The sequence below is a fragment of the Citroniella saccharovorans genome (genome assembly GCF_035481615.1).
In the GTDB taxonomy this organism is placed as follows: Bacteria; Bacillota; Clostridia; order Tissierellales; family Peptoniphilaceae; genus Citroniella; species Citroniella saccharovorans.
The window spans coordinates 403,701-461,371 of sequence record NZ_JAYKOT010000001.1 but is presented as its reverse complement, the minus strand read 5'-3'; the positions used below and the strand labels follow the sequence as shown (position 1 = coordinate 461,371).

Annotated in this window: 62 protein-coding genes (1 of these 62 only partly in view); 6 read left to right on the top strand and 56 right to left on the bottom strand. The window is 30.5% G+C overall.

Features of this window, described 5'->3' with window-relative positions; genetic code table 11:
• The 6 genes from VLK81_RS02225 to VLK81_RS02200 all read right to left on the bottom strand — a co-directional run.
• Positions 1 to 768, bottom strand: partial view of a DNA polymerase gene (locus tag VLK81_RS02225; protein WP_324618884.1) — the start only. 1,212 nt of this gene lie to the left of the window's left edge; only the first 768 of its 1,980 coding nucleotides appear in the window; it begins with the start codon at positions 766 to 768; the stop codon falls past the left edge of the window.
• 47 nt (positions 769 to 815) lie between these two features.
• Positions 816 to 1,412 (bottom strand): DUF2815 family protein, encoded by a 597-nt coding sequence (locus VLK81_RS02220; RefSeq protein ID WP_324618883.1) that lies wholly within the window; start codon positions 1,410 to 1,412, stop codon positions 816 to 818.
• 13 nt (positions 1,413 to 1,425) lie between these two features.
• On the bottom strand, positions 1,426 to 2,589 hold the full coding sequence (locus tag VLK81_RS02215) for a DUF2800 domain-containing protein (RefSeq protein ID WP_324618882.1): 1,164 nt from the start codon (positions 2,587 to 2,589) through the stop codon (positions 1,426 to 1,428).
• A complete protein-coding gene (locus VLK81_RS02210) occupies positions 2,589 to 2,930 on the bottom strand; it encodes a hypothetical protein (protein ID WP_324618881.1) in 342 nt (113 codons plus the stop codon). Before VLK81_RS02210 ends, VLK81_RS02215 begins: the two co-directional genes overlap by 1 nt.
• 198 nt (positions 2,931 to 3,128) lie before the next feature.
• Positions 3,129 to 3,338: a helix-turn-helix transcriptional regulator gene (locus VLK81_RS02205; RefSeq protein ID WP_324618880.1), complete on the bottom strand. Its 210-nt coding sequence runs from the start codon at positions 3,336 to 3,338 to the stop codon at positions 3,129 to 3,131.
• A 13-nt stretch (positions 3,339 to 3,351) separates the two neighbouring features.
• Positions 3,352 to 3,588 carry a hypothetical protein gene (locus tag VLK81_RS02200; RefSeq protein WP_324618879.1) on the bottom strand — a complete coding sequence of 79 codons (237 nt, stop codon included), beginning with the start codon at positions 3,586 to 3,588 and terminating at the stop codon, positions 3,352 to 3,354.
• A gap of 58 nt (positions 3,589 to 3,646) precedes the next feature.
• Here VLK81_RS02200 and VLK81_RS02195 point away from each other — a divergent pair, with 58 nt between their 5' ends.
• Complete coding sequence (locus VLK81_RS02195) at positions 3,647 to 3,952, top strand: hypothetical protein (RefSeq protein WP_324618878.1); 306 nt, start codon at positions 3,647 to 3,649, stop codon at positions 3,950 to 3,952.
• A gap of 116 nt (positions 3,953 to 4,068) precedes the next feature.
• Here the strand turns inward: VLK81_RS02195 and VLK81_RS02190 are convergent, their stop codons facing one another.
• Genes VLK81_RS02190 through VLK81_RS02180 form a run of 3 tightly spaced genes read right to left on the bottom strand, consistent with a single transcriptional unit; the run spans position 4,069 to position 4,797 of the window.
• A complete protein-coding gene (locus VLK81_RS02190; protein WP_324618877.1) occupies positions 4,069 to 4,350 on the bottom strand; it encodes a hypothetical protein in 282 nt (93 codons plus the stop codon).
• A 23-nt stretch (positions 4,351 to 4,373) separates the two neighbouring features.
• Positions 4,374 to 4,553, bottom strand: coding sequence for a hypothetical protein (locus tag VLK81_RS02185; RefSeq protein WP_324618876.1), 180 nt, complete (start codon positions 4,551 to 4,553; stop codon positions 4,374 to 4,376).
• Positions 4,554 to 4,599: 46 nt separating this feature from the next.
• The gene (locus VLK81_RS02180; protein ID WP_324618875.1) at positions 4,600 to 4,797 is read right to left on the bottom strand and encodes a DUF739 family protein; all 198 of its coding nucleotides are present in this window, start codon (positions 4,795 to 4,797) and stop codon (positions 4,600 to 4,602) included.
• A 138-nt stretch (positions 4,798 to 4,935) separates the two neighbouring features.
• On the opposite strand from VLK81_RS02180, the gene lexA reads away from it, so the two are divergent.
• The 3 genes from lexA to VLK81_RS02165 are packed head-to-tail and all read left to right on the top strand — an operon-like array spanning position 4,936 to position 7,686.
• Positions 4,936 to 5,565, top strand: coding sequence for a transcriptional repressor LexA (gene lexA, locus VLK81_RS02175; protein ID WP_324618874.1), 630 nt, complete (start codon positions 4,936 to 4,938; stop codon positions 5,563 to 5,565).
• A 10-nt stretch (positions 5,566 to 5,575) separates the two neighbouring features.
• Complete coding sequence (locus VLK81_RS02170) at positions 5,576 to 6,592, top strand: exonuclease domain-containing protein (RefSeq protein ID WP_324618873.1); 1,017 nt, start codon at positions 5,576 to 5,578, stop codon at positions 6,590 to 6,592.
• 53 nt (positions 6,593 to 6,645) lie between these two features.
• Complete coding sequence (locus VLK81_RS02165; RefSeq protein WP_324618872.1) at positions 6,646 to 7,686, top strand: tyrosine-type recombinase/integrase; 1,041 nt, start codon at positions 6,646 to 6,648, stop codon at positions 7,684 to 7,686.
• 451 nt (positions 7,687 to 8,137) lie between these two features.
• Here the strand turns inward: VLK81_RS02165 and VLK81_RS02160 are convergent, their stop codons facing one another.
• The 46 genes from VLK81_RS02160 to VLK81_RS01935 all read right to left on the bottom strand — a co-directional run bounded on the left by VLK81_RS02160 (position 8,138) and on the right by VLK81_RS01935 (position 55,814).
• A complete protein-coding gene (locus VLK81_RS02160) occupies positions 8,138 to 9,415 on the bottom strand; it encodes a cell wall-binding repeat-containing protein (RefSeq protein ID WP_324618910.1) in 1,278 nt (425 codons plus the stop codon).
• Between the two features lie 68 nt (positions 9,416 to 9,483).
• Entirely contained in the window at positions 9,484 to 10,404 is a 921-nt protein-coding gene (locus tag VLK81_RS02155; protein WP_324618871.1) for a TIGR01212 family radical SAM protein, read from the bottom strand.
• Positions 10,404 to 11,681, bottom strand: a complete 1,278-nt coding sequence (locus VLK81_RS02150; RefSeq protein ID WP_324618870.1) for an L-cysteine desulfidase family protein — start codon at positions 11,679 to 11,681, stop codon at positions 10,404 to 10,406. Before VLK81_RS02150 ends, VLK81_RS02155 begins: the two co-directional genes overlap by 1 nt.
• Positions 11,678 to 11,911 carry a DUF951 domain-containing protein gene (locus tag VLK81_RS02145; protein WP_324618869.1) on the bottom strand — a complete coding sequence of 78 codons (234 nt, stop codon included), beginning with the start codon at positions 11,909 to 11,911 and terminating at the stop codon, positions 11,678 to 11,680. The genes VLK81_RS02150 and VLK81_RS02145 overlap by 4 nt, the downstream gene beginning before the upstream one ends.
• Positions 11,898 to 12,716, bottom strand: coding sequence for a mechanosensitive ion channel family protein (locus tag VLK81_RS02140; protein WP_324618868.1), 819 nt, complete (start codon positions 12,714 to 12,716; stop codon positions 11,898 to 11,900). Before VLK81_RS02140 ends, VLK81_RS02145 begins: the two co-directional genes overlap by 14 nt.
• 17 nt (positions 12,717 to 12,733) lie before the next feature.
• On the bottom strand, positions 12,734 to 12,976 hold the full coding sequence (locus tag VLK81_RS02135) for a DUF3343 domain-containing protein (RefSeq protein WP_324618867.1): 243 nt from the start codon (positions 12,974 to 12,976) through the stop codon (positions 12,734 to 12,736).
• Entirely contained in the window at positions 12,969 to 13,496 is a 528-nt protein-coding gene (gene yedF, locus VLK81_RS02130) for a sulfurtransferase-like selenium metabolism protein YedF (protein WP_324618866.1), read from the bottom strand. Before yedF ends, VLK81_RS02135 begins: the two co-directional genes overlap by 8 nt.
• 203 nt (positions 13,497 to 13,699) lie before the next feature.
• Positions 13,700 to 14,251: a GDSL-type esterase/lipase family protein gene (locus tag VLK81_RS02125; protein WP_324618865.1), complete on the bottom strand. Its 552-nt coding sequence runs from the start codon at positions 14,249 to 14,251 to the stop codon at positions 13,700 to 13,702.
• On the bottom strand, positions 14,251 to 15,651 hold the full coding sequence (locus tag VLK81_RS02120) for an ABC transporter permease (protein WP_324618864.1): 1,401 nt from the start codon (positions 15,649 to 15,651) through the stop codon (positions 14,251 to 14,253). Before VLK81_RS02120 ends, VLK81_RS02125 begins: the two co-directional genes overlap by 1 nt.
• The gene (locus tag VLK81_RS02115; RefSeq protein WP_324618863.1) at positions 15,641 to 15,910 is read right to left on the bottom strand and encodes an LPXTG cell wall anchor domain-containing protein; all 270 of its coding nucleotides are present in this window, start codon (positions 15,908 to 15,910) and stop codon (positions 15,641 to 15,643) included. Before VLK81_RS02115 ends, VLK81_RS02120 begins: the two co-directional genes overlap by 11 nt.
• Positions 15,876 to 17,312 (bottom strand): COG1361 family protein, encoded by a 1,437-nt coding sequence (locus VLK81_RS02110; RefSeq protein WP_324618861.1) that lies wholly within the window; start codon positions 17,310 to 17,312, stop codon positions 15,876 to 15,878. Before VLK81_RS02110 ends, VLK81_RS02115 begins: the two co-directional genes overlap by 35 nt.
• Positions 17,296 to 18,018: an ABC transporter ATP-binding protein gene (locus tag VLK81_RS02105; RefSeq protein WP_324618860.1), complete on the bottom strand. Its 723-nt coding sequence runs from the start codon at positions 18,016 to 18,018 to the stop codon at positions 17,296 to 17,298. Before VLK81_RS02105 ends, VLK81_RS02110 begins: the two co-directional genes overlap by 17 nt.
• Before the next feature lie 22 nt (positions 18,019 to 18,040).
• A complete protein-coding gene (locus tag VLK81_RS02100) occupies positions 18,041 to 19,615 on the bottom strand; it encodes a DEAD/DEAH box helicase (protein WP_324618859.1) in 1,575 nt (524 codons plus the stop codon).
• Entirely contained in the window at positions 19,612 to 22,512 is a 2,901-nt protein-coding gene (locus VLK81_RS02095) for an insulinase family protein (RefSeq protein ID WP_324618858.1), read from the bottom strand. Before VLK81_RS02095 ends, VLK81_RS02100 begins: the two co-directional genes overlap by 4 nt.
• A 147-nt stretch (positions 22,513 to 22,659) precedes the next feature.
• Positions 22,660 to 24,414, bottom strand: coding sequence for a DUF2207 family protein (locus VLK81_RS02090; protein WP_324618857.1), 1,755 nt, complete (start codon positions 24,412 to 24,414; stop codon positions 22,660 to 22,662).
• A 13-nt stretch (positions 24,415 to 24,427) separates the two neighbouring features.
• A complete protein-coding gene (locus VLK81_RS02085) occupies positions 24,428 to 24,976 on the bottom strand; it encodes a LemA family protein (protein ID WP_324618856.1) in 549 nt (182 codons plus the stop codon).
• Between the two features lie 153 nt (positions 24,977 to 25,129).
• Positions 25,130 to 26,494, bottom strand: coding sequence for an MATE family efflux transporter (locus VLK81_RS02080; protein ID WP_324618855.1), 1,365 nt, complete (start codon positions 26,492 to 26,494; stop codon positions 25,130 to 25,132).
• A 53-nt stretch (positions 26,495 to 26,547) separates the two neighbouring features.
• Positions 26,548 to 27,561 carry a type 2 isopentenyl-diphosphate Delta-isomerase gene (fni, locus tag VLK81_RS02075; RefSeq protein ID WP_324618854.1) on the bottom strand — a complete coding sequence of 338 codons (1,014 nt, stop codon included), beginning with the start codon at positions 27,559 to 27,561 and terminating at the stop codon, positions 26,548 to 26,550.
• Positions 27,548 to 28,498 (bottom strand): LCP family protein, encoded by a 951-nt coding sequence (locus tag VLK81_RS02070; RefSeq protein WP_324618853.1) that lies wholly within the window; start codon positions 28,496 to 28,498, stop codon positions 27,548 to 27,550. Before VLK81_RS02070 ends, fni begins: the two co-directional genes overlap by 14 nt.
• A 138-nt stretch (positions 28,499 to 28,636) precedes the next feature.
• Positions 28,637 to 32,836 carry an acyl-CoA dehydratase activase-related protein gene (locus VLK81_RS02065; protein ID WP_324618851.1) on the bottom strand — a complete coding sequence of 1,400 codons (4,200 nt, stop codon included), beginning with the start codon at positions 32,834 to 32,836 and terminating at the stop codon, positions 28,637 to 28,639.
• A gap of 215 nt (positions 32,837 to 33,051) precedes the next feature.
• Positions 33,052 to 33,414, bottom strand: coding sequence for a hypothetical protein (locus VLK81_RS02060; RefSeq protein WP_324618850.1), 363 nt, complete (start codon positions 33,412 to 33,414; stop codon positions 33,052 to 33,054).
• Between the two features lie 71 nt (positions 33,415 to 33,485).
• Positions 33,486 to 34,697, bottom strand: coding sequence for an ATP-binding cassette domain-containing protein (locus tag VLK81_RS02055; protein WP_324618848.1), 1,212 nt, complete (start codon positions 34,695 to 34,697; stop codon positions 33,486 to 33,488).
• Positions 34,684 to 35,817, bottom strand: coding sequence for an ABC transporter ATP-binding protein (locus VLK81_RS02050; RefSeq protein WP_324618846.1), 1,134 nt, complete (start codon positions 35,815 to 35,817; stop codon positions 34,684 to 34,686). Before VLK81_RS02050 ends, VLK81_RS02055 begins: the two co-directional genes overlap by 14 nt.
• Positions 35,818 to 35,827: 10 nt before the next feature.
• Complete coding sequence (oppC, locus tag VLK81_RS02045) at positions 35,828 to 36,763, bottom strand: oligopeptide ABC transporter permease OppC (protein ID WP_324618845.1); 936 nt, start codon at positions 36,761 to 36,763, stop codon at positions 35,828 to 35,830.
• 1 nt (position 36,764) lies between these two features.
• Positions 36,765 to 38,249 (bottom strand): ABC transporter permease, encoded by a 1,485-nt coding sequence (locus VLK81_RS02040; RefSeq protein ID WP_324618844.1) that lies wholly within the window; start codon positions 38,247 to 38,249, stop codon positions 36,765 to 36,767.
• A gap of 69 nt (positions 38,250 to 38,318) precedes the next feature.
• On the bottom strand, positions 38,319 to 40,409 hold the full coding sequence (locus VLK81_RS02035) for an ABC transporter substrate-binding protein (protein WP_324618843.1): 2,091 nt from the start codon (positions 40,407 to 40,409) through the stop codon (positions 38,319 to 38,321).
• 52 nt (positions 40,410 to 40,461) lie between these two features.
• Complete coding sequence (locus VLK81_RS02030) at positions 40,462 to 40,944, bottom strand: thioredoxin domain-containing protein (RefSeq protein ID WP_324618842.1); 483 nt, start codon at positions 40,942 to 40,944, stop codon at positions 40,462 to 40,464.
• A 1,193-nt stretch (positions 40,945 to 42,137) separates the two neighbouring features.
• Positions 42,138 to 42,524 carry a large conductance mechanosensitive channel protein MscL gene (mscL, locus tag VLK81_RS02025; protein ID WP_324618840.1) on the bottom strand — a complete coding sequence of 129 codons (387 nt, stop codon included), beginning with the start codon at positions 42,522 to 42,524 and terminating at the stop codon, positions 42,138 to 42,140.
• Between the two features lie 9 nt (positions 42,525 to 42,533).
• A complete protein-coding gene (locus tag VLK81_RS02020) occupies positions 42,534 to 43,610 on the bottom strand; it encodes a type II secretion system F family protein (RefSeq protein WP_324618839.1) in 1,077 nt (358 codons plus the stop codon).
• Positions 43,611 to 44,765, bottom strand: a complete 1,155-nt coding sequence (locus tag VLK81_RS02015) for a GspE/PulE family protein (RefSeq protein WP_324618838.1) — start codon at positions 44,763 to 44,765, stop codon at positions 43,611 to 43,613.
• Entirely contained in the window at positions 44,752 to 45,225 is a 474-nt protein-coding gene (locus tag VLK81_RS02010) for a nucleoside deaminase (RefSeq protein ID WP_324618837.1), read from the bottom strand. Before VLK81_RS02010 ends, VLK81_RS02015 begins: the two co-directional genes overlap by 14 nt.
• Before the next feature lie 9 nt (positions 45,226 to 45,234).
• Positions 45,235 to 46,140, bottom strand: a complete 906-nt coding sequence (locus VLK81_RS02005; protein ID WP_324618836.1) for a hypothetical protein — start codon at positions 46,138 to 46,140, stop codon at positions 45,235 to 45,237.
• On the bottom strand, positions 46,130 to 46,669 hold the full coding sequence (locus VLK81_RS02000; protein WP_324618835.1) for a hypothetical protein: 540 nt from the start codon (positions 46,667 to 46,669) through the stop codon (positions 46,130 to 46,132). The genes VLK81_RS02005 and VLK81_RS02000 overlap by 11 nt, the downstream gene beginning before the upstream one ends.
• Entirely contained in the window at positions 46,620 to 46,961 is a 342-nt protein-coding gene (locus tag VLK81_RS01995) for a type II secretion system protein (protein WP_324618834.1), read from the bottom strand. Before VLK81_RS01995 ends, VLK81_RS02000 begins: the two co-directional genes overlap by 50 nt.
• Positions 46,958 to 47,374 carry a pilus assembly FimT family protein gene (locus VLK81_RS01990; protein ID WP_324618833.1) on the bottom strand — a complete coding sequence of 139 codons (417 nt, stop codon included), beginning with the start codon at positions 47,372 to 47,374 and terminating at the stop codon, positions 46,958 to 46,960. The genes VLK81_RS01995 and VLK81_RS01990 overlap by 4 nt, the downstream gene beginning before the upstream one ends.
• 558 nt (positions 47,375 to 47,932) lie before the next feature.
• Positions 47,933 to 48,595, bottom strand: coding sequence for a DNA alkylation repair protein (locus tag VLK81_RS01985; protein WP_324618832.1), 663 nt, complete (start codon positions 48,593 to 48,595; stop codon positions 47,933 to 47,935).
• Positions 48,592 to 49,488, bottom strand: a complete 897-nt coding sequence (locus VLK81_RS01980) for a sensor histidine kinase (protein WP_324618831.1) — start codon at positions 49,486 to 49,488, stop codon at positions 48,592 to 48,594. The genes VLK81_RS01985 and VLK81_RS01980 overlap by 4 nt, the downstream gene beginning before the upstream one ends.
• Position 49,489: 1 nt before the next feature.
• Complete coding sequence (locus tag VLK81_RS01975; RefSeq protein WP_324618830.1) at positions 49,490 to 50,386, bottom strand: ABC transporter ATP-binding protein; 897 nt, start codon at positions 50,384 to 50,386, stop codon at positions 49,490 to 49,492.
• Positions 50,387 to 50,395: 9 nt separating this feature from the next.
• Positions 50,396 to 51,175, bottom strand: a complete 780-nt coding sequence (locus tag VLK81_RS01970) for a hypothetical protein (RefSeq protein ID WP_324618829.1) — start codon at positions 51,173 to 51,175, stop codon at positions 50,396 to 50,398.
• Positions 51,176 to 51,626: 451 nt separating this feature from the next.
• Positions 51,627 to 52,301, bottom strand: coding sequence for a response regulator transcription factor (locus tag VLK81_RS01965; RefSeq protein ID WP_324618828.1), 675 nt, complete (start codon positions 52,299 to 52,301; stop codon positions 51,627 to 51,629).
• The gene (locus VLK81_RS01960; RefSeq protein ID WP_324618827.1) at positions 52,301 to 52,738 is read right to left on the bottom strand and encodes an SH3 domain-containing protein; all 438 of its coding nucleotides are present in this window, start codon (positions 52,736 to 52,738) and stop codon (positions 52,301 to 52,303) included. The genes VLK81_RS01965 and VLK81_RS01960 overlap by 1 nt, the downstream gene beginning before the upstream one ends.
• Positions 52,725 to 52,988 carry a hypothetical protein gene (locus tag VLK81_RS01955; protein ID WP_324618826.1) on the bottom strand — a complete coding sequence of 88 codons (264 nt, stop codon included), beginning with the start codon at positions 52,986 to 52,988 and terminating at the stop codon, positions 52,725 to 52,727. Before VLK81_RS01955 ends, VLK81_RS01960 begins: the two co-directional genes overlap by 14 nt.
• 45 nt (positions 52,989 to 53,033) lie before the next feature.
• Positions 53,034 to 53,363 (bottom strand): DUF6442 family protein, encoded by a 330-nt coding sequence (locus VLK81_RS01950; protein ID WP_324618825.1) that lies wholly within the window; start codon positions 53,361 to 53,363, stop codon positions 53,034 to 53,036.
• Position 53,364: 1 nt separating this feature from the next.
• A complete protein-coding gene (locus VLK81_RS01945) occupies positions 53,365 to 54,066 on the bottom strand; it encodes a carbon-nitrogen hydrolase family protein (protein WP_324618824.1) in 702 nt (233 codons plus the stop codon).
• A complete protein-coding gene (locus VLK81_RS01940) occupies positions 54,066 to 54,899 on the bottom strand; it encodes a PTS sugar transporter subunit IIA (RefSeq protein ID WP_324618823.1) in 834 nt (277 codons plus the stop codon). The genes VLK81_RS01945 and VLK81_RS01940 overlap by 1 nt, the downstream gene beginning before the upstream one ends.
• 30 nt (positions 54,900 to 54,929) lie before the next feature.
• Positions 54,930 to 55,814, bottom strand: a complete 885-nt coding sequence (locus VLK81_RS01935) for a class I SAM-dependent methyltransferase (protein ID WP_324618822.1) — start codon at positions 55,812 to 55,814, stop codon at positions 54,930 to 54,932.
• Positions 55,815 to 56,023: 209 nt separating this feature from the next.
• Here VLK81_RS01935 and VLK81_RS01930 point away from each other — a divergent pair, with 209 nt between their 5' ends.
• Positions 56,024 to 56,185 (top strand): hypothetical protein, encoded by a 162-nt coding sequence (locus VLK81_RS01930; protein WP_324618821.1) that lies wholly within the window; start codon positions 56,024 to 56,026, stop codon positions 56,183 to 56,185.
• A gap of 56 nt (positions 56,186 to 56,241) precedes the next feature.
• Complete coding sequence (locus VLK81_RS01925; protein WP_324618820.1) at positions 56,242 to 56,904, top strand: hypothetical protein; 663 nt, start codon at positions 56,242 to 56,244, stop codon at positions 56,902 to 56,904.
• 155 nt (positions 56,905 to 57,059) lie between these two features.
• Here the strand turns inward: VLK81_RS01925 and tnpA are convergent, their stop codons facing one another.
• Positions 57,060 to 57,533 (bottom strand): IS200/IS605 family transposase, encoded by a 474-nt coding sequence (tnpA, locus tag VLK81_RS01920; protein ID WP_324618628.1) that lies wholly within the window; start codon positions 57,531 to 57,533, stop codon positions 57,060 to 57,062.
• Positions 57,534 to 57,671: the final 138 nt, after the last annotated feature.

Below are 57,671 nucleotides of genomic sequence, written 5' to 3'. Positions count from 1 at the left end.
TGGATAATACTTTTGTAACCAAGGCAAGATTTGAGCAACAGAGTTTGGATTATCAAGTCCGGATATCTCCCTTGCCCTGTTTTCTTGTTCAAGAGTCAAGATATCGTTTATATGAATTGCCCCAAGGGCCAAGTCAAAGTCAACTAAAATACCACGAGCGTTCATAGCATCAGAAAGTGCCCAAATTTTATGTTCCCTTTCAGGAACTTCAAAAGGCTCAAGCCTCTTATAAATTTCCATTTCAGTAACAACATCCTGCTTACAATACTCTTTAAAAAGCTCCCACTTCTCCAGGTCATGAGTAGGTAGGTTTCTTGTTCTTTCTCCATTTGCTTTCGTAGGCTTACAAGGTACACAAAAATATCTTATTAAAGCCTTACCAGTTCTTAATTTCTTTTGGTCCTCATCTAAATTTAAAGCCTCTCCTATCGCTGCAAGACCAGCAGGATATCCCAGATACATACCATGGAGCATAGAGCACCTCCAGGACATCCTACGGCCTACATCAAATCCATAATTCTTTAAACAGTTATACTCAAAACTTGCATTATATGCGTGCTTAATTACCGAGTCATCAGCAAGGGCAGATAGCACTATAAGAGGAATTTCTTCACCACTCGCTAAATCCACAATCTGAACTTCTCCAAAATCAATAGAGTAGGCAAATAATAAAACCTCAAAGCTTTCATCCATAGAGTACTTAAAAAGTCCACTAGTCGATATATCAACGTCACTATAGGTTTCAATATCAATCGATAAATCTTTCAAAACTATGCCTCCTTTTTAAAAAAGGGGCATCTCTGCCCCTACGTATCCTACATTCCTAAAGGTAGACCAGTTAATGGATCCACTTCCTCCATTGGAGTAAAATCAGAATCATCTGAAGAACCCTCCACAGTACTAAATGCGTCATTTGCATTAAATGAAAATCCTAAAGGTTCATCATCCTTAACCTTTTGGACCCCATTAAGACCAAAACCAATCCCCTTACTTTGATTATTGTATGCGTAAATGCTAATTGCCACATGACCCCAACAGCCACTATATACATCAGTTTGGTTCATAACAGGCTGAACCCTTTGGTCTACTACAGATGGTGGATAGCTTTCATTTGCACTTGCAGTAAATACCCAGTTGCCCTTACACTCTGGCCCAAACTCAGCCCCAGTACTTGTTACACCGTCTCCGTCATGTACTGGAATCTTAGGTTTAGCAATCCCCTTTAAAACAGTGTCCTTACTTTCTTGGTACACATCCCCTATAGCCTTCATAAGTGCGTCATACCCAGCCTTGTCACTCTTTGGAAGTAGGCAAGTTACAGAATACTTCTTTGTGCCTTGAGGAGTTTCTCTCGGCTGAAAAACACTAACGTATGATAATCTCACTAAATTTGTTGTAAATTGTTTTGACATAATAATTTCCCCCCTAAATATTTTCTAAATTTTCAAATCCCAGATCCTTAACATAAGGATCTCTTTTATCACTTTCAGGAACAAGAGTAGGCTTGCCCTGCGGTTTAATAATTTCAGATCCTACTACACTTTCAAACTCCTTCTTACCAACAAGCTTTTCAAGCTTCGATAAAGAAAGAGGTTTTCTTTCATAAAGAATAGCTTCATCATAGCCTGCACCTTCAAGAAGGCTCATAGCCTTGTCCGTATCTTTAAACTTTCTAATAGACCTACCTTCAACAGCCTTGTAACCTGGTATCTCTTCGCCCTTTAAGATACTTGAAAGAGCTTCCTCTTCTAAATCATTTATCCAGTCAATAAGACCTGTAGTCTCCTTAAGATACCTTCCTATATCCTCATTTGAGATAAGGCCAATATCACTATCCATAATAGGCTTTAACTTCTGGACAGCCTTAAACATTTCCCTTGCCCTTTCAGGACACCTACTCTTAGCCTTGCAAAACCTACAGTGATCACCAAGATTAAACTCATCACAGCCGTTATATGCTTTTTTGGCAATAACTTTTACCCCCTCGCCCCAAGCTAAGAGGTCAGATAAAACCATAGAGTAGCTATCTGTATTATCAACTCTTGGCTGTACGATATGCATAGTTACAGTCTCAATATTATAAATATCTCCATAAGAGTTATAAGCACCAAGAGCATATAGCATAAGTTGACTATTACCCACAGGACTAACAGGAACGCCTTTGCCATACTTTAAGTCAATAATGTGCATGTCAGTTCCAAAAATCATAATACAGTCGCAAGTCCCAAAACCTTCAGGAACCCAATTGGAAAAATCAACACGTTCCTCTACACTTACATATGGAAGGTCTTTAAAAGATAGGGAAAGACCCCTCACATAATTAAAATAATCATCAGTATAATTTTCCATTTCCTTAGAATAAAATTCACTTTGTTTAAAGCCCTCATAAGACTTTTTAAGTTTCTTTTTATCCAAATCAGGCATAAAGAACTCCTTTAACTTAAGCTCTCCAATCGAGTGGGCCAAAGTACCCTCCAAGGCATAAGGAGAAGTAGTATCTGGAAACTCCTCCTCTAGCCTTACAGACCCTGGGCAGTTAAGCCACCTGCTAGAACCCGATGCAGATAGCCTCGCATGAACTTCTGGCATTAAATAACACCCCCAGCTTCACGAATCTTTAAAGCAAGGTCATTATACCTATCTTCAGGAATATCAGTTATGGCAGCAGCTCCAAAAGAATTTATTATATCCTTTAGCTCATCCCTCTTACCTGCCCTTGCAAGCTCTGCAGCCGCCTTTTGTAGCTGCGGGAAAGTGTAGGCAGTTTCACTTGTAGGTACGGCTACAGCCTTTTTATTATCTTCAATCTCCTTTAAAACATCCTTACAATCTATAGCCTTTGTGACACTCTCGCCCTTAAAATCCTTGCCCTTTAAAAATTCAACAACTTCCCTTTCATTCTCGAAAGTAAACTCTAACTTAATTGTCATATCTCTCCCCCTTTTAATTAATTTTATATACTGCATAAACAATCCATACCAGTTTTAAAATGAAGTGCATAGCCGTAATAGATAAGACCATACCTAGAACAATTCCCAAAACCTCAATCAAATTTACGATAAATTCATGGATCCTATGCCTTCTTCTTTTAACCTTTCTTCTTTTAGCACAATCCCTATAAGATTCCATCATCCAATATCAGCTCCCACATTATCTTCCAGCCACTTATCTAGCTTAGAAACAACAACCCTAGCCCTATTTCCTACATACAAGACTGGAAAATCTGGCTTTCTTATAAGTTCCCTGGCTGTGTTTGTTCCAATACCTAGGACTTGGCATAATTCCTTAGTATCGATTAAAAGCTTGTCCTTAGGTTTTAAAACTAACTTATCTTCCATACCTCTACCTCCTCTAGCAATTAACTCTCCTGTCCGCATAAATACATGGCAAAGACCAGTAGCCATCTAAAAACACACACTCAGAGCCTTTATAATAATTTTTGATCCTTCTCCTAAAAATTCTTTTAGTATTGATCTCTAAATAACAAGGACTAGTAAACCTATAAGAAATCTCTTTTTCAGTCCTCTTCAAAACCTCAATTTCAACCCCATCATCACGATAAACCCCGCCAGCTTCAAATTTTTCCAATATGTTTCTCCCTTCTTATTTTTTTATTTGATATAATCTCCTTAAAGGAGGTGATTATATGAGCAGTACAATAAAACCAACAAAAACATTCCAGGAAACTTTAAAATATCTTGGCAAAGATTTCTCATCAAAAGTTATTGATGGAGAGCTTTGTGGATACTATAAAATTAATGACTACTACGACATTGAGATTTCTGGAATGAATAACAACCGTGTTAAAAATCTCAATTTTACAATCTATGTCTGGAACATTAAAAACGGCATGTACATTAAAGAACAAAAAACCGTTCATTCACTATCAGAACTTAAGAGATCCCTTGATTCTTTAATAGAGCACTACTCAAACGAACCTGATCAACAATAAAAACTACATCCTCTCGAGATAAATTTTTTTCAACAAATAACCTTTCAAATTTATCTCGATTTTCTTTTGTATCATCTTTTAGCTCAAATCTTCTGTATTCCATAACTTCCCCCCCTTTACTTTTCCAACTTCTTCATAATTTCCTTGTATTTTTCAATTACAGTTTTTGGTATTGAAATATAGCCTTTTAAAAATTCTTCTTCACTTATAGTTTTAAATGAATCGAGTAAAAATAAATCAATCAGCATTATTTTAGGTGTGTCTTCATACCATCTAAGACAATAATCAATATCGCCATCGTCATCTGTAAGTTTTAGAAATAAAAATCTTCCAAGGGCATAGCGGTATCCCTCTTTAAACCCTAACTCCAATAATTCTTCTCTTTTTAAATCTCTCATATTTACACTCCTTTTTTACTCACCTATTCAACAATTTCAATATGCTTTATAGCAAAAGCAAGAAGCTCACAAGTAATAGTCTTAGTAGATATATTTGCCTCCTCTGCAAGAGCCTTAACAGAACCCGCAATATCTTCAGGAACCCATAAAGCTTCCTTAGCAGGCCCCCAATTCTTTACTTTCTTAAAAACTAACTTTTCCATACCTCTACCTCCTAAAATTTTTATTTATTGTTACTTATTAGTTAACTTATTCTGCAAAAAAAATTTCTGTTGGATCTTCAATTTTTAATATAGCAATCATTTTATATATTTCATCTGAGTTAAAAACCCCCTTAGCTAACTTTCTAGATAGCGTTACATCAGTTATACCAAGCTCTTTAGCTATATCTTGTTGGGTGTATCCCTGTTCTACAAAACGTGCTTTTAATTTGTTTATCTTTATCATTATTTTTATATCCCTCCTTTCTGTTAACTATAAGGTAACACATAAAATGTTAATTGTCAAGTAATTTTTTATAAAAATTTATTAATTTGTGTTGTTTATTAAGTAACTTTATGATACACTTATTATAGGAGGTGGATTATGATTATTACTATTGGTGATAGGATAAATAAAAAAAGGTTAGAAAAGGGAATGACTTTAGAAGAATTAGGCAAAAAGGTTGGCGTTAGCAAAGTGACAATTCACAAGTACGAGTCTAAGGTTATAACGAATATTCCATCAGACAGAATAGAAGCCATGGCCAAAGCCTTAGACGTATCCCCAGCCTACCTAATGGGATGGGATGATGAAAAAGATTTAAGTGACATTCCTGGAATCATCCTCCCAGAAAAATTAAAAAAGATTCCCATTTTAGGAGTTATAGCCTGTGGAGAGCCAATCTTCGCAGAAGAAAACTATGACGGCTACTTTATGCTAGATCAAAACCTACCCCAAGCAGATTTTATCCTAAAAGCAAAAGGAGATTCTATGATTGATATGGGTATTCACGAAGGCGACCTTGTTTTTCTAAGACAACAGCCAATGGTTGAAAATGGCGAAGTTGGGGCAGTCCTTATAGATAACGAAGCGACACTCAAAAAAATTTATATAAATGAGCACGAAATAATTTTACAACCCTGCAATAGGAATTACCCGCCTATAGTAGTAAAAACTGGCGATATAAAGATAATGGGAAAATTAGTTGGATATTATCACAATACGGATAAGTAGGAGGTAAAACATGAAAATAAAAAAATTATATTTAATTATAAGTTTCGTCCTATCTTTGATACTTTTTAATTTTAATGAAGATTTTGGTACAGGTATCTTTTTAATATTTATAATTTTAGCAGTTATTTACTACAAGCAAAATAAAAAAATAAAACCTAAAGTAACAACCTATCCAAAAGATTTTACAATAATTGACGTTGAAACCACTGGACTAAGAGCTTTTACAAGTGAAATCATAGAATTTGCAGCAATTAAGGTAAGAGACTTAGAGATTGTGGACGAATTTTCCACACTATGCAACCCTGTAGAGCCAATAGAAAACTCACACATTCACGGGATTAAAGACGAAGACGTAAAAGATTATGAATATTTTAGTGGATATATCCCTGAAATATTAAAATTTATTGGAGACGACACGGTCACTGCGTACAATGCACCTTTTGATATAGAATTTGTAAATTCTTATTTATCTAAGGACCTAAAAAATCAAATCTTCGATGTCTTACAATTTGCAAGAAACTATGATCATAGGTCTTCATTTAAACTAGAAAACATTAAAAAAGACCTTAAAATTGAGACAAAGTCTCACAGGGCTTTAGATGATTGTAAAACCACCTTAGAATATTATAAATATTTGATAACAAACAACCCAAAGCTAGAAGTGAATTATATAACTTGTTTAACCACTGACCCAAGAATTAAGCCAAAAAGAAATACCACTTATATTAAGTGGTTAAAAGAAAATTATAAACCAATAGAAACTAAAACAAATAATTACGACCTGTTTAATGATAAAAATTTTTGCTTTAGTGGAATTTTCAAAAAACTTGATATCTCAAATCTATACAAAGAGATATTAAATTGTGAAGGAAATCTGCAAGAAAGAACGACTTTAAATACTGATTATCTTATAGTTGGTGATTATGTAGATACTACTCAAAACCATAAAAAAGGTATAGATTACAGTAGTAGAGAAAACAATATAAAAATTCTCACAGAAGATGAATTTTTAGATCTAATTAAATAACCCCACCAAAATATCATTTACCTTATAACATACAAACCCGAAAGGAGACAAATATGTTATTTGGTGAACCAATTTATAGAGAAAGAAACAATACAATTCAGGCCATACTACCTTACAGGCCAGAAGACAAAAAAAACTGGAGACAAAAGTCAAAACAAGGCTTTACAAACATGAACCAAGCTAGAAGTTGGATAATCACAGCCATGAGAGAGCTTGAGTCCATGACCGACCCAACAAATGAGTATTCAAACATTACTTTAAAAGAAGGTATAGATATCTTTTTTGAGGCAAGAAAAGACAAATATTCCTATGGAACTAAAGAGCAATATAAGTGTGTCTTTAAACGCTTAGAGCACTTGCTTGATAAAAAAGTAGTGACCTTCAAACCAATAGATTTTAACTTTATACTAAGAGACGATATAAAACCAGGTGCAAGATATAATTTTCAAAGATGTGTGCAGGCACTCTTCAACTTCTTTATTGAAGAGCTTGAAATCATAAGCTTAAATCCCATGAGAAAACAAAAAGTTTCTTATAAAGTACAAAAAGAAAAAGAGATAATGACCTTAGATGATTATTATAATCTACTGTACCCTACACTTGAAAACAATAAAGAACTTCAATTAATGACCGAAGTCAATATCAACACAGGAGTTAGAGCAGGCGAACTTTTAGGACTAACTATAAGCGATATTAAGCCTTATGAGATTAACATTAACAAGCAATTCAACTGTGGTCTTAGAGATTTTTCAGAACTAAAAAACAAAAAACCGCATACAGTGCCAATCACAACACATCTGTACGATAAGATACAACATTATATCAAATCAAAACCTCTGGACTACAGAGGTAGAATATTCACTATGAAGTATGATAGCTACAAGCACCAGTTAAGGAAAGTTACTAAAAGAATAGGTTATGAGAGTTTTACTGCACACTGCTTTAGACACTCTTTTGCTACTCATTTAATATCTAACGGCGTAGATTTTAAAACAGTCGCCGAGCTTTTGGGAGATACAGTTGAATTAGTAATGAAAACTTACTCGCAAAGAGACGAACAGAGAATTGAATCTATAAGGGAAATCATGGGATAGTCTCCCATGAGCCCTCATAGGCAGTAGAATATTTTCTGACGTTTTTCTGCCGTTTGCTATTTTTACAATACAAAACGTTGGAATATCAACATATATAGAGCACAAACATAAATTATACCATAATTGAGAATTTAATAAAAATGAAATCGTATTCAAAAAAGCTATATTTTTATTCTTATCTAGCTTATTTGTTTATAAGGGCATAAGATATAATTAAATCTATTAAAGCTTTTAAGTAATTTAAATATTTTATTTAAAAGTAATTGTCTATATTTGAATTTTTATTCTAAATTATATGCTTTTTCCTAATTATATATTTAGTTAATAATCGTTTAGAATAGTATTTTTAAAACTCAATTTTAAAAAATTAAATTCATCCTTTTATAATATTTTAAAAACCAGAGATAAAACTTATCCCTGGTTTTAAATAATAATTTAATGATTTTAAATTTTAAACTCCATAAACCTGAACCCAAAAAGCCTTGCCATCGTTATCAACAAAACAGGCAACTCCAATACTCTTATGGTACTCCCAAACTTTTTTTATATTTTTAGATTGTCCTTCAATTCCAAGCTGAATTTTAATAACTTCTTCTGGGGAAGCATTTAGCTGAATTAAATTTTCTCCTGAAACATTTGGATTAACAGTATTCCAAAGGCTTCCATCTGGCCTTGTGTGTGAAAGAGAAACAGAAATCTCTTTCGCTCTTATCTTTGCAGCTTTTTCAAGCTCCTTGCTATATTTCAACTCGTAGAGTCCAGCTTCTTTTCTAACTTTATTAATTATTTCTAGCATTTCCTTACTTTTTTCGTCATTATATCCTAAAGAGAAAGTAACATCAGGCTTCTTATTTTTTTCTTCCAGAATACTTAAAATGTTTCCCGCAACTTTTGAGGAAACAGAATTATCTCCTCCCACAAAATAAATTTTCTTAGGATTTATTTCAAAAAGATATTTTCTAACTTTTTCTGGAATTGAATCCTTTTCAGAAAGAATAATAGGAGCCTTTAACTTAGGAACTAAACTTCCTGCAGCAAGTGCATCTGCAAATCCACTTCCATTAACTATAATAATATTCTCAGGATTTTCAAATGCTTGTTTAGCAAAAGATACACTTGAATCAAATCTATCTGTTCCGCTAATTCTAATTGGATTATCTAATTCATTTTCAATTTCCTTAGAAACCATCTCAAGTCCACCAAAAATATATGTTTTTTCAAATTTCATTGTTTCAAGAACTTCTTTTGATGCTCTTGGGAGCTTATCCCTTGGCGTTAAAATAATTGGAGCTTTTTCTTTCAATAGAATAGCAGATGAAGATAGGGCATCTGGAAAATTTTCTCCGCTGGCAATAGCAATTTTTGAAGATCCATTTATATTTAATACCTCTTTTGCTATAAGGGCCGCAGTTTCATATCTATTTTCAGCGCCAATTCTCCTTACCTTAACAAGATCTTTAATTTCTTTTTCAATATCTTCTGAAATAGAAGAAAAAGACCCAACTATGATTACTTCCTTTGCCTCCAAATCCAAAATTTCTTTTAGAATACTTTTAGGTAGTTTAGTGCTAGGAGTTAATAGAATTGGACAGTTAAGGCTATGTGCAAGAGGGGTAGCACTTAAGGCATCTGGAAAATTTTCTCCACTTGCTAAAATCACGTATTTTGAACTTTTAAAGGCATTTTTAGAAACTTCTTTTGAGGTTTCATACCTACTCTCCCCTGAAATTCTATTTATTTGAAAATCGCTTGCTTTCGAAAAAGGTTAATAGAAAAATAAGTAAAAAGCTAATTATTTTAAATTTTTTCTTCATCTTTATCATCTCCTTTATAAAATTTACCTTGATATATATCATTATCTTTTAAATATTTTTGTATGCTAGAAATTACTCTTGCCTTATCGCCTGCCCATTTTGGATATATAAGCTTATCTCTATTTGGTCCAGAGCATAACCTATGTATAATTATATCTTCTTTTAAGTATCCAATCAAATTTGAAACTATTTTTACATATTCGTCTTTTTCTAATATGAAATCCTCAAATGGCTTTTTTAAAAGATTAGATCCATATTCTATATATAGATTATGAAACTTTATTCCTATGGCCTTAGTTGAATTTATATATTTAATAGAATTTAAATAATCTTCATTTTTCTCTCCTTCAAGACCAATAATAGTATGAAGAATATATTTAATATTAAGAGAATCAAGCTTTTCTAATGTTTTTTTAAGATAAGAATGAGTATATCCTCTATTCATCATTCTTATGCTATTCTCATTAACTGTTTGCATGCCAATTTCAACTATTAAATAAGTATTTTTTGAAATATATGAAAGTAATTCTAAAATATCATCTGACAGGCAATCTGCTCTAGTTGCTATTATTAAACCTACTGAATTTTCATACTCTAAACAAGTCTTATAAATTTTTTCTAAATCTTCAACTCTTGCATAAGTGTTTGTAAAAGAAGATAGATAAATAAGAGATTTATGGTCTCTAGTAATTTTTTCATCTTCTTTTTTTATAAGTGATAAAATAGTTTCTTTATTTGTAATTAGTTTTGAATTAATTCTCTTTTCGCTGCAAAAATTACATCCCCCAAAAGATATTTTTCCATCCCTATTTGGACAAGTAAAACCAAGATCTATAGATAACCTATATACCTTGGTTTTGAATTTGGACTTATAATAGTCATCGAAAGTATTATATCTTTGCATTATTTATCAATAATTTCAAGCATAAAAGAATCAACGCCCTTAAAAGCTTTCTTTGAAAGGTCTCCAATATTTTGAATCGTTTTTTCAATTGAATCCCCAATAATACCCACATTAGGTTTTACTATTACTCCCTCCAAAGCTAAGTAAGATGAAATAACTGCTTCTCCAGCTGATGTTGAAAGCTTAAGTGAACAAGTATCCTTTGCCCCATCACATAGCATACCAGCTAAGTTAGCAAACATATTACTAGCAGAGCCTTCAATTTCTTCTAGATTTCCACCAAGCATATAAGTAATTCCAGCACTAGATCCAATTCCTGCTCCAATTGCACATCCGCACATACCAGAAAGTTTTCCAGAATATGCTTTTACATAAACATTAATTAGATGAGCAAAGAAAACAGATCTAATTAGTTTTTCTCTTTCTAAATTTTCCGTATCATAAACAACTTTTATAGGAATAATAACACCAAGACCTTGATTGCCTGATCCTCCAGAAGTCATAATTGGGCAGGTTCCTCCTCCCATCCTCATATCTGCAGCAGCAGCTGTTAAAAGTCTAGCTTTAGAAGAAGAATCCATCTTTAAAGAGCCCTCTTCCATCAAATTCTTTAAAGTTTTTCCTATACTTAGTCCATCTTTTGATTTTAAGCCTTCCTCTGAAGCATATTCATTCATTTTAATTCCATCTTCAATAAACATAATTCTATCTAGGCTTATAGTATCTGCTAAATCTTTAATTTCTTTAAAGCTTAATTCTTTAAGAAAACTTCTATCAACTTTTTTATGGTCCTTTCCCTTACTTTCGTAAACCAAATCCCCATCAACATAAATAGTTTTTAGCCCAATGTGAGAACTTATTGTAGTAGCTACAGCTTCATTATCAGCAAATGCACTTACTCTTACAAAAACATCCTCATCGGTATCAATATGTGATAGCTTAACCTTATTATTTTCAATATAAATTAATGCTTTTTCTATATCTGAATTTTTTACATCTTCAAGGGTCATATATCCTTTTTCAGAATTTCCGCCTAAAAATCCTAAGATACCTGCTAAATCAAGTCCAGATTTACCAGTTTTCGGAATCATAACACTCTTACCATTTTTGAAAATGTTATTGCAGACCTCTATTTTTAATTCTTTTAATTCACCTTTACTGTAATTTCTTAAAGTACTGGCGGTAAAAGCAACCGCTACAGGTTCTGTACATCCAAGTGCAGGATTTGTATCTTCTTTTACAATACTAATTAAATCCTCTATATATTCTTCTTTCATATATCTTCCTCCCTCTCATAATTTACAATGCTTACAAATTTATCTTGACTAACATCTTTTATTTTTCTAATTCTCTTATTAAAATCAATTCTTTTTAACCACACAAGCTTATCACACCCAAGGCATCTTAGCTTAATATCTGCACCAGTTCTTAAAATTTCCCACATATTTTCGCCGCATGGATGTCCTTTTTTTAGAGTTACTATATCGCCTACCCTATACTTCATCATTTATAACTCCTTTAACACTTAAAAAATTAATTTCATCTTTTGGAAATTGTTCCAAAATTCTTTTTCTAACATAAGTTTCAATTGCAAAATGCTCTTCATTACTTGCTTTTACATATATAGTTAGTTCAAAAGTTAAATCATTTAATTTAGTAATCCCATAAATTTTTGGTGCTTCAGTTATATGTTTAAATTTATTATTGCACTCCTTAAAAATCTCATTTAAAGCCTTATTTATCTTTTCTAAATCTGAATTTAGGGGTAAAAGAACTGTAACTTTTGCCCTTTGAGGAGTCCTAGACATATTAGTAACAAGCCTTATATCTCCATTTTGAATAATATGGAGCCTACCTGAAAAATCTTTTAATTTTGTAACCCTAAGACCAGTTTCAATAACATATCCATCAACTCCACCTACGCTTATGTATTCTCCAACTCTAAATTGGTCTTCTAAAATAATTAAAGTACCCATTATAAAATCTTTTACTAGTTGTTGAGATCCAAATGCAATTGCAATTCCACCAATTCCAGCAGTTGCAATAAGAGAAGAAGTATTTACACCAAAAAGATCTAAAATAAAAATACCAGCTAAGAAATAGATAACGAAATATATTATATTTAAAATAATATTTTTTATAGTATCTACTTTAGAATCATCCTGAACTTTTTTTAAAATATTTAAAGTGAGGGATTTTTTAATAATAGATATAATAATCTTTACCATAACAAAAATCAATAAGCTAAGAATAATCTTAAATAAAATATTGGCTTTTGAAATACTTAAAAAAGTTTTAATATTTTCTATCATAAAAATCCCTCATCCTCTTAAATTAAATTATATTCATCATTTTCTTTTAGATAAAGATCCTTTACAACTAGACCCTCATCAATAAAATTTTTAATTTTTTCTAACCTATCGAAATCAGTCACTATACAAAGGCCGCAGCTATTAGATATTTTTCTAGGAGTTGGTATAGTTCTCATCGCTACTTCCTTTTCTTTTAGCAATTTTTCAGCCTTCATAGCATAGTTTACTGACTCAAATGTAATTATTATTTTCTTATCCAATAGTTATATTGTTCCCTGCATTTTTAATAGTTTCATAAATTTCATACATATTAGAAATTTCACCAACTCCAAGCATTTCTTTCCTCTTATAGAAATCTAGACAAGTACCGCAGCTAATAATCTTAACTCCCTTAGATGCCATATCTTTTAAATCATCTAGAATTTGTCCTTCACTTGTAGTTAGAAAAACTCCACTATTGAAAAATACTAGAGCCTTTGGAAGAGGGCTAGTTTCTTTTACTGTGTAGATGAAACTTTTTATAAGAATTTCTCCTAAAGCGTCATCTCCTTTTCCCATCTTATTTGAAGAAAATGCAATAACTAAATCATTATTTGATTTTACAACTTCTTTATTTTCTTCTTGGCTCTTAGAAGATTCAGTTTTTTCAATTGTTACTAAAAATCTGTCTTCAGCTTTTTCTTCATATTTGAAAGTGTAGCCTTGAGAATTAGCAAACTTTTCTAAATTTTCAACGCAGGTTTTGTTATCAGCTAAAATTTCTACAATTCCCTTGTCCATTTGGTCAAATTCTTTTTTTGTAAGTAAGAATTACAGGTTGTGGGCAAGCAATTCCTACGGCATTAATTTCTTTTTTCATTTAAAAATCCCTCCTATAGATATTTTAAAACAAATTAATAAAATTTAAACTTTTTAAAGTTCTATCTTTATTATAAAAGTTTCTTATAAAGCTTTCAAGCTTTTTCACTTTATTTATTAAAAATCTACTTTTTTAGGCTCAATTTTTCTAAAATTGATTCAGCTATTAGCATATTTCCTTTTTTATTTAAATGAAGACCATCTAAATAATACTTAGCTATATCTTCTTTCTTTTTAAAAATCTCATATAAGCTTATAAGAGTAAAGTTGAAAAATTTCTTATATCCTAAAAGATCCTTATAAAGACCTTCTAATTTTGAGTTAATAATAATTTCATTTTGACTTAATTCCTCAACTGGTGGACTAATAAGTATAATAGGCTTTATTTTTTTATCTAAAGTATGGACAATAATAGTTTTTATATTATTTGATACCTCTTCAGTAGAAATATTTGCGTAAAAGTCGTTAACACCTCCAAGAAGTATCAATATATTTGGATTTTCTTCAAATACATCACTTTTAAGCCTAGTTAACATACCAAGACTTGTATCTCCATTTATACCTTTATTTAAAACTTTATAAGAAGAGATCTCTCCTAAAATATAGGGAAAGCTCTCTCCTCTTTCAAGCATATATCCGTATGTTAAAGAGTCTCCTAAACATACTATTTTTTTCATTATTCAGTCCTCAAAGCTTCAATAGGTGAAAGCTTAGTTGCCCTTCTTGCTGGGAAATATCCAGTTGCGAGTCCTATGATAAATGAAAAAGCTAAAGCAATTATAATAAGTTGAGGGCTAACCTCTGATATAACTGGAATTTCCCCATCCATCATACCAAATCCGAATTCATTCATGAGGGCTGGGGCGAGGACGCTATTTAAGAGTATGGAAATACCAAGGCTAAAAAGAACTCCGATAATCCCTCCTATAAGTCCAATCATTCCTGACTCTAATAAAAATAGCCACCTAATATCATTAATTGAAGCACCAATAACTTTCATAACTCCAATTTCTTTTGTTCTTTCGTATATACTCATAACCATTGTGTTTGTAATTCCTATAGCTGCAACTATAAATGAAATCGAACCAATACCTGCAAGAATTGCCTGGCCTGTGGCATTTGCCTTTTTCATATTTTCAATCATTTCCTTGTTAGAGTGAGCCATAAGAGACATATCTTCTATTTGTTTTGTAACTGAGTCAATATTTGCCATATCATCAACTTTTACTGTTAAGTCATTATAATATCTTTTAGAAGATTTCCTTTTCTTGTTATATTCCTTTGGACTTAAGGTTAGCTTATCATTTCTATCATTTAATTTTAATACTGTTTCCTCTCTAGTAAGCACAGAATAGGAATACCTATTATAATTATTTGAAGAGTAAGTTCCGACTACCTTTACAGTTACTTTTTCTTTTTTATTATTTTTTTGCTGTTCACCACCATCATCATACATTTCACTAAGAGGATTTTTTTCATTTTCAAAATATCCATTTCCTCCAAGAGTTAACTGTCCCTTTAAGCCCAAAATTTTATCTAATTTTACTTCTTGGTTAATATCACGGGAATTTGGCTGGTAGAGCATATGAATAAAACTATCCTGATTTACAATTATTTCTAAATCTTTTGAGTCTGGATTAGGCATTCTCCCTTCTACAAGGTTTATTCCAACTGTATCGAAAGTTTCTTTAGAAAGGCCAAGCACTTCTCCTCCAAGCATATACTTTTTAAACTTTATGCCACTTTGAAAAGTTGGCTGCTCTGAATAAATAACGCCCGTTACATGATCTAAATCTTTAATGGCTTTAATAACACTACTAGTTATTATTCCGCTTGTTGGTTCCCTGCCAGTATCATATCTTGGGTCAAAATATTTTTCCGGGCTAACTTCTATAGATTTTAGAAGGTCATTTTCCTTAATCATCTTATCGATTTGTTTGTTTTGAGCTTCTCCTAAAGATAACATAATTATAATCGAAGTTGAACCTATTACAACCCCCATTATTGTTAAGATTGTCCTTACTTTCCTCCTCCAAAGATTTCTTAGAGCTAAAGAAAAAAGGTCTTTAATTTTCATCTATCTCAAGCTCCTTGGCAGATTTTTTATTTTTTCTTTTCTTTAAAATAAGGAAAATTGCAATAGCTAGTAACAAAACTCCAGCAGTAATATAAGGAATAAATTTTTTAATGCCCATAGCTTCATCTGGATTTACATTCATATTAGGATCAATAATTTCTCCATCTGGTCCCATATTAGGATCTGTCATACCACCTTCATCTACTATTAATTCAAATTCTTTTTCAACCTTTTTTCTCTTCTCCAGTTGAGTCCTCATAGGTAAAAACAATTTTACCTTTCTTTGGACCAGCTTCTTCTGGAGTTGCTGAAAATGAGAATGAATCTGAAGAGCCTGATTGGAAGTTACCTACGTAATATTGAGTTGGTTCAACTCTAAAGTCTCCTTCAGCCTTAACCATTAGATTATATAAAGTTTGCTTTCCTGTGTTATAAAAGTCAAGATTAATTTCAACTGGATCTCCAACCATGCCTGGACCTGGAATATTGACCTCTCCAGTATCTAGCTTAGACTCTTGAATTATTGGAATTCCAATTAATTCCTCTGCTGTAAATTCATTTCCATCCTTATCTTCATATTCAAAATTAGCTTTTACTTCATAATTCTTTGCGGCAATAGTTCTAGCTGATGAAAGTTTAATTTCTTTATTTACAATTCCGCCTGGTGCTATATATGGAATATAGAAAGTATTAGAAGAGTCTACTGGAGTAAATACAGATGAACCTAATGAAGAACTTTCTCCAGGAGTCGCTGACTGAGGAGTATCTGATGATGTTAAAAAAATCTTTATATTTCTAACTGCCTTATCTGCATTTGTATTGTAGAAAGATAAGTTCATTGTAAACTCTTCTCCAGCCATTGGGGTTTTTGGAGAAAAAGCGTATTTACTGATTATAAGTTTTGGTTTGTTTTTGCTTTGAGATTTACCTTCAGCAACTGAGCCTCCATCGCTTATTACAGGTGGATCATATGGAATAGGATCTCCACCACCATTATTTCCTCCAGGATTTTCACTTGGCTTAGGTTCTTCACTTGGTTTAGGGTTTTCATTTGGTTTTTCATTATCAGATGGTTTACTATCTGTTGAATGATCTACTTTTTCAACATCATCCTTAGTTAATTGAGCTGCTGGATCAACTCCATCTTTTAGTTTAACAACATCTTTAAGTACATCATCATCTTTGTATTTCGAGTCGCTGTCAAGAGGTTTTATAACCACATTGTCTCTTGTTACGCTTATAAGAAGTCTATCAACAAATTCATTTTCTCCAACCTTTATACTTAGTGTAATTGGGTATTCAAAAGTTCCTAGAGAAAGATTTGGTGTAAGTGTATATGAAAATTCTGTACTGTCACATTTTTTTAGATCTAGTTTTCTTACTTCATCATTTCCTGAAATATCTTTTAAAGTAAAATACTTATTTGACTTGTCTTTTCCAATTTCTCTTAATGAAAAATCAGCCTTAATATCAAATTTACTAATGTTTTTTACTTTAAAGTCTAAAGAAAAATCATCAGTATTCTTTGGATTTTCTGGATTAAGAGCGTATTTAATCTCTAAAATTGTATTTTCAAGAGGCTTTTTACAGGAAGCATCTGAAAATGAAATACTTGTAATTAAAATAATAAGTGCTAAAAATATACTAGTTAGCTTTTTCATTTGTTTCTTCTCCTTTTTCATTTGTTTTTATTTTATATATTTTACCATCTTGCATGTGGTAAGTTCTGTCTGCAAAATTGGTAACTTCCTCGTCATGCGATACTATAATCATAGTTTGATTATGCTCTTTTGCTATCTTTGTAATAAGATTTAATACTTCTTCTGTGGTCTTTGAATCTAAGTTTCCAGTCGGTTCGTCTGCAAAAATAATCTTAGGATTATCAACAAAAGCTCTTGCTATAGAAACTCTTTGCTGCTGGCCTCCTGACATCTCTTTTGGCTTATGTTTTAACCTATGTTCAAGTCCAACAGCTTTTAAGATTTTTATAGCTTTTTGCTCTCTTGTTTTTTTATCCTCTCCCTTAAACATAAGGCTCAGACTAACATTTTCCAGGGCTGTAAGAGTTGGTACAAGGTTATATGACTGAAAAACAAATCCAATGTTTAACCTTCTGAAAATTGTAAGCTGCTCCTCATTTAATTTGGTAAGCTCTACTCCCCCTATATTAATCTCTCCCTTAGTTGGCTTTTCAAGCCCAGCTATTGCATTTAATAGAGTAGACTTGCCTGATCCAGATGTTCCCAAAAGGCAAATTATATCACCCTTTTTAATATCTAGATCTATTCCATCTAAGGCGTGAATATATTCATCGCCCATCTTGTATATTTTTTTTAAGTTTCTAATCCTTATAAACGCATCTTCCATATCTAACCCCTTTATAAGATGTTTATTTTCTAGAAATCTCTAGTTTTACTGGTCTATTTTTGAGCTTCTTTCCATTAACATTTTCTATTAGCTTTTTGGAGTAAGCCTTGTCAACATCTATAAAACTAAAACTTCTAAGTAGGTCAATTGTTCCAAAAGCTTCTTTTGGAAGCCTGCCTTTTTCTATTAAAAATTTAAGGACTTCAGCTTTTGAAATATTGTCTCTCTTGCCAAAATTAGCAAATATTCTAACTTTAGACTTTCTAATTTCTTTCTTTCTATTTCTTCTCTTCTTACCATCATCAACATACTCTAAGTTCTTAAATTTTTTCTCACTATCTTTCATATAATGACTAATAAGTGCAGAAGCGATTTCAATCGCTGAAAATTTTTCCAACAGATAGTTTATACTCTGAAGTTCATCCTTAGGCGTCTTATGGATAAGTTCAGTTAGCTTTTCAATCTGTATTTCTTTTAACTTATTTCTACTTGGAACTTCTAACTGTCTCATATCATTTTTAGTAATGTTTCTAATATTACTAATAGCCCTAGAATCTCTTTTTCTTACAAAAGAAATGGCCATTCCCTCTTTTCCAAATCTTCCAGTCCTACCAATTCTATGGACATAATATTCTGGACTTTGAGGAATATCATAATTTATTACAAGGTCTACATCTGATATATCAAGTCCTCTGGCAGCAACATCTGTTGCAACAAGAACATTTGTAGAGCCGCATCTAAATGAATCCATAACTTTTTTTCTATTTTCCTGCTTAAGATCCCCGTTTAAAGCCAGAGCCTTGTAGGAGTTTTCTATTAAGTAGTCTGCAATTTGCCTAGTTTTTTCCTTTGTGTTTGAAAAAATAATCGCCTTATTAGGTCTATATAAATAAAGCACCCTATTTATTACTTCATTCTTTTCTATTTCTTCTATTTGCATATAGTTTTCGTCAACGCTTGAAGAAGTTAGTGTCTTCTTCCTTAACTTAATTATCTCTGGATTCTTAAGATATTTTTTTATAAAGTCTAATATTACTTTTGGCATCGTAGCTGAAAAGAAAAGTTTTTGAACATCTTCATTAAGGTAAGAAAAAATATTTTCAATATCTTCCCTAAATCCCATATCAAACATTTCATCAGCTTCATCTAAAACTATAAATTTTAAAAATGAAAGGTTTATCTTACCTCTATTTAAAAAATCTATCAGTCTTCCTGGCGTTGCAACAACTATACTTGGCTTTTTCCTTAAGTCTTTTAGTTGGCCCCTTATACTATCCCCACCATAAATAGAAACAACGGATAAATCCTTCCTATACTTTATGAATTTCTTTATTTCATTTGAAAGCTGAAGATTTAGTTCTCTTGTTGGGGTTAATATAAGAGCTGATAAAGAGTCCTCGCCTTTAATTTTTTCAATAATAGGAAGGGAAAAAGCAGCTGTTTTCCCTGATCCCGTTTCTGCTTGACATATAATGTCTTTTCCCTCAAGTATTGGAGGAATAGAATTTTTTTGAACTTCTGATAGGCTTTCAAACCCTATATCCTTTACTGCTTTTACAATTTGGGAGCTAAAATAATTTTCAAATTCTAAACTCATCTATCCCCCTTTTTTAAAATTATATCTTTTATATCATCAAAGAGGTCCTTGTTTTCCTCTATATCAGATTTTTTACCTAAAACTTTTAAGCTATTGTATTCACAGATGTCTTTAAGCATTTTACTATATGATTTTAAATCATAGACCGTAGTATTTATAGCTTCTTCTAGATACTTATCCATTAGGTTTTCATCATAATTATTTAAATACATAGATAATGAAAGTTTTCCAATTTGTTCTTTTGTAAGAAGTGGATCAAAAGCTGAAATAGATCCAATAATTAATGAGTCTAATTCATAATCTTCAAGCTCCAAATTTTCAAGGAACTTATAAGTCTTATCGTAGGTTTCAATAGTTTTCCTTAAATTTGGATCCCTGTAGGAGAATAAAAAGGAATTTTTTTCTCCTATTGAAATTCCTGTACCATAAGCACCTCCAATAGCCCTTATCTCATTATATAAAAATTCTCTTGAAATCAGATTTGATAAAACTTCAAATTTACCTGTATATTTATAGCCAAGTTTTTTAACTGGAGCAGCTTTTACTACATAATTTACTGATGAAGAAGAATTGAAAGCTTCGTTTGATCTACTACTAAACTCCACCCTTAAATTATCTTCTTCAAATTCTTCAAATATATCTAGTTTTTTACTTAGCTTCTTAAACTTATCAAATTCTTTTTTAGAACCAGTAAAGTTAACTACAAGGTCTTTTTTATTAAATAAATTTTTATAAACTTCTTTTAAATTTGCTATAATTTCTTCTTTTTTCAAGTCAAAATTATTTTCAAGATCTTGTAAAAAATAGAAATAATTTATTCCTCTAAGCTCTTCATCTATCCTACAAGTCTTTGAAAATTCACTAATCGCCCTAGATGTCATAAATGAGTTTCCATTGGAAACAATTATACTCTCTAGCCTAGATTTTTGCATTTGAATAATTTCCTTAATCCTTTTTTCATCATCCAAATTTGAATTTTTTGCAATCTCTAAAATTAAATCTAGTCCCTTTTCAAAATCATCTCCAAGCACCTTAGATGAAATATTTAGCCTTAGCTTATAATCATCATCTTTAAGCCTGTCCTCATAAGTTATTGGATTAAATAAAATATAACCGGTTGCCTTAAATGTTTCCTCAGTTAACTCTTCAAGACTATATTTTTTAGTTTCAATCTGTCCCAAAATAGAAGTTAAAAGAGAAAGATAATTTAACTTATCGAAGCTAATATGACCTAGGTCAAATGAAAAATCATAGTAGGAAATTTTTCCAGTGAAAATATCGTGATATAAGAATGTTTTTCCATCTTCCCTAGAAATCTCACAAGGCAATTTTAAACCTTTCTTTTCAACATCAGAAAGTTTGAGTTTTGGTATAGTCATCTTATTTTCTTTTGTGTCTTCACTTTCCTGCATAAGCTTTAGAGCTGCAGTTTCTTCCTTTAATTTTTCAAATTCTTCCTTAGATAAAGAATCTTTAAAATCTTTAATTTTTTTACTAAGTTCTTTTTCCTTCTCTTCATAAAGGCCTTGCTTTGGTGAAGCTGAAAGAAGTAACTTGTTTTTAGATCCTAAAATATTTTCCTCTAGATATTTTTCAAAAATTCCCTTATCGATATTTTCCCTTAAATACTTTAAGTCTTCTTCAAAGGATAAAGCTTCTATTGGGTCCTTTTCATAAGCCCAAGAGTTCATCGCATTTATGGCAAAAACTACACCTGCATGCTTATCAAATTCTCTAAGCTTATATTCCTTAGCATTTAAAAGAGAAAGTAAAAGATCTTTTGAAATTCCATTTTTGGCCATATCTTCAAGGCCTTCTTCTACAATTTCCTTAAATTTATATAAATCTTCTTTATTTGCACCCTTTATAGAGATATTAAAAACACAGTCTCTAATAACATCTGTTCCAACTGAAAAAACATCCTTGCAGAAAGAATTTTCAAGAAGTTTCCTTTTTAGTTTAGAAGCATTTGATTCAACTATTGCACTAGATAGGATATTAGATATAATTCTATCTAATGGGCTTCTATCGCATTTTTCAATAATAGAATAAGTTAAAAAAGTATCTTCTTTTTCTGTTAAGTCATCATCTGTCGAATAAAATTCATTTACTATCTTAAGACTTTTAAAATCACCTACAGGCTTTATTTCAGAATTTGGACAAGTTTTTTCAAAATCTTTTAAATAGCCATCTAGGAATTCTAATTCTTTAGTTGTATTTCCATCGCCATATAGAAATATATATGAATTTGAAGGCTTATAAAATCTATCATGGAAGGCTTTAAAATTCTCATAAGTTAGATTTGGAATTTCGTAAGGATCTCCTCCAGAGTTATACATATAAGTTGTGCCCTTATAAAGATTCCTAAATATAATATCTTCCAGTTGATCCTCGGAACCACTCATTGCTCCCTTCATTTCACTAAAGACAACTCCTGAAACACTAAGATCATCATTTTCATCTATCTCATAGTGCCAACCTTCCTGCATAAAGATAAGCTTATTGTCTTTAACTTCAGGATAAAAAACAGCGTCAAGATAAACATCCATTAAGTTAAAGAAATCTTTCTCATTTCTTGATGCTATAGGATACATTGTCTTATCTGGATAAGTCATAGCATTTAAAAAAGTTTGAAGACTTGTTTTATATAGTTCCATAAAAGGCTCTTTTGCCTTGAATTTTCTAGATCCATTTAATACAGAGTGTTCCATAATATGTGCAACACCTGTAGAATCGTTTGGAACAGTTCTAAAAGAAATACAAAAAGCCTTATTGTTATCTGAATTTTCGACTTTTAAAACTCTTGCTCCAGTTTTTTCGTGTTCAAGTAAAATAGCTTTTGAATCTATTTCATTTATTAGTTTTTCTTTAATTATTTTATAATTATTATACTTCATATAATCCTCCTAAATATTACTTTAATTATATAGTTTAATTAAAGTAATTGCAATAATTAAAGATTACAAAATCATAACAGTTAATAAAAAAGCTTAATTTTAAATAAAAAGTTAAGCTTAAATATAAAAATATAAAATTGTTTACTGCTACCTTGTTCCTCCTCCGGATCCACCACCGAAAGAGCCTCCCCCTCCGCCAAAACTTGTTGATCCGCCAAATCCTGATGAAGATGAAGATGATGGTCTAACTCCACTTTCGTATACTCTAGAAAAGTTATTAATCATCATAATTGTTGGAAGGTTGTAACTTGTTAACTCTCCATATTCAGGCATAAGTTCTTTAAACTGCTCATAGACTTTATCAGCTATCCCAAAGACTCCTGCCCAAATTAAATATTTATCCCAAATATGAACATCTCTTGATTCTCTTTCAGAAAGTAGGGAATATTTATTTAAATAATTTCTAAAACCCCAAATATTGTCGCAAATCTTCTTTCCTTCTTCATTTGGAATAAATTTGTTAGAATTAAAAAATCCTTTATCACTCTTAGCCAAAAGTGCCTTTTCACCTAATCTTCTTTTTGACTCAAATAAAACTTTATTTTCAAAACTAATCAGTTTATTTTGATGATTTACACTATAATTTTTAAATTCATTTTCGTCTAAAACAAGATCACTACCACTAGCTGCAGCAACCATATTAAATAGCATTCTTTCAGCTTCAGACATATTTTCTTTTTTATCTAAATTAAGTCTAAAAACTACTGCATCTTTTTTAAAAATTAAACCCTTTTCTCTTGTTTCCTGATAAATAGCACCATCTTGTATCCACTTTAAAAAGTATGCACTCACCCAATTTTTACGCATAAAACCTTGGTTGTCAGTGAAAAAAGCTGTGTCTACAAAAAAGTCATCAAAATCAGAATAATATGGAATTTCAGGATAATGTTTAGATTTATCTTCTGGCATAAATTCCTTTTTCTTACCACCTTTAATAATCTTAGCTATGATAGCAGGGAATATTATAAAAAATGGAAAGAAGAATAAAATATTTGAGAAGTCAAAAAAAGAGTTTCGATAATTGTATCCGCCATAATCTGCATCAAACTCACCATGGTCATAATCTTCTGGATAGCTATCCTCTTTTCCAAGGGCATTATCTAAATTATAACTTGATCCTTCTAAAGCTGTATTTATAAGCTCTTCCTTGGAAAGTTCATAATTATTATTTGCAGGTAAAAAATCTTTTTCAAAAATAGCAAGCATAACCATCTGGTTATTCTTATTTAATTTTCCGCCGCTATCAAGGCTAAGTCCATTTTCTTCTATCTTAGACTCTCCATTGAAACCAAATCCCCAAATTCTCGAGTTTTCAGTATTAAATGTTTTTCCATCCTTAGTAAGAATAACATTTACATGATCAGTATTACCTATGTCTCTATTGTAGAAAGTCCAATATACAAATGGATATCCGTCACTTGTTTTCATTACAAAATTACTTATCTTGTAGGTTATTTTAAAATTATGCTCTCCGTATGATCCAATTCCAAAGCAAAGCTCAATTTCATCTCCATTATAATTATATCCATACCTGCCTCTTTTTGCTTCAAGGGAAGCATTTATATCATAATTTTCATCAAAGGTAAAATCTACGCCTTCTTCTTCAACTTTAAAATCTACTACTTCCATATCTTTTAAATTTCCAAGAGAAATAAAGTGTTCAGTTCCTGAATTTGCCCATATTTTTCTCTCATCTGTAATAATTACCGATCCGTCATCTTGTATATCTGCCTTAACATCTATCGAATAGATGCCAGAATCTGCAAGTACCTTTTGATTAGTAACTAGAGATATAGAAAAAAATAGGGCGAAGAAAAAGACTAATTTTTTTATTTTCTTCATCCCTATTTACCCCCTAATTCCACATAGGCATGCTTTCCTTACCTTCTGTGTTTTTGAAGTATTCTTCTTTTGTAAATCCAAAAATTCCTGCAAATATGTTGTTTGGGAATACTTGAAGTTCTCTGTTATATTTTGTAACAGTATCGTTAAAGATCATTCTAGAATGTCTTACATTTTCCTCATACCTATTTACAGAATCCATTGTGTTTTGATAAATTGTATTCGCTTTTAGATCTGGGTAAGCTTCAGCTACAGCTATTAATCTAGAAAGAGCACTATTAAACGCTTTACTATCAGCTTCAACTTCACTAGCACTAGATGTATTTGTAACCCTAGATCTATTTGCTGTTAATTTTTCTAAAGTTTCAGCTTCATGCTTTTCATAGTTTTTAGTAGCCTGAATCAAATTAGTTAAAGCATCCCAACGTGACTCAACTTGTGCAGCTATTTGGCCCATTGCATTTCTTACCATCTCTCTTTTAGATACAAGAGAGTTATATACTCCAATTCCAAATAAAACAACTACAGCTACTATAGCAATGACTATTATCCATCCTGGCATTTTATCACCTCTAAAAAATTATTTAATACATATATATTTTATACCCAGCTTTTAATATTATAAACGCTAATTAGATTAACAAATTAAAAAAATTAAGTAAAATTATTTTTTAATTCACTTTATAAATCATTCTTTAAATTATTTTAAAAAATCTTAGTGTATGGTACTTCCATTTAGGTAAAATTTATCATTTTTAAGCCTGTGGTGAAGAATAAGGGAAGAAGTTATTCCCTTTATTATAGAGGAGAGAGATACTGCTATCCAAACTCCAAAAACTCCATAAATAGGCATTAGCAAAAGTGATATAGGTATTCTTAAAATATTTCCTAAAACTCCAATAATTCCTGGAGTCCTTGTTTGACTTATTCCATTATATATTCCAGTTGATGCTATCTCAATATTCATAAAAGGTTCTGATATTGAAAGAATAGATAAATAAATAGCCCCAAACTCAATAGCTTTTGGATCATTTGGTATAAATATTGAAAAAATTTCTTTTCCAAATAGGACAAAAACTAAAGCAACTAACACACCTAGACTTGAAACAAGTAAAATTCCAACTTTAAATGCCCCCTTAATTCTATCGTAGTGTTTTGCACCAAAGTTTTGTCCTGTAAATGCTGAAAGTGCAGCCTGAAATCCATCAGTGGTCATCCAGGCGACAGATTCAATCATAGCTCCTACTGAATACACCGCAACCGGAGTCTTACCATATAGAGCCATAAATTTATTTAAAAACATAGCTACAATAGACTGAACTCCTGATTGAAGGAAGGATGGTAGACCCAGCTTAGAAATAATCTTCATTTCTCCAAGAGAAAACTTTTTAAAATTCATTCCATGGAAGGTAATTCCCTTTTCAGAGATTACTATTATAAAAAATAATATAGTTACAACCATCTGAGAAAGTATAGATGCTAAAGCGGCACCAATTATCCCTAACTTTGGAAAATTAAATAATCCAAAAATTAATATTGGGTCTAAAATCATATTTAAAATAAGGCCTATTGAATTTAGCCTAAAGGGAGATATGGAATCTCCAAAAGAGTTATAGGCTCCTGAAAAAATTTCTGAAATAAATGCAAAAACAAAGCCATAACTTATTACTCTTAAATAGTCGTAAGCCATTTTACTAACTTCTTCACTTAGTTTAAAGAAAGAAATTATTTCTCTTCCAAAAAAAACATAAATAGAAGTGAGGGATAGACTTATAAAAATTGCAAAATAAAATCCTGTAGATATTGAAACTTTTGACTTTTCATAATCTCCCTTACCGTAGTTTTGTGAAGCCCTAACACTCATTCCAACCTTTGGAATTAGCATAAGGGATTGGGCAAACCAAATAAGAACTCCGCTTGTACCTGTTGCTGCAACACTTGCTGTTGATAGCCTACCTATCCAAATAATATCAACTAAGGAATAAGCAATAGCTATAAAGGCTGTACCCATTATGGGAACTGAAAGTTTAATAAGCGTAGAGAGGATCTTATCCTCAAACATATTTATATTTTTTTTCATATATCCTCCTATAAAAAAGGAATCTTTAATTAAAAAGATTCCCAATAATTATTTTATTCAGTTAAATCTTTTAACCTTCCAACAGTCTTATATTTAATTTCTTTTAGCTGTTTTACATTTTTCTTTCCAGTTAATAGCATAAGTATTCTTAGTTTATTAATTAAACTATTTAGATACATTCTAGCATATTCTTCTCCCCCATGGGCTAAGTATTTAAGTAGTTCTCCTGATATGCTAACAAGGTCTGCCCCCAAGGCAAAAGATTTTAAAATATCTAAAGAAGTCTTAATGCCCCCTGAAGATATAATAAATAAATCATCCTTGTTTAAGTTATTTTTGTAGTCAATAAGAATTTTGGCACTTGGATTGCCCCAATGATATAGGTCTGAAAAATCCTCTTCTTCATTTCTTAAATCTTCTATTTCAATAAAATTTGTTCCCCCATGGCCAGATATATTTATATATCTTACTCCTCTTTCATATAGGGCCCTAGCAGAGTCTAAAGAAATACCAAAGCCAACTTCTTTTACTATAACAGGCACTTTTGAGCCATTTACAATATTCTCAATATTATCTAAAATTCCCCTAAAGTCTCTATCTCCTTCAGGCATTATAAGTTCTTGGCAAAAATTTAGATGAAGCTCTATAGCATCCGCATCTATAAGACTTATTGCTTTATTTACTTCTTCAAGTCCACATTTGGCACTCAAATTACCAATTTTTATTTTATCCTTTAAGTTTTTCCCAACTAGCTCAAAAGATCTTGTATTAAAGTCTTCCAAAGCTATAGTCTCTGACCCAACAGCCATTGGAATATTAAACTCTCTAGCAAGTTTGGATAAAGATTCATTAATTTCTTCAGCCTCTTTTATGCCACCTGTCATGGCATCTATCATAATTGGATAAGAAATCTTCTTTCCTAAAAATGATGCCGACATATCTATTTCATCTAAAGATAGCTCTGGAAGTGATGAATGCTCAATAAAAACGTCCTCAAAAAGATTATCCCCAATATATTCACTTTTTAAATAATTTTCTAAATGTTCAAGCTTTCTATTCGCCCTCATTAATAGTTTCCTCTTCTCCTTCATTTCCATCAAGTAAATAGTCGCTAAGCTTATCCTTTATAATAGTATCCACTCCATCCTTATCCAAAATGACATAGCTAATACCGTCAATATACTCACCCTCACCTGGAAAAGTAGTGTTGTTCATTCTATCTGTACTAAATTTAGAAGCAGAAGCAGCTAAACTTAGCATGGTTGACATTGGGATATTTGTTTCAACCCTAGTCATATAAGTTTTAATAAAGCCTGGAATTTTAGAGATGTTTTCTGGCTTTAACATTTGCTCCATAATTCTTTTCATAAGGTGCTGCTGAGATTCCATCCTTCCAAAATCCCCATAAGACTCTCTATATCTAGCAAAATAAAGAGCTTCTTTTCCATTAAGTACTTGCTCTCCTGGCTCCAAGTAAATACCAGTTTGGTTTTCTATAATTTGTACTGGAACATTTACCTTTACTCCGCCCATAGCATCTACGATTTCTCTAACAGCTTCAAAACTAACCTTTACATAATAATCAAGATCTATTCCAAAATAATTTCTTATAGTTCTCATGGTAAGGGCCATTCCACCAAAGTGATGGGCGTGATTGATCTTATCCTCTCCATATCCTTCAATAGGAACCATGCTATCTCTTGGAATAGAAATTAAATCCACAGTTCCATCTTTTGTGTCTACCTTTACGAGCATAAGTGTATCGGTTCTATCTTTTTCCTTGTCTTGATCCTCTCCATTGTGGTCAACACCAGTTAAAAGAAATAGAATTTCATAATCTTTGACCTGTTTAATTTCATTTCCTTCGCCAAGATCGGCTCCAGTTATTACTTCCCTACTACCCTTACTTACTGTAAGCACATCTAAATAATTAGTGAAAATAATATATGCAAATGAAAACACTATTACTGAAACTAAAAGCGTTATAAATAATCTTTTTTTCATAAGATCCTCCCTCAAGTCTTCAAGTAAATATTATATCATATAAATCATTATCAATAAATAAAAATAATCTTACAATTTGATAACTTTTTTTAAAAAATATCTCCAAAGTAAAACTAAACTCTGGAGATACTTTTAAAATTATTTTAATTTTTCTTTTGCAGTTGCTAGCATTAATTTTATTCTATTTACTTGGTTAACTTCTGATGCACCAGGATCATAATCTATTGGAACTATATTTGCATCCTTGTAGAGAGATCTAATCTTTTTAATAACTCCTTTTCCTGTTATATGGTTTGGAAGACATCCAAAAGGCTGAATACAAACAATATTTCCTGCTCCAAGTTTTATCAGCTCTATCATCTCCGCTGTTAGAAGCCATCCCTCTCCGTATTGATTTCCAAGTGAAACAACTTCCTCAGCATAATCTTCTAATTTTCTAATCTCTGGAACTTTATAAAACTTAGATTTATCTATCCTATTTCTTATAGGTTTTCTATATTTTTCAATATACCAAATAGCAGTTTCGCAAAGCATTTTAGTTACGGGACTATTGTTATAAAGCTCTTTTTTATGACTTGAGTTTCTTAGGCAGTAGAGAATAAAGTCAGTAAGGTCTGGCACTATTACCTCTGCTCCCTCACTCTCAAGAAGTTTTTGTAGTTTATTGTTAGCTTCTTCAAGATATTTCACGAGAATTTCTCCAACAATTCCAACCTTAACTATCTCTTTATCTTCAGTCTCTATATTTTCAAAGCCATCAACTATCCTATCAACTAAATTAACATATTCTTTCCAGCTTGGTCTTACAACTAAGGTCTTAGCTTCTTCAATAAATTTTTCTTTTAACCTATCAGTTTCACCCTTATTTACTTCATACATTCTCACCTGGTTTGAGCATCTCATAATAAGGTCTGCAAGAAGAATAGACATCAAGCATTTATTAATTGTTCCTATGCCGATTTTAAAACCAGAATTAGATTCAATGCCTTGAGCAGAAAGTGCAATAACCGGTATATTATCTAATCCTTTCTCTCTTAAGGCCTTTCTTATAAATCCAACATAATTGCTTGCCCTACATGCACCACCTGTTTGAGTAATTAAAAGAGCAATTTTATCTGTATCATATTTTCCAGATTCTATAGCCTCCATCATCTGACCAATAACAGTTATAGATGGATAGCATGCATCGTTGTTTACATATTTTAAACCTGCATTGATAACCTTTCTGTCAACTTTTGGTAAAAATTCAATATTGTAACCTTCACTTCTAAATGCCGCCCCCATAATTTCAAAGTGATCTTTTGCCATCTGAGGTGCAAGTATTGTGTAGTCCTTTTTCATTTCTTTTGTAAAAGAAACTTTTTTAGGAGAATAAGACTCTTCTATTTTTACAGATTTTCTATTTTCAACTGCTTCTTTTAAAGATCTTAACCTTATTTTTACAGCTCCTAAGTTTGAAATTTCATCAATTTTTAAAACGGTATAAATTTTTCCATAACTTTTTAGGATTTCATTAACTTGGTCAGTAGTAACCGCATCTATACCGCATCCAAATGAATTTAATTGAACCATCTCTAGATTTTTATTTTTACCAACAAACTCAGCAGCCCTATAAAGTCTTGAGTGGTAAACCCATTGGTCTAAAACCCTTAATTCTCCCTTTACATCAGTCTTTCTTGCAATTGAATCTTCTGAAAGCACAGCAAAACCTAAAGAATTAATTAATTTAGGAATCCCATGGTTAATTTCTCTATCAATATGATAGGGTCTACCAGCAAGAACAATACCTCTTATACCATTTTCTTCTATATATTTAAGGGCCTGATCTCCCTTTTTATAAACATCTTTCCTATAATTTTCTAACTCTTCAAAGCCCTTTCTAAGACCTGCCTCAATTTCTTTTTTAGGAATATTAAAGTCTTTAAGCTCTTCATAAAGCCTTTTAACTAAGGCCTTTTGATTATTAAGAGATATAAATGGATTTAAAAATTTAACATCATTTTCTTCAATTGAGTCAACATTATTTCTTATAACTTCAGGGTATCCAGCTACAACAGGGCAATTTAAATTATTTTGAGAACTTGAATACTCTTTTTCCTCATAAAAAATAGATGGATAAAAGATAAACTTTACACCCTTTTCAACTAAGTTTTCTATGTGACCATGAGAAATTTTAGCAGGATAACAAGCTGTTTCTGAAATAATAGAAGAAATACCTTTTTCATAAATTTCTCTAGAAGAAGGATCTGAAAGAACAACTCTAAAACCTAGTTCTGTAAAAAAGCCGTGCCATAGAGGATAGTTTTCATAAATATTTAAGGCTCTTGGAATTCCTACCTCGCCCCTAAAAGCTTTACTCTTTTCTAAAGATTCATAAGAAAATAATCTATCATACTTGTATTCAAAGAGATTTGGTAATTTGCTATTTTCTGTTCTTAAGCCGGCACCTCTTTCACACCTATTACCTGAAATATATCTTTTACCATTAGAAAATATATTTATATTTAACTTACAATTATTTTCACACAATCCGCATCTTCCAGATTTTTGAGTATAGGTAAACTTTTCTAACTCCTCCTTGTTAAAAAGAGTTGATTTTGATGGTGATTTTTCTTTGGCTATAAGAGCCATACCATATGCACCCATTAAGCCGGCTATTGAAGGCCTTATAGGACGAACTCCAGAGACTTTTTCAAAGGCTCTTAAAACTCCATCCCCGTAAAATGTACCACCTTGGCAAATTACCTTGTCCCCAAGTTTTTTAGGATCTTTAAGTTTTATTACTTTTTGAAGAGCATTCTTAATAACTGAATAGCAAAGGCCTGCCGCTATATCTTCTACACTATGACCCTCTTTTTGAGCCTCCTTAACCTTAGAATTCATAAATACAGTACATCTAGATCCAAGATCCACTGGGTTTTTAGATTCAAGTGCCTTCTTTTGAAAAGTTTCAGCATCCATTCCCAAACTTTTAGCAAAAGTTTCAATAAAAGATCCGCATCCAGATGAACAGGCTTCATTTAGCTGAATAGAGTCGATAACGCCATCAGAAATGTGCATAGCCTTCATGTCCTGACCGCCAATATCTATAATAAAACTTACATCATCAATAAATTTTTTACTTGCCCTATAGTGTGCAATTGTCTCAACTTCTCCATAATCTACACCTATTGCAGCCCTTATAAAATCCTCTCCATATCCAGTAATACCTGAAGACTTAATCTTGACTCTACCATCTACTTTTTCATAAAGATCCAGTAGGACGCTAATTAAAAGTTCAAGTGGTTTCCCTTGATTATTAGCATAATGAGTGTATAGAATTTCTTCATTCTCTGAAAGAAGTACTATTTTAGAAGTAGTAGATCCTGCATCAATGCCGAGATATGCATTCCCTTCATAGCTATCTAAATCAGCATATAAAACACCTCTCTTGTTGTGGAAATCATAAAAATCTTTCCTTTCATCTTCATCCTTAAATAAAGGTTCTAGAGTGTTAGACTCCTCGTATTTAATATCTATATCTGAATTAAATTTTTGGACAAGTGATTTAAAGCTAATAGGCTTTGTTTCCTTACTTGCAAGAGCCGCTCCCTTGCAAACAAAGATTTGACCATCTTCTGGTACAAAAAAATCCTTGGCATCACCATTTAGTGTTTCTTTAAACCTTTCTCTAAGTTCTGACAAAAAATGTAGTGGCCCACCAATTAAGGCAATATTACCTTTAATGGGTCTGCCACAAGCCAAATTTGAAATTGTTTGATTAACAACAGATTGAAAAACAGATGCAGCAATATCGCTCTTTGAAGCGCCATCATTTAATAGAGCCTGAACATCAGTCTTAGCAAAAACTCCACATCTAGAAGCAATAGGAAAAATTTTTGTATGATCCTTTGCAAGCTCATTAAGTCCAAGAGCATCAGTATCCATAAGAGAAGCCATTTGATCAATAAAAGATCCAGTTCCGCCGGCACAAATTGAATTCATTCTTTGTTCAACTTGGCCAGATAGATAAGTAATTTTAGAGTCTTCCCCACCAAGCTCAATAGAAACATCTGTGTCTTTTAAATATCTTTTAATCGCATAACTTTGAGCTACAACTTCTTGTACAAATTCTACAGAAAAAGTCTTTGATAAAACCATGGCTCCTGATCCAGTAACCATTATTCTAATATCTATATCGGGATATATATTATAAAATTTGTTTAAAACATCTTTACATGTTTGTATAACATCAGATTTATGTCTAGTATAGTCCTTAAAAATAATTTCATCATTTTCATCAAGTCCCACGATTTTAACTGTGGTTGAACCTATATCCAGTCCTAAATTTAAAATCATTTTTTCCCCTTTCAATTTTACATTAATAAATCTCTATATATTATATCACAAGTTTCTAAATTTTTTTGAGAAATAATTCATAATATACTTACCCTAATTTTAAGGTTTATTACTTAAATTTTTGTAACTTAAATATAAAAGCCCTAAGTCGCTTAATAAATAAGCCTATTCTTAGAGCTTTAAATAAACTATTAAAAAATAAAAACAAATAATGACTAATTCTTTTTCTTATATCTATCTACAATATTTTTTTCTATCTTTCCAAATATCATACCTATTAGACTAATTACTAAATATATATAAACATAAACTCTCGCTGTTTCATTAAAAAAAATAATAGTATCTAGGTATGCAAAAATTACAATAAATAAATTTATTAAAAAATTTCTTCCAAATTTAAAGGAGTATGAAAATGAAAGGATTGCTACTGTAAGCGGAAATATTATTGTAAGTAAAATTTCATCGAATTCACTATCAAATAATAGTGGAAGTAAAAAGAATATGCCTATTATCATTAATATATACATTAGAAAATTTTTATTTAAATATTTTTTAATTTTTTCCTTATTTATCTTCAATTTTTCCTCTTTTCCCTTGACTAGTAAATTAAAAGCCCCATCATAAATGGGGCTAAAAAATCTTTTTAAAACTATTTGTTAAGGTTTGATAGGTCTTTTTTTACACTTTCTCTATCCATTTTCATCTTCTCACGTTTTTCTCTATAGAAATTAACGTCAGCTTCTGTTGAGAATACAAAGTGTCCAGGAACTATTTCCCTTAATGCAATACCTTCTGCATCAATTGGTCTTTCTTCAACATATTTTATTACTTTCTTAGCCTTTTCAATCCTTGGATCAGGAATAGGTACAGATTGTAATAAGCTTCTTGTGTATGAATGAAGTGGATAAGCAAAAAGCTCATCTGTTTCAGCTATTTCTACAATTTGTCCATGGTGAATAACTGCAATTCTATCTGAGAAATATCTAACTACAGAAAGGTCATAGGCAATAAATAAATAAGTTAAACCTCTTTCTTCTTGGAATTTGTTTAAAAGGTTTAGAACTTGTGCACGAATTGATACATCAAGTGCTGAAATTGGTTCATCAGCAATTATAAAATCTGGTTCCATAACGATAGCTCTAGCTATCCCAACTCTTTGTCTTTGTCCACCAGAGAACTCATGTGGGTATCTTGATTTATGTTCAGGAAGAAGTCCTACTTGTTCAAGAACTTTATTTACTTTTTCTTCTCTTTCTTCCATATTAGCATAAAGTTTAAAGTTATCAATACCTTCGCCTATACAATAGTCAATATTAGCTCTTTCATTAAGAGATGCAGCAGGGTCTTGGAATATCATTTGCATGTGTCTTACAAGTTCATGCTCATCTTCTTTTGTCATTTTGCCATTAATTTTCTTACCCTTGAAGATAATTTCTCCATTACTTGTTTGGTTAAGTCTTATAATAGCTCTACCTATTGTAGTTTTTCCAGATCCTGATTCTCCAACTAGAGAAAATGTTTCACCCTTAAAAATCTTAAAACTTACATCTTTAATTGCCCTAAATTTTCTCTTTCCGTTAGTAAAAGTAACATCAAGATTTTTAACTTCAAGTAATACTTCTTTATCTTTATAATAATCGGTAAAGACTTCATCACTCTCTTTATTATGATCTTCTTTTACAACAGTTGTATTATTAATAATATCCTTATTTGGATCATTTTCAATATTAGTTAGTGGAATATCAGTTCTAGTTTTTGGTGATTGAACTGAAGAATCACCTTTAATTGCAGGATCTTTAATATTTCCACCTTCATAATTCTCTACTGTTTTTTTATTAAGTTTCTTCTTAGGATCTGTCACTGTAGATTCCTCCTTTAGATGTAAGAGCTACCATCTTTTCATGAAGATTTTGAATAGCCCTTGGTTTTTCAAATTTTGGTGCTCTTTCATCTAAGAGCCAAGTTTTTGCATAGTGCGTATCAGTTACCTTAAACATTGGCGGTTCATATTCAAAATCAACTTTCAAAGAGTACTCACTTCTTTGAGCAAATGCATCTCCCTTTATTTCTTGGAATAGTGATGGAGGTGTACCCTTTATTGCAAATAAATCTTCATCTTTTTCTCCTAATTGTGGAAGAGATGAAAGTAGTCCCCATGTATATGGGTGTCTTGGATCATAGAATACCTCTTCTATTTCTCCATATTCTATAATTTGACCAGCATACATTACAGCTACAATATCAGCAACATTGGCAACTACGCCAAGGTCATGTGTAATATATATTGTTGTAAAATCATATTCTTCAGAAAGCTCCTTAATAAGAGCAATAATTTGAGCTTGAATAGTTACATCAAGAGCAGTAGTTGGCTCATCACAAATAAGAATCTTTGGTCTACAAGCAAGTGCTATTGCTATAACTATTCTTTGTCTCATACCACCTGAATACATAAATGGATATTCGTCATATCTTTTTTCTGCTTCAGGAATACCAACACGAGTCATTAATTCTATAGCTAATTGCTTAGCTTCTTGTTTTGATTTCTTTTGATGCTTTACAATAACTTCAGATATTTGATATCCAATAGTTCTAACTGGGTTTAAAGATGTCATAGGGTCTTGGAAAATTGTAGCAATTTTATTTCCGCGAATATCAAGCCATTCTTTATCAGTTTTATACTTAGCTATATCCTTTCCTTCAAACCAAATTTCACCTTGATCAACCCTACCATTTATTTCAAGCATTCCAGTAAAAGTCTTAGTAAATACAGATTTACCTGAACCTGATTCTCCAACTATTGCAACAACTTTTCCCTTTTTGAAATCCATTGAAATATTTCTAATGGCTGTAAGCTCTCTATCCCTAACTTTAAATTTTACTACTAAGTCTCTAACAGCAAGTATTGTGTCTGAACCTATTTCTGCATGATTTTCAGAGAATGGATTGACAACTTGACTATTATTTTTTTTATTATCTACCATAATTTTCCTCCTATATCATGTGGTTTCTAGGGTCACTCGCATCAGCTAGAGTTTGACCTACTATATATAAAGAAACTGATATAAGTGCTGTTACAAATACAGGAATTACAAATAGATAAGGAGCTGATTGCATGAACTTAGAAGATTGTTGAACAACTCTACCTAATGATGCAACTTCTTCAGTTAAACCTACACCTATATATCCAAGGAATACTTCGTAAGAAATAAAACTTGGAACGTCTCTTGAAATTATTGTTACAAGTACAGAAATCAAATATGGTAAAATATTATTCTTAATAATTTTAGAGGTAGATGAACCTAAGTTTTTTGAAGCTAAATTGTATTCTCTATCTCTAATTATCATTACTTGGACACGAATGAAATAAGCTGTAAAAATCCAGTTTGTACAAGATAGGGCAAAAATTAGCTGCCAAACCCCTGCACCAAGTGCAAAAGATAATACCATAACTATTAAGGTAAAAGGAACATTTGCTATGATGTTATAAACTTCAATCATAACAACGTCCACTTTTTTAGAAAAGCCCCAGAACATACCTACAATTACTCCAATTACAATTTCAATAACTGTAGCTGTAAAAGCAATAAATAGAGAAGTTCTTGCCCCTGACCATACAAGTGAGAAAAGATCTCTACCAACATCATCTGTACCAAAAGGATGGGCAAGGCTAGGTCTTAAAAACCATTTAGATTTATCATTGATATTTGCTATGTTCATGTGATTGTATCCAGAAATAATCGGGTGAACAATACTCATAACAACTACAAAAGAGAATACTATGAGCATGATAATAGCTGTTTTTGATGAGAAAAATCTTTTAAATACACTTCCCCAATAAGAATATTTTGGTGCTGCAATTTTTTCTGATTCACTATCATCAACTTTATAAGGAACGAATAGATCGCTTGGAATATTCTTTTCAGTCATATTATTCTCCTTCCTTTACATTTAATGAGATTCTTGGATCAACTTTAGTCATAAGTAAGTCTCCTAAGAATACAGAGAAAACGGATAGTGTTGTAAAAATAAATGTTAAAGTAATTACCATGTTGTTGTTAGCAGCCTTAATAGAGTCTGGAAGCATTTTACCCATTCCAGGAATAGCAAATATAGACTCAGTTATTACGGCTCCAGAAATTGCTAAAATAATAGAACCTGGAATACCATTTACAATTGGAATAATAGCATTCTTTAAGATATGATTTTTAGAAATTTCTCTTTTAGTTAAACCTTTAGCTTTAGCAAATTTTACATAATCTGCATTTTGTTGGTCTACCATATAACGTCTTATCCACATCATTAGAGATGGAGTTGATAAAAGTGCTAATATAACAATTGGCAAAATATATGATCTTATATCACCAAATCCCAATTGAGCAAATTTATCTGGAAGTCCAATGTTATTACCCAAATATTTCATAAAGAAAATAAATGCCAAAGATGGTACAGCAATTAAAAGGTTAATATAAACAATTCCAAGTTTATCTATAAATTTCCCCTTATTTCTTGCCATTGCAACCCCAAATGGTAGTGCAAATAAATATGTTAGGATAAGTGAGCATATACCAAATAAATATGAAGTACCTATCATAGATGGAGAATCGAATCTCTTTTCTACATCCGCGTAATTATCTCCATATTTTTTCTCTTCAGCTTTTGTAAGCTTGTATTTATACTGTCTTGAATATTGATTGTCAGCTTCTTTTCCCTCATAACCTGTTGGGAATTTTTGATCAATTTTTTTAGCAGATCCTTGCCCTTTGCCAATAACATCAAGAGTCATGATACCTTTGTGCATAGGGAAAGATTCACCAAAATTTAATCTAAATTTATTTTGGTGTATAAATGGGAAACTACCATTAAAATATAGTTGATTTTTAAATTTACAGCCTTCACATTGAAGAGCAACAAGTCCATTTTGAGTTTTTCCCCAATAGTATTTTCTTTCCATATCTGGATTATTTTCATCTTGAATAGCATTTTTATTGTCAACGCTTATTAATCTCTTGAAAAATCCACCAATTAACTCTAGGCTATTGTAGTATTTGATAGCTACTACAGAACCTCTTAACTTATCATTTTTGTCTAATGTTTTTACAGTATAGCCCTTTTTTTCCATTTCGCTAAGTAATCTTTTATTTTCTTCAGAACCAATTTCTACTGCTTCTTTAGGATTTTCTGAATATTTTTGAGCCATTTCCGCCATATTGTAATAATCAAGATAGCCTAATTGTTTTAGCTTTGTCCAGCTATATACATCTTTTTGATTAGCCTTTAATTTTCTATAAGCATCATCATTTTCAAAAACTTTTGAAATAGGTACAAGTTTATAAACCATTATTACAACTATGGAAACAACTATTAAAATCGAAATAATTGATTTTACTAATCTGGTTAATATATATTTTTTCACCGTCTATGCCCCCATAAATATTAAAAAATAAGGGGTTGGGTTTCAACCCAACCCCTTTTGTTAATCTAATTAATTTGCTTTCTTTGCTTCTTCAAATTTTTCGTATGCAGCTTGTCTTTCTTCAGCTGTAACTATATTTTCTTGAAGTTGAAGTGACTTGAATTTTAATTGAGATGCTCCCCAAGGAGAGTATAGTTGAGAGAATGGAACGTAGTGAGATACTACTTGTCCTCTTGTTTGTTGAGATGTTGGGATATAGAAAGCATGTTTGATTAGACAAGCATCTGCTTTAGCAAATAGTGTATATCTCTTGTCCATATCAGAAGTTTCTTTATCTGCTTCTCTATAGTATTTTTCATATTCCATTATTCCAACTTGTTCTTTAATGTCTTGATCTTCTACATTACCTTCTTCATCTTCAGTTCCAAGACCACAATTTATCATATAGTTACCTGTAGTAGCTGAATAAATATCTACGAAAGATTTAGGGTCAGCATAGTCAGGTCCCCATCCAGTGAATGTTGAAATATCATAGTCAGCTTTAGCTGGGTCACCATTTCTATAAGCTATACTTTCAACAGTATCTTTATCTCTCATAACAAGTTCAATTATGATTTTTCCATCAGTATTTTCTTCGATAGATTTTTTCATAGATTGACCTTTTTTAACAAGAGAGTCTGATGTTTGAAGAACTAACATATCTAGTTTAACTGGGAATTTAATTCCTTCTTCTTCAGCTTTAGCTATAAATTCTAGAGCCTTTTCTTTTGATAACCATGGATCTTGTCCATCGTTTAGGTCAACTTTTTCGCCTGTCATTTCTTCATATTGCTTAGAAACATTTTCGTAGTATGTTGTTCCATCTGATAGGTTACCAGCTTCTGGGAAGTTGTTAACATTTCTTAGAGTTTCTGCTGCAAGAGCTTCTGGAGCAGTAACTGCTAGAGCTGCCTTAGCATCATAAGCTGCTCTTAAAGCTTTTCTAAAGTTTTCACTTAAAATAGCCTTGTGAGTGTTTTCTCTAGCTTCTTCATCACTAGCATAATTTGTTTCATCAAAGGTTTGTCTATTAAAGTTAAATACAATTCCGAAAGCATACGCATTTGGAAGGTTGAAGTAAGCGTAATCTTTATATTTGTCTAGATATTTATCATAGTCTTCCCAAGTAGCACTTAAAGCAGCTTGAGGATAAAGACCACTTTCAAATCCTTTAATTACTGAATATGGGTCTGAACCATCATCATATATATAAGTTACTTTCTTTAAGAATACATTGTCTTTATCCCAGTATGAAGGGTTAGCTTTCATAACGATTCTTGATTTTGCAGTATTTTCTTCCATAATGTATCCACCATTGTATAGGATAGCATCATTTTGAAGAGCACCAAATGAACAATTTTCAGGGTCAGGAGATCCTAATGCACATCCAGGGCCTTTTCCTTCAAGGAAATTTCTACTAATTGGATATAAAACTGTATAAGTAGTCATTGAAGGGAAGAAAGGTGTTGGTTTTTCAAGAGTAAATTCAAGTGTATCTTCACTAAGAGCTTTAACTCCAACTTTTTCCCATTCTTCATCTGAGAAGTCAGATTTTAAATAATCTGAATATCCTTTGATAATATCTTGTAGTAACCAAGATGTTTCAGATTTAAATTCAGCACCATGTCTAACGCCTGTTACGAAGTCTTCAGCTGTTAAAGTGCCTTCTTCGTTTTCATCAGCATCTACCCAATTTACACCTTGTCTAATTTTAAATGTCCAAACAGTTTTGTCTTCGTTTGACTCATAGCTTTCTGCAAGACAAGGTTTTAATTTACCATTAGTATCTGTTTCTAGTAAGCCGTCAACTAAGTTAGCATTGATTTCATGGTCAGAAGTTTTTGATGAAAGTACATAGTCATAAGTTGCAACTTGGGTTGCAGAAGCTACGTTAAGTTCATCAAGCTTAGAAATCTTCATTTGAGAAGGATCAACTTCTTTATTATCTTCGCCATCTGGAGTTTCTTCTCCATTGTTAGCTGTATCATCAGTGTTTTCTGTGTTAGTTGTAGTTTGCTTATCATCTGGTTTCTTATCGGTTTCCTTATTGCAGGCAGTTAAGAAAACAGGAATCATCATAGCAAATGCAAGTAGCAAAGCTATAACTTTTTTCTTATTCATTTTTTTGTTTCCCCCTTTAAAATATGTTTTATATGATTAAATCATATACCAATTAATTATTCTCAATAAGTTTAAGGATATCTTCTTTTAAGTAAGGACTATTAACCTCTAACTTATTGAGAACCCCGTCCTTGTTACTATAGAAAGCTGGTATATACTCTAAAGAAGTATCTTTAATAAATTTATCAAGCTCCTCATCATCTTCAGATGTATCAATGTAATAAATTTTTAAATTTTTTTCTTCTTTTATTTCTTTCAATACCGCTGAAATGTCTCTACAGTATGGACAAGTTTCCCTTCCCATGTAAAGATAAAAGTTTTCGCTATCTTTTTTACTATTAATATCTTTCATAGAAACTTTTTCAAAAGATTTAATATTCTCAAGATAGACCTCTTCGCTTACATGGTCTTTTTCCGACTGGGAAGAAGCTGTAACCTCTTCATTAGTTTTTTTGTCTATGGTTTTATCTTCTTTGTTGCAAGAAGCTAGTAAACCAATAGTTAGTAAAAAAACTAAAAGTATATTTTTTTTCATATCTGTGATTCTCCCAGGTTGATGTGATTAAAATAATTTTACTAAAGGTAAAATTTATTTTTCTTATAATATCACAACCAGTATATGTTGTCAACTAAAGATATAAATTTTGTAAATATTAATAAAATAGAATTTTAAATATCAATGTAGTTTTTCTGGGTAAATCAGATATTAAAAAAATATAAATCACACCTTGTATGACTTAACTTTATTATACCAAATATATTAAATTTATCAAGGAAAAAGACCCCTTTTGTTTAAAGTTAGTATAATTTTTATATTTAATATAAGTTTGTAAAAACGATTTACCTAAAAATTTTTTTTATTTTATTATTTCTATCAAATGGCTTGTTTTGATACTTTTTCTGTAACTTTTTTGTAACTTTTAGAAAAAAAAGTTTTCTTTTTTTTATTTTTATGTTTAGAATCAAAACTCCTGGGTATATATATAATACAAACTTAATAATTTACTATGGTAGTTAAGTTTTATGAACCTTGACAAGCTATTCTCGTTAATTTTAAATTAAGAATTAAACTTTTCAGAAGAATTTCAATTAGGCCACAAAAAAGGCAAATGAATGTTAAAGTCGCAGAAATTAGCAAAAGTTATTCTTATTACAAGTAAATATTAAAATTTATACCAATGAGAAATAATATTTCCTTTGAATGAAAAAAGGAAAATATTTTTAATATAGATTGTATGAATATTAATTGAGAATTTATTTTTATCAATTATTAATTGATAAATATTTTATCAGTTATTAACGGAGGTTTTTCTTAGATGAAAAAAATAAGGTATTTGAAAGAAATTTAGATAAGTTTTGAAAGGAGAATATAAATGATTGAACCTAAACACTTACACGAGAATAGCATAAAAGGATAAAAGCTGACTTAGAATATAAACTAAAAGTCAGCTTTTTATTTTGCTTTAAAAGATTTTTACTTATGTATTATATTTTTTTATGAACTATATTTCCCCAACAATTTATTATTTATTTTATTTCTTTTTCTCTCATGTATGTACTAGGTTCTTCTTAGCTTTTTATATTTTTCAATTTCGAATATTATTTTCTACTTTATAGTCTCAGGATATTTCTATTTTTAATTTTTTTCTTCTAGTATCCATGTTTTAAAATAAAAAAACAAGATAGGAAATATTCCTATCTTGCTTTTCGTGATTTAAAAGTTTTTTTCTACTTTAATTCAGATGTACAATGAGGACATCTAGTGGCTTTAAGGTCAACTTCACTTTTGCAATATGGGCATGTTTTTGTAGTAACTTCAGCAGGCTCTTCTTTTTTAAATTTATTGTTAGCTTTCACAATTAAAAATAGGACAAATGAAATGATAATAAATTTTATAATTGCTGATAACAATACACCATAAACCATTTCAACTCCCAGAATGTTTACTGAAAGTCCATCTAGGGCAATTCCTGCTGTGAGTGCTCCAATTATTGGATTTATTATTCCCTCTACTAATGCATTGATAACTGCACTAAATGCAGCTCCAATAACTACTGCTACGGCAAGATCAATTACATTGCCTTTCATAATAAACTCTTTAAATTCTTTTAACATATTTCCCTCCTAATAATTTACATAATCGATAAGATTAAACATTGGTGTTGCTACCGATATTACTATAAATCCAACTAGTCCAGCCATGAAAATAATTAAAACTGGTTCTAATATAGTAATTAGTCTTTCAAGATAACTAAGGTATATAGTTTCATAGTAAATATAGGACTTTTCCATTACACTGTCTAATTTTCCAGACCTATCAGCAACCCCCAACATTTCTATAAATATTGATGGTAAAAATTCTATTTTTTCAAATGATTTACTAAGACTTTCTCCTCTAGTAAGATCATCTTTTATATTTAGTAATTTTTCTTCAAGGTATGAATTTTTACTTAAGGACCTTAAGCAATCTATAATTTTTAATATATTAATATCTCTTTTAGCTAAATTTTTTATTATAAATGAGTAATTATAACATAATCTAATAGTAATAATATTTCCATATATGGGAAAATTATAGATAAGTTTATGGTTTATAAGTCTAAGTGTTTTAGATGTCCTATTAAATATAAAAATTAATAATACCAAAAGTATCGGTGCCAGTAATATATATACCCAATTATTTATTAAAAAGTCTGATATAGAAATCATTATTTTTGTTGATGTAGGTAGGTCTGTCCCCATGCTTTCATACATTTGGCTAAAGCTAGGGAGAACTTTTAAAATAAGAAAAAAACTGACTAAGATTGATGTTACAAAAAGAATAATTGGGTAGATAAGTTTTGATTTTGTTTTACTCATTTTTTCAAGTTTTATTTTGAGATAGTCTTTTATTTCAGATAAAACTTCATTTAATGGACTTCCTAGTTCCGCAGATTCTAACATAGCAAGTATATATTCTTTATTTTCTATATCTTCATAGGAAAAGGCAGTAAAAAGACTCATCCCTTCATTTAACCTATTATAAATTCTTCTTACAAAGTCTCTTTCTTTTTTATTTTTTGTTCTAATATTGTCTAGCGAGTAGAGAATAGGTAGTCCTGCATCTAATAGAACAGAAAATTCAGTGAAAAATTTTAAGAGAAATTTGGATTTTATTTTTTTATTTATGTCGGTGTTTAAAATTTCTATTAATTTTTCCATCTATAGTTCCTCTAGCCCATAGGCCTCTTTAAGTACGTCTTTTAAAAAGAATTCTCCACTTTTAACTTTTTCTAAGGCTTTTTCTAAAAGAGTTTTACTACCTTTTTCTTTATAAATTCTCTTATAGGTATTTTCAAGCTCCTTCGCTCCTATACATTTAATATAATCCCTGTCAAATTCTAATAATTCAAAAACTGCTTCTCTTTTAGTATAACCACCAATACATTTTTCACAGCCAACGTTCTTGTATAAAAGATTTGCATCTATCTGATATTTTTCTAAAATACTTTTTTCCTTATCACTTGGAGAGTAGCTAGACTTACAATATGGGCAGAGGCTTCCTATAAGTCTTTGGTTTATAACAAGTGAAAGGGACGAAGCTATTAAATAATCTTCAACTCCCATGTCCATAAGTCTTATAATTGAGGAAAAAGAACTATAGGTATGGAGGGTTGATAAAATAAGGTGACCTGTAATTGATGATCTTACTGCAATTTCTGCAGTTTCCTTATCTCTGATTTCACCTATCATGATAACATCTGGGTCAGACCTTAAAATCGACCTTAATGAATTTTCGAAGCTAAGTCCTCTTTTGCTATTAACTTCTATTTGATTTATCCCCTGAATTTTATATTCAACTGGATCTTCAACTGTGATTATATTTTCTCTTCCTGTATTTATCCTATTTAGAAAAGAATAAAGGGTAGTTGTCTTGCCCGAACCAGTAGGCCCTGTTACAAGTATCATGCCATTTTTTCTTAAAAGTTTACTTTCTACTATTCCAAGTTCTTCTTTTGAAAATAAATCTTCTAGGTCTTTTTTAGATCTTTTAGGATCAAGTATCCTTAAGTAAGCTTTTTCTCCAGTTATAAGAGGAAGTATGCTAGTTCTAATATCTATTTTATTATCCTTAATGGAAATAGAAAAAGACCCATCTTGAGGATTAAGTTTTTTTGTTGTATCCAAATTAGAAAGAATTTTAATTCTAGCAATCAACTTTTCGTGAACATCTTCAAACTTTTTATATCCATATAAAATTCCCTCAATCCTAAATTTTACAAGGCTATATTTTCCATTTTTTTCAATATGAATATCAGAAGCTTTATATTTTATTCCGCTTAATAAAATTTCATTTACTATTTCAATCGCATTCATTTTCTCGTCTATCCCTCAGCTTTTTAAAAAAATCCCTTAGTAGAGTTTGGCATTCTCTCTCTTCTATGCCTCCTTCAAAGGTAAATTTGTGGTCTCTTATATTTTCCAAAATATTTCCATTTGATATTACATATCCAGAGTTTTTATCGTATGCACCAAATACGAGTCTTGGTATTCTAGATTTTATAATTGCTCCTAGGCACATTAGGCAAGGCTCTAGGGTGACATAAAGTGTGCATCCTAAAAGTCTCCAGCTCTCTAAATATTCTGAAGCTTTAATTATGGCATTTATTTCAGCATGAGATGTTGCAAGATTTTTTGTTTCAACAGTATTATAAGCTCTAGCTATTATCTCTCCTCTAAAAACCACAACAGCTCCAATTGGAACTTCATCTAATTTTTCTGCTTTTCTAGCTTCTTTTATAGCTTCTCCCATAAAATATATATCTTGATCCTGCATATTTTACTCCTAGTATGAAAAAATTTTACTTTTAAAGGCTCTTATATCTACAATACTTACCCTATCTTCAAATTTAACTAAGACATTGTAGTTAATTTCTCTCGGCTTTATTATTTTCCTATAATCCTCAAGTTTTGCGATTACAATTCCTCTTTTAAAAATTAAGTTACTTCTGTTAAAATTTTTAGGTAGACTTTTTATAATAAGTAATCCATTCATCTCAAGTTTTCCATCTAGCTTTGTATCTTTATCTATAATAACAAGTGCATTTAAATTATTTATAGTCTTAGTTTTTTCTATTTTGAAATTAGGTAGAAGAATATAATCATCTCCAGAAATACTTTTAACTTTGCTAGCTTCTAAGCCCTCATCTTCTTGAGGATTTTCTTTTTTTCCATCTGGATTATTAGGATTTATTTCTTCCTCTATATATTTTAAACTATTGGAGCTTGCATCAAGTAATTTTATATTTTTACCTTCTTCTATCTTTTTTAAATCACTGGACATAAAAAGATTTACAAGACCCTCAATATCTTTATTTTCTATATTTATAGCTTCCTTGTAGAAAATATCTAAATATTTCCTGAAAAACATATTTCTTTTTAAGCTTTCTCCCTGATAAAAAGTTTCTGTTAAAATTGCAAATTGACCTTTTGATTTTAAATTATCTGTATCTAAACTTGCTTTTTCATTTTCTTCATCAATAAGCACCGAAGATTTAAGTCCTTCTTCTTTAAATTTTTGAACTGCTTTATATATGGTATTTTCAGAAATATATTTAATTCTTAAAGACTTATCATCATAGACCTCAGCCATTGTATCACTATATAAAAGATCTAGAAGAAGCATGGTTGTACCAGCTAAAAGAAGGATAAAATATAGGCTTAAAAGTAGTATATAGGATCTATTTTTCATACTTACTCGCCTCCAAATAAACGCTAATTCTTCTAACTTCATTTGAGTTTTTAAGTAAGATTTCAAGTAAGGAAAGCTCTTTATTAAAATTAACCTCTGCATCATCTAGTTCTTCAGCCAAAATATTATATCCTCCACCAGTAAATTTGGGATTATCTGTGTAATAAGGAAGATTCATAGCATATCTTTTTAACTTTCCACCAGAAAAACTATAGTAGGAGTAGTTATGCTTATAACTTGATTCATTATTTTCACTATAAAGATAAAATCCAAATGTATTTTCTAGATTTGGAAAAACCGCCTTATCTATATCAAAAACTTTATCGGAAAATTCTATTTCTCTTTTTAAAAAATCTCTAGCATAATCTATTTCATTTTCTGACTTTTCTCTGTAGAATTTAAGAGAATTGCTTGAAAGATTTGTGAAATTTATAAAAACTCCCAAAAGTAAAAGGCCCAAAAAAAGAGCCAACAAAAGTTCAATTAGAGTAAATGCTCTTGTCTTTTGGAAGGTAGAAAATAATTTCATAATTAATATCTCCATCAATTAATTTAAGTTTGTACTTGTTACTAAGCTCTTCACTGTAGCTTTCTATATTGTAGTCATAGGGGGACTCTAGACTAATATTTCCATCTTCAAAATAATTAGCTTTTGTCCTTTCGATAATTCTCTCCGCCTCCATCACTAAAGCTTTTTTTCTTTCAATTGTTTCCCTAGATTTAAAACTAAAAGAAATAGCTGGTAAAACTGAAATAGCTATTAAGGAAATAAGGCTTACACCTATCATAACTTCTAGGAGAGTAAATGCTCTTTTTCTCATTCAACCACCCCTCTGTAAGTAATTTTGCCTGTTGCTACTGGAATTGTAATCTTGTATTTTTTATTGCCACTTAAGATAATTGATCCCGCATTTGCACTAAAGCTTGATATTTTAAATTCTATTTTTGAATCCGAAAGATTGGTATTTATTTTAAGTTTTTTTAATTTTAAATTTATAAACTCCCTATCCTTGCTAGAAGCTTTAAGAGAATTTTCATAGAGGCTTACAACTACATTGCTTCTTCTTTTTAAAGAATATGCTCTTGCAGACCTTAAGGCGCTGCATACTTTTTTTACCTCCATCTCTTCGAGATTTTGATTTATTGTATCGAATTTTATTAAGGCTACAGACAAAACTATCCCCAAAATAGCTATAAGAACTATAACTTCTAAAAATGTGAAGGCTCTTTTCATAAAATCACCCCTACAAGTTTTTCTCCCCATAAACTTACTATAATAAATGAAAGATAAATAAATGGTATAAGGGGAATTTTACTCTTTACAGACCCAAACATTTTCTCAAGTAGAATATAAAGCGCAGCTAGTAAAAAAGTTAAAAAGAAATATAGAAAAAGCTCGAGGCCCTTAAAATATATAAATGTAAGAGCAAACACTCCCAGGTCTCCCTCGCCTATAGGAACTTTTTTCCAATTTAGAAAATATGTAGTAAAAAAATAAAAATAAAATCGATAGAATGCTCGCCCAATAATCAAGTCTTGACCTTAAAAAAGAAAAGATAAAATATATAATACTTAAAATAATAAGCGGAATAAAAAATTTATCATCAAAAGAGAGATTATATAGATCATCTTGTGCAAGTTTAAGAAGAATAAATCCGCATAAAGAGTTAAATATAAGAGCCTTATCTCCGCTTAAAAATGAGAAAATAAAAAAAAGTCCTAAAGAAAAGATTAAAAAAATATCAAATATTTTTTTATTACTTAAATTTAGAACTTTCATAAAAAACACCCACTAGATTTTATATTTTGAGGCTGTTTCCTTTTCTTCCTTAGTGAAATAGGAGGACTGTCTGATCTTTGATATAAAAGCGTTTTGAAATTCTTTTGCAAGATTCATATCTTCAAGAATTTTATATCCCTCACTTTTATATTTTTTTGTAAATTCTTCTAGAAACCACCCTACTCCCATTTTAACATAATAGTCATAATTTGTGATAGAAAAAATTAGATTTAGATTTTTATCTAGGTAGAAAGGGCTATTAAAATATCTCATCATTAATACAAGGGCCGTTCTAATATAAAAAGTTTTTCCACTTGAAATTAATTTCTCAAAATAAGAATAGCTAAGATTTTCTTCATTTTTCATGTTCTTAATTTTGACAGAGTCTGTAAGCTCCCAGTTATCTAGCTTATCTATAATTTTATCTAGCTCTAAAATAGCTTCCTTAAAATCGTCTATTTCTGAAATAATATAAATATGAATTAAAAATTCTTCTTGATATATATGTGGCGTATTTAAAAATTCTTTGTGTAAGTCTTTTGTCTTTTTAAAAATTTCTCTTAAATCTTTTTTCCTAACCCCTATTACTTCCTTTTCATCAAGGCCTTTAATAATTCTTAGAAGAAAGTTTTTGTAAGACTCATCCTTTTTTTCAAATAATAGTTTTGTAATCATATACTATCCTTATAACTTATTGTAAATATAATATAGTCTCCCTCAAAATTAACATCAATCTTTTCTCCAGACCTATTTAACATAAGCTTAGTCGAATAAAGTCCAAGCCCAGAACTTCTCTTTACCCTGGCATGATCTTCTGTATAATATTTTGTAAAAATCTTATCTTTAACTAGATTAGAATCATTTTTTATATCATTTTTAAATACAGTATAAAGTCTACCATTTTTTTCAAAATGACTTATCTCCGCCTTAGACTTAGTAAATTTTAACATATTTGAAATTAGATTCTCGAAAGATCTAAAAAGATATTTTTCATTGGTGAAGATAGATTTATTTGATAGAATATGATCATCTAGTTTAATTCCCTTCTTTTCAAAGTCTACATAATATTCAGAGATAAGCTCTTCCAAAATAATATTAGGGTAGACCTTTTGCATTTCTAAATCTTTTTTTGTCTCTATTAGTTTTAAGGAGTAAAAATCATTAATAAGTTCTTCAAGTGAGTAGGATTTCTTTTCAATAATACTTAAATAATGATTTATTTTATCTTCCCTACATTCATCTTTTGATAGCTGAATATAGCCAATTATAGAAGTTAGAGGCGTTCTAATATCATGAGAGATTGAAGTTATTTCCCTATTTAAATTTTCCCTTTCAATAGCGGACCTTTTTTTAGTTTCTTCATTTTTTTCAATTAATTTATTTATCAGTTTAGATATTTCAAGACTAATTTTAAAACTACCAGAATTAACCCTCATATTAGACTTTTCTTCTTTAAGATATTCTTCTGTGAGGCCTATTGTTTTTTTTAAGTCTTTAAATAATATAAAAAGTATTAAGCCTAGACCAATATTTAGGCCTAAGCTTAATATAAAAAATACCTTTAGCATCTTATCTTCCAACCAAATTCATATAATAATCTTCAAGGTTTTGATGAGTTTTGTTAGCGTTTAAAACATCAATCTTGTTTTCTACTAAAAATGCAATAATTCTACTTATATCGTCTCCTGCATTTAAAACCTTTACTGAATTATTTTCAGATGCACTAACGCCATATTTAAACTTTTCTTCAATCAAAGCCATAGCTTTGCTATTGTCAGAAGTTTCTAAAATAATATGATTTGATGTTTCATCATATAATTGTTTAATGGTCATTTCTTTAATCTTTTTCCCATTATCTATAACTAAAAATTTGGTAACAGTATTTGAAAGTTCTGATAAAAGATGAGAAGAAATAATAAAAGTAACTCCATTTTCAAGGGCAAGTTTTTTAATTAGATTTCTAATTTCATATATTCCCTTTGGATCAATTCCGCTTATTGGCTCATCTAATATCATAATTTCTGGATTTGTAATAAGGGCAAGAGCAATAGCAAGTCTTTGCTTCATACCAACAGAATATTTTCCAACATTCTTTTTAGAAGAAGGATCTAAGCCAACTGTTTCAAGTGCTTCAAAAATCTTACTTCTTTCAGGAACATTTCTTTGAATCCTAAAATACTCAAGATTATCTAGAGCGGTCATATCTTTAAAAAGAGTTGGGTTTTCTAAGATAGCTGACATTCTTTTTCTACCTTTTTCAAGATCCTTTGATTCAAAAAGTTCAATTTCTCCAGAGCTAGGAGTTGAAACTCCTGTGATAAGTTTTAGTAGGGTTGATTTTCCTGCTCCATTTGGGCCGACAATTCCATATATATCTCCTTTTTCAATTTCAAGTGAAATATTATCTACAGCCATTGTATCCTTAAACTTTTTAGTTAAATTTACTGTCTTAATTACATTAGTCATATTAGCCTCCTATAAAAGTTCTCTCTTTTTAAATGCCAATAGTCCTAAAAAATGGCTAATAGCAAAACAGATTACAAAAGATAAAATTATATTTCCAATTTTATATCCAGACGCTGCTATAGCTTTACTAAATATTGGTTCCTCATATAAAACTCTATTTGCAACTTGGTTTAGTATATGAGTAGGAAGATAATCCCCAATCTTTAAAATTAACATACTATATTTTTCCCCCGATATAATAAATAAAACTCTTAAAATTAAATCAAAAGCAGCATAATTCATTAAAATACCTCCAAAAGGTTTATTAAATAAATATGCGAGTCCATATAAAACAGAGTTTACATTTATTTGAAGCAAAAGGCTAACTAAAACAGTTTTTATAAAGGCATACATTCCAGTGTCAGTATGAACTGCTTTAAAAATGGCTCCAAGTGGAAAGCTTAGCACAATTAAAACTAGCATAATTATTAAAGCTAATATTGCAACGATTAAATTGTAAGTAATAAAATCCCACCAGTAAAGTTTTTCCTTTTTTATTCCATAGCCAATAATCTGTGTTTTTGTGTCCTTGTTTTTAAATATAAAGAATAAAGCAATACATGAAACGACAATTGTTCCAAATCCTATAGCAAGTTCACCCGCACCTGAATAATAATCAATATCAAATTTAGTATTTGTTGCAGATAGAGTTATAATTAAAGGCACGAAAATTGCTACTGCAAGAATTAAATATCTGAACGCCTTCGTTTTTTTAGCTCTAAATAGCTCACTTTTAATATAACTAATCATTTTTACCTCCTTGATTTTTATATCTTTTTATTACAAGATTATTATATAAAATATTTTTAGAAAAAAGATTTATAATTCATAAAAAATATATAAAGATTTCTTAATAATTATTTATACTTTTTAAACTTTTAATAAGGCTACTTTTAAAAAAAAGAAAAAATACTCAATATAAAAAATGCTAAGATAAAATAACCTTAGCATCATCTTGCTTAAAAAGTGGCAAAATCCAAAAGCTAGCGCTCCATACGAAAGAAATTGTAAGAAATTCAAATTGAAATAATCCGCCCGTAAACCAAACTGTTTGAGCGTTAGCGAGCTATCGATTTACAGGATTATGAGATTTAGAATTTCTCATTTTCTGCAGTCGGATAAGCGTTTTTGGATTTTGTCTACACTCTGATGCTAAGATAAAATAATCTTAGCATTTAATTTTTAAAGAAAAACTTCATTATTAAATTTTTAGTCTATAGCCTCTCTTCCAAACGGTTACAATCAAATCTTCCCCAGAGGCCTTTTTAAGTTTTTGTCTTAAATTTGATATGTGAACAGAAATAGAGTTGTCAAATCCTCCAATTTCACTTCCCCATATAAGCTCATATAGACTGTCTCTTGAAATGATTGCTCCATTTGCTTTTACAAACTCCCTAAGAATTTTAAATTCCGAAAAAGTAAGATCCAGTTTTTCATCATTATAAAAAGCTTCTCCACTTGAAATATTGAGTTTTAAATTTTTAATTTCAAGTATCTCATCGTCTGTTTTCAAAATACTATCATTTCTTCTTAGAAGTGCCTTAACTCTTGCCCTAAGTTCAATCATTTCAAAAGGTTTCAGTAAAAAGTCGTCCGCTCCGAGTTCCAAAACATTAACCCTATCCATAACATCAACTTTTCCTGAAACTACAAGAATTGGAGAAGAAGACTTTTCCCTAACCTTTAAAATAAAATCTTCTCCGCAAATTCCAGGTAGCATAAGGTCTAAGATAAATAGATCAATTCCCTTGTCCAAATAAAAAAGGCCTTCTGTTCCAGAAAAAGCTTGGAAGATCTCATATCCATCTTTTAATAAAAAATCTCTAATTAAATTGTTTATATCCTCGTCATCTTCAACAATTAAAATCCTATCCATTATTCTTCAACTGCCATATCAGATAAAATATATCCAAAGCCATCACTAGAGCCTGCTGATTTTATTTTAAGCCAAACTTCTCCATTTTCATTGGTAATTTTTTCAAAAACATCAACAGATTGCCAGTATCCAAGAGTAGTTAGTACATCAGAATCAGTTTTTGGTTCTTTTCTTACATTTAAGTCAGGTATTACAATTTTGTAAGTAGCTATTGGGCTTATTCCAATATCTACTGAAAGGTACTTAACTGAAACCCAGCCGCTTAAATCGTCCTTAGAAAATTTAACCCAGGCCTCGCCAGCTACTTCTTTTTCTTCCAAAGCTTCAATAACATCTCCTGTTTGTAACTGTCCCATTAACTCAGAATCACTAGAAGCTTCCTTTCTAACATTTAGAGGACCTTCAGAAACAGAATATTTTTTCTTATTTTTCTCCATAGAAAGTTTCTTTTTCGTCAGCCTTCTTCTTTTCTTCGGCGTCTTTTTTCTCTTTCTTTTCTTTTTCTACTTCTTTTTCCCTCTCCATAAATGTTTCATCTGTTTTAATAAGTTCATTTTTATCTATTAGATTAACTTTAATATTTATATTTTCAGAATCATCAACTTTTATATCCTCTACCATGCTGCAAGCTGATAAAATTACACTTATAGCGATTATAGGAAAAAGACTTTTAATAAATTTAAACATTTAATCCACCTCTTTATCTAAATTATATCAAATATATAAATAATTTTAAATAGCTTTAAGTATTACAAAAGCTATATATAGAATACTTATAAAAAGATTAATATAAAGATAGACTTTTTTATTTTTCATAGATTTTTTAAAGAAAACATCTAGGCTGGCAAAAGCCATAAAAAGAATAAAGAAAGCATCCTGATAGAAAGTCTTTTTAATCCCATAAGTTGAATAAATAAAAAGAATAAAAGATACAATCATAAGAATAAAACTTAGATTTTGTCTAGGATTATCCTTTTCCAAATATATCTTTTTTTCACGTCTTAAATCGCCTCTAGGTTTCTTTTCATCTTGCTTTTTCTTATCTATGTCAGTAGTTTTCATATTAGTCCTCATAAATTAAATCCATTTTATTATTTTCTCCTAAGATTTTCCCGTGGTAAGAGACAAAGGAAGAAGTAGGTCTATCCTTTAATGAATTTACAAAAATAGTCTTCATAGGTACAATTTCAGTTCTTTCTAAATAAAACTTTTTTTCCTCTTTCCAAACATCCAAGCTAAAATCTAAGTGGGCTGGCCACAAAAGATAGTCTGTATAATATGAAGAAATATCCTCCAAAAATTCATCTGTAAAAAAGTCACCACAGATCAGGGTTAAAAAGCTTTTATTTTTATATTCAAAAGTTAAAAAACTACTTCCTTCCCTATAATCCTTATTTGCGTAAGCTTCCTTCCAGCCGGGAGACCTTCTCCTATAATTTAAGATAGTTTCTCCCTTGTCAGATATAACCATATAAGAAGAATAAATAGCTCCCTTAAAATTTTCATAATAGCCAAATCCAAGTCCAATCTTATAATCATTGCAGGCTTTTTTTAAAATGGCAATCTCTCTAGAAGATTCTCCAAGAGAAATTTCAATATCATTTTTATAATCAAAATTAAGTGAATCAAAACCTTGGAGAATTGCCTCTCCAAAAATTACTAAATCGCAAGATTTTTCAGATCCCTCATGGATTTTCTCTAAAATTTCGTTCAAATAATCATCTATACTATTTTTTCTATCAATAACAGGTATAAAAAATTTCACTATTTTTTCCTCCTAAATATCTTAAATGCATCCATCAAAGAAGTTTTATCTTCCTTGTAGATAGATAGCCCCTCTGGGAATAAATATTTTTCAGGGTTTTCTATTAAATCTTCAATCTTTCCAAAAATAACTTTCTTTCCACAAAGCCTAGGATATGAAGAAAGACTTTTATTTGCAACAATAACAAAATCAGCATTTTCAATTGTTTCCCTCGTTATATTTTGAAAATCCTTCCTTAAGTAAACTTCAAGCCCAACACTTTTTTCACTTGCCAGTTTTTTTAAAACTTCTTCAGCTATAAAATTATAGACCATACCACTTGGACAGCTAAGAAGAGCAAGAGCATATCCGTTCTTTTTATTCTCTTCAACATCCCTAAAGTCCATTTCCCTATTTTTGAAAAGTTCTATAATCTTGTCCTTGTCATCTTCTTCCATAAGAGATTTTAAAAAATTTTCATCTAAGACATTTCTAGAAAACTCTGCTAAAATCTCTAAATGTTCATCTTTTTTATCGCTTGGAATTCCTATAAAGAAAATTAACTTTGTTTTATTTTCATCTTTTGGAAAGAGGTAAGGCTCCTTTAACCTATAAAAAGCTAAAAACACTCTCTTTACACCAGAACTTTTTGCGTGGAAAATTCCAATATCTTTGCCAAAAGAAGTTGAAGCAATTTTTTCCCTATCAATAATATCTTTTAATAAAAGCTCCTTATCTGTTCTACTATCGATTTTATAAATCATATCTATAATTTCACTACTAATCTCCTCCTTGGACTTAAAATCCTTATCTAAGAAGATTAGATTTTTTTCAAGATATTTATATATTTTCATATTTTGCCTCCATTTTAAATGAAGCTAAGTTTATTTTCTAGTTGCACATATAACGCTAGTTAAAACTATCTCCCTATCAAAAATCTTCTCTTTATTTTCATATTCTTCTTTTCTAATTTCAAGCCTCTTATCCAAATTATCAAAAAGAAGTTCTGCCTCATCGTCTGTTATATAATCGTCCCTATAAAGCCTTTCTAAAATTTCCTCCTGAGAAATCTTTTTTGTATCAAAGATTAAATTTGCTAGTTCCTCACTAACTTCATCATCATCTGGACATATCCTAGTAAAAACGTTGTTAATGCTTATATCTTTAAAAGAAAATTCCCTTATTTTTTTAAAAAGCTCAGCTTCACTTAAATTAAACTTTCTAACCCCTTCTTCTTTAAGATCTGGAAAATGAACATCTCTTAATCTTTCCCAAACTTTTTCCTCTTCATCTTCTAAGTTTTTGTCAAGTTTTACATAATTTAAAATATCGTTGGAAGAATGCAAAACAGACATGATTATCATTTTGCCGCCCTTTTTTAATAATTTTTCTTGAATAGACAAAAGACAATCTGGGTCTATATGTTCAGCTAGAGTATAGGAAATAACAATATCAAAATCATTTTCTTTAAAATATAAGTCTTCCAAATCATCTAAGAAAAACTTACCAGAAACTACAAATTCATTTGCAAAATCAATAAAATTTCTATCCCTATCAAGGCCATACAAGCTAGCATTTGGATAAACTTCAGAAAGCCTGTGTATAAGAGCACCAGGCCCGCACCCAAGTTCTAATATTTTTACCTTTTTATCCTTATCAATATTAAATATATTTTCAAAATCCTTAAAAAATCCATCCTTAAACCTTAAACTTCTAGACAAAAATAAAGTTTTAACCCCTTGAACATTTGTAGACCAAAAAGTTTCCATAAATTCCCTCCATTAGATTACTCTTAATCTCATTATACAAAATACCAGGATATATTTAAAGTAAAGAAATTATATATATAATCGCTTGGTGTGATTGAGTTATAATATTATATTTTGTGTTTTTTTTTGCAATTATTTTTAATTTACTGATTAAGAAATATAAAATTGGGTATAATATTAATAAGATAAAGTCTTTAGGAGGTAGAAATATGTGCAAACTATTTGATTTTTTGAAGAAAAAAAAAGATAACAATAAAAAAAATCCTAAAAAATCCTCTTTAGATGATGATAGAGTAAGAGGAGAAGAAGCAAATTTAAACGACTCAAATATGAGAATGAGAAATAAGTTCAGAGGAGGCGGTGGATACTAAAAGAAAAAATTTGGAAAAGAAAAAGAAAATAATATTTTACTTAAGGAGGAATAACAATGAAAAAAATATTATTAAGCTCTTTTCTATCTATACTTTTACTTTTAAGTGCCTGTTCAAATCCTGATACTAAGGCAGCAGGAAGTGAAACAAATCCCAGCATAAGTAAAGTAGATGCTTTAAATGAGACTCAAAATAAAAAAAGCGAAGATGACAGCAAAGAAGGTCGTTTTTTCGATAAGAATGACACTAATGAAGATTACAATATTTTTTTAGCTGTAGCTGACATAGATGATTTGAATTTTGTGCAATATCCTAAAAATTTTTCTTCCTTTAATCTTAATAGAAATGAAAAATTAGATAAAAAAGCAGAAGAATTATACAAAAATAGAACTATATTTATAGAAGGTTATTTCTCAGCAGTTAAAGATATATTAAGTAGTGAAAATATCAAATTAAAGAAAAAAAATAATAATGACGTTTCCTATGACAATCCCGGTGAAAAAGCACTTATAGCTTTTGAAGGAAAAGAAAATGGTAGATTTATTAAAATCTTTGAAAATAGAGAATTGGTATTTTCAAATAGGGATAAAAATGGAGCATTTTTATACGAAATTCCTGAAAGAGATTTTGAGGAAATAATTAGACTTACAAGATTCTTTAAAGTAGCCTGTGACCATATGTTAGATATAGAAGTAGACCTATTAAGAAAATATGAATAGTTAATACTAAAAAATATTTTTAGTTTAAATTAAATCATAACCACCGGCTAAGCCGGTGGTTTGTTTTGCCCCTATAAGGGGCTGTTACCGGCAGCATTTCATGCTTCGAACTTTCTTTCTCGTGCACCAATTTTCACAGCTGGTGCTAAAGCACCTTACTTTTTGCTTTTGTTTACTTGCTCTCCCGTAAACGGGTCTACAAATTCTTTAATGCTTATTTGGTCTGCCATGTAATCTTCTTTTAATTGATTTTTTATATATTCTTGTATTTTTTTCGCATTTTTTCCTGCTGTATCTACATAATATCCTCTGCACCAAAAATGTCTATTTCCGTATTTGTATTTTAAGTTTGCATGTCTATCAAATATTATCAAACTACTTTTTCCTTTTAAATAGCCCATTGTTTGAGATATGCTGTATTTCGGTGGAATTTCTAACAACATATGAATATGGTCTGGACAACATTCTGCTTCTATTATGCTTATTCCTTTTCTATCACATAAGTCCCTTAATATTTTTCCTATATCTTGTTTTAACCTTCCATATATTACTTGTCTTCTATATTTTGGAGCAAATACTATATGATACTTACAATTCCATGATGTATGTGATAAACTATTATTATCCATTTAGGATACCTCCCTTTTCTGTCTATGCTACTGCCAGTAACATAAATAGTTTATCATGGGAGGTTTTTTGCTTGAAGCTAAAGCTTATTTTTCTACCACCAGCATAGCTGGTGGTTTATTCATGCTAAAGCGCACAAA

What these genes read in the sequence shown, in the direction of transcription:
- VLK81_RS02220 (WP_324618883.1), bottom strand. Translation starts at nt 1,412, where the DNA reads ATGTCAAAACAATTTACAACAAATTTAGTGAGATTATCATACGTTAGT.
- VLK81_RS02215 (WP_324618882.1), bottom strand. Translation starts at nt 2,589, where the DNA reads ATGCCAGAAGTTCATGCGAGGCTATCTGCATCGGGTTCTAGCAGGTGG.
- VLK81_RS02210 (WP_324618881.1), bottom strand. Translation starts at nt 2,930, where the DNA reads ATGACAATTAAGTTAGAGTTTACTTTCGAGAATGAAAGGGAAGTTGTT.
- VLK81_RS02205 (WP_324618880.1), bottom strand. Translation starts at nt 3,338, where the DNA reads ATGGAAGATAAGTTAGTTTTAAAACCTAAGGACAAGCTTTTAATCGAT.
- VLK81_RS02195 (WP_324618878.1), top strand. Translation starts at nt 3,647, where the DNA reads ATGAGCAGTACAATAAAACCAACAAAAACATTCCAGGAAACTTTAAAA.
- VLK81_RS02190 (WP_324618877.1), bottom strand. Translation starts at nt 4,350, where the DNA reads ATGAGAGATTTAAAAAGAGAAGAATTATTGGAGTTAGGGTTTAAAGAG.
- VLK81_RS02185 (WP_324618876.1), bottom strand. Translation starts at nt 4,553, where the DNA reads ATGGAAAAGTTAGTTTTTAAGAAAGTAAAGAATTGGGGGCCTGCTAAG.
- VLK81_RS02180 (WP_324618875.1), bottom strand. Translation starts at nt 4,797, where the DNA reads ATGATAAAGATAAACAAATTAAAAGCACGTTTTGTAGAACAGGGATAC.
- lexA (WP_324618874.1), top strand. Translation starts at nt 4,936, where the DNA reads ATGATTATTACTATTGGTGATAGGATAAATAAAAAAAGGTTAGAAAAG.
- VLK81_RS02170 (WP_324618873.1), top strand. Translation starts at nt 5,576, where the DNA reads ATGAAAATAAAAAAATTATATTTAATTATAAGTTTCGTCCTATCTTTG.
- VLK81_RS02165 (WP_324618872.1), top strand. Translation starts at nt 6,646, where the DNA reads ATGTTATTTGGTGAACCAATTTATAGAGAAAGAAACAATACAATTCAG.
- VLK81_RS02155 (WP_324618871.1), bottom strand. Translation starts at nt 10,404, where the DNA reads ATGCAAAGATATAATACTTTCGATGACTATTATAAGTCCAAATTCAAA.
- VLK81_RS02150 (WP_324618870.1), bottom strand. Translation starts at nt 11,681, where the DNA reads ATGAAAGAAGAATATATAGAGGATTTAATTAGTATTGTAAAAGAAGAT.
- VLK81_RS02145 (WP_324618869.1), bottom strand. Translation starts at nt 11,911, where the DNA reads ATGATGAAGTATAGGGTAGGCGATATAGTAACTCTAAAAAAAGGACAT.
- VLK81_RS02140 (WP_324618868.1), bottom strand. Translation starts at nt 12,716, where the DNA reads ATGATAGAAAATATTAAAACTTTTTTAAGTATTTCAAAAGCCAATATT.
- yedF (WP_324618866.1), bottom strand. Translation starts at nt 13,496, where the DNA reads ATGGACAAGGGAATTGTAGAAATTTTAGCTGATAACAAAACCTGCGTT.
- VLK81_RS02125 (WP_324618865.1), bottom strand. Translation starts at nt 14,251, where the DNA reads ATGAAAAAAATAGTATGTTTAGGAGACTCTTTAACATACGGATATATG.
- VLK81_RS02120 (WP_324618864.1), bottom strand. Translation starts at nt 15,651, where the DNA reads ATGAAAATTAAAGACCTTTTTTCTTTAGCTCTAAGAAATCTTTGGAGG.
- VLK81_RS02115 (WP_324618863.1), bottom strand. Translation starts at nt 15,910, where the DNA reads ATGAGGACTCAACTGGAGAAGAGAAAAAAGGTTGAAAAAGAATTTGAA.
- VLK81_RS02110 (WP_324618861.1), bottom strand. Translation starts at nt 17,312, where the DNA reads ATGAAAAAGCTAACTAGTATATTTTTAGCACTTATTATTTTAATTACA.
- VLK81_RS02105 (WP_324618860.1), bottom strand. Translation starts at nt 18,018, where the DNA reads ATGGAAGATGCGTTTATAAGGATTAGAAACTTAAAAAAAATATACAAG.
- VLK81_RS02100 (WP_324618859.1), bottom strand. Translation starts at nt 19,615, where the DNA reads ATGAGTTTAGAATTTGAAAATTATTTTAGCTCCCAAATTGTAAAAGCA.
- VLK81_RS02095 (WP_324618858.1), bottom strand. Translation starts at nt 22,512, where the DNA reads ATGAAGTATAATAATTATAAAATAATTAAAGAAAAACTAATAAATGAA.
- VLK81_RS02090 (WP_324618857.1), bottom strand. Translation starts at nt 24,414, where the DNA reads ATGAAGAAAATAAAAAAATTAGTCTTTTTCTTCGCCCTATTTTTTTCT.
- VLK81_RS02085 (WP_324618856.1), bottom strand. Translation starts at nt 24,976, where the DNA reads ATGCCAGGATGGATAATAGTCATTGCTATAGTAGCTGTAGTTGTTTTA.
- VLK81_RS02080 (WP_324618855.1), bottom strand. Translation starts at nt 26,494, where the DNA reads ATGAAAAAAAATATAAATATGTTTGAGGATAAGATCCTCTCTACGCTT.
- fni (WP_324618854.1), bottom strand. Translation starts at nt 27,561, where the DNA reads ATGAGGGCGAATAGAAAGCTTGAACATTTAGAAAATTATTTAAAAAGT.
- VLK81_RS02070 (WP_324618853.1), bottom strand. Translation starts at nt 28,498, where the DNA reads ATGAAAAAAAGATTATTTATAACGCTTTTAGTTTCAGTAATAGTGTTT.
- VLK81_RS02065 (WP_324618851.1), bottom strand. Translation starts at nt 32,836, where the DNA reads ATGATTTTAAATTTAGGACTGGATATAGGTTCAACCACAGTTAAAATC.
- VLK81_RS02050 (WP_324618846.1), bottom strand. Translation starts at nt 35,817, where the DNA reads ATGGTAGATAATAAAAAAAATAATAGTCAAGTTGTCAATCCATTCTCT.
- oppC (WP_324618845.1), bottom strand. Translation starts at nt 36,763, where the DNA reads ATGACTGAAAAGAATATTCCAAGCGATCTATTCGTTCCTTATAAAGTT.
- VLK81_RS02035 (WP_324618843.1), bottom strand. Translation starts at nt 40,409, where the DNA reads ATGAATAAGAAAAAAGTTATAGCTTTGCTACTTGCATTTGCTATGATG.
- VLK81_RS02030 (WP_324618842.1), bottom strand. Translation starts at nt 40,944, where the DNA reads ATGAAAAAAAATATACTTTTAGTTTTTTTACTAACTATTGGTTTACTA.
- mscL (WP_324618840.1), bottom strand. Translation starts at nt 42,524, where the DNA reads ATGTTAAAAGAATTTAAAGAGTTTATTATGAAAGGCAATGTAATTGAT.
- VLK81_RS02020 (WP_324618839.1), bottom strand. Translation starts at nt 43,610, where the DNA reads ATGGAAAAATTAATAGAAATTTTAAACACCGACATAAATAAAAAAATA.
- VLK81_RS02015 (WP_324618838.1), bottom strand. Translation starts at nt 44,765, where the DNA reads ATGAATGCGATTGAAATAGTAAATGAAATTTTATTAAGCGGAATAAAA.
- VLK81_RS02010 (WP_324618837.1), bottom strand. Translation starts at nt 45,225, where the DNA reads ATGCAGGATCAAGATATATATTTTATGGGAGAAGCTATAAAAGAAGCT.
- VLK81_RS02005 (WP_324618836.1), bottom strand. Translation starts at nt 46,140, where the DNA reads ATGAAAAATAGATCCTATATACTACTTTTAAGCCTATATTTTATCCTT.
- VLK81_RS02000 (WP_324618835.1), bottom strand. Translation starts at nt 46,669, where the DNA reads ATGAAATTATTTTCTACCTTCCAAAAGACAAGAGCATTTACTCTAATT.
- VLK81_RS01995 (WP_324618834.1), bottom strand. Translation starts at nt 46,961, where the DNA reads ATGAGAAAAAGAGCATTTACTCTCCTAGAAGTTATGATAGGTGTAAGC.
- VLK81_RS01990 (WP_324618833.1), bottom strand. Translation starts at nt 47,374, where the DNA reads ATGAAAAGAGCCTTCACATTTTTAGAAGTTATAGTTCTTATAGCTATT.
- VLK81_RS01985 (WP_324618832.1), bottom strand. Translation starts at nt 48,595, where the DNA reads ATGATTACAAAACTATTATTTGAAAAAAAGGATGAGTCTTACAAAAAC.
- VLK81_RS01980 (WP_324618831.1), bottom strand. Translation starts at nt 49,488, where the DNA reads ATGCTAAAGGTATTTTTTATATTAAGCTTAGGCCTAAATATTGGTCTA.
- VLK81_RS01975 (WP_324618830.1), bottom strand. Translation starts at nt 50,386, where the DNA reads ATGACTAATGTAATTAAGACAGTAAATTTAACTAAAAAGTTTAAGGAT.
- VLK81_RS01970 (WP_324618829.1), bottom strand. Translation starts at nt 51,175, where the DNA reads ATGATTAGTTATATTAAAAGTGAGCTATTTAGAGCTAAAAAAACGAAG.
- VLK81_RS01965 (WP_324618828.1), bottom strand. Translation starts at nt 52,301, where the DNA reads ATGGATAGGATTTTAATTGTTGAAGATGACGAGGATATAAACAATTTA.
- VLK81_RS01960 (WP_324618827.1), bottom strand. Translation starts at nt 52,738, where the DNA reads ATGGAGAAAAATAAGAAAAAATATTCTGTTTCTGAAGGTCCTCTAAAT.
- VLK81_RS01955 (WP_324618826.1), bottom strand. Translation starts at nt 52,988, where the DNA reads ATGTTTAAATTTATTAAAAGTCTTTTTCCTATAATCGCTATAAGTGTA.
- VLK81_RS01950 (WP_324618825.1), bottom strand. Translation starts at nt 53,363, where the DNA reads ATGAAAACTACTGACATAGATAAGAAAAAGCAAGATGAAAAGAAACCT.
- VLK81_RS01940 (WP_324618823.1), bottom strand. Translation starts at nt 54,899, where the DNA reads ATGAAAATATATAAATATCTTGAAAAAAATCTAATCTTCTTAGATAAG.
- VLK81_RS01935 (WP_324618822.1), bottom strand. Translation starts at nt 55,814, where the DNA reads ATGGAAACTTTTTGGTCTACAAATGTTCAAGGGGTTAAAACTTTATTT.
- VLK81_RS01930 (WP_324618821.1), top strand. Translation starts at nt 56,024, where the DNA reads ATGTGCAAACTATTTGATTTTTTGAAGAAAAAAAAAGATAACAATAAA.
- VLK81_RS01925 (WP_324618820.1), top strand. Translation starts at nt 56,242, where the DNA reads ATGAAAAAAATATTATTAAGCTCTTTTCTATCTATACTTTTACTTTTA.
- tnpA (WP_324618628.1), bottom strand. Translation starts at nt 57,533, where the DNA reads ATGGATAATAATAGTTTATCACATACATCATGGAATTGTAAGTATCAT.